Origin of the sequence: Niallia endozanthoxylica (assembly GCF_008710145.1) — a bacterium.
GTDB lineage: Bacteria > Bacillota > Bacilli > Bacillales > Cytobacillaceae > Bacillus_BD > Bacillus_BD endozanthoxylica.
Map to the genome: position 1 here is coordinate 1 of NZ_VYKL01000009.1, position 57,671 is coordinate 57,671.

The 57,671-nt window shown below is 38.6% G+C and carries 53 protein-coding genes, 1 other RNA gene, 1 pseudogene and 1 other annotated feature (1 of these 56 running past the window's edge); of the genes and pseudogenes, 46 read left to right on the forward strand and 9 right to left on the reverse strand.

Annotation, left to right across the window (positions count from 1 at the left end):
* Window positions 1-393 precede the first annotated feature (393 nt).
* The gene (locus F4V44_RS03220; protein ID WP_150438556.1) at window positions 394-1,656 is read left to right on the forward strand and encodes an ATP-binding protein; all 1,263 of its coding nucleotides are present in this window, start codon (window positions 394-396) and stop codon (window positions 1,654-1,656) included.
* A 430-nt stretch (window positions 1,657-2,086) separates the two neighbouring features.
* Window positions 2,087-2,257: a hypothetical protein gene (locus F4V44_RS27755; protein WP_223881776.1), complete on the forward strand. Its 171-nt coding sequence runs from the start codon at window positions 2,087-2,089 to the stop codon at window positions 2,255-2,257.
* A gap of 371 nt (window positions 2,258-2,628) precedes the next feature.
* On the opposite strand, the gene F4V44_RS03230 is transcribed toward F4V44_RS27755, so the two are convergent.
* The gene (locus tag F4V44_RS03230; RefSeq protein WP_223881777.1) at window positions 2,629-3,180 is read right to left on the reverse strand and encodes a VanZ family protein; all 552 of its coding nucleotides are present in this window, start codon (window positions 3,178-3,180) and stop codon (window positions 2,629-2,631) included.
* Window positions 3,181-3,502: 322 nt separating this feature from the next.
* Here F4V44_RS03230 and F4V44_RS03235 point away from each other — a divergent pair, with 322 nt between their 5' ends.
* Window positions 3,503-4,480, forward strand: a complete 978-nt coding sequence (locus tag F4V44_RS03235; RefSeq protein ID WP_150438557.1) for an NADPH:quinone reductase — start codon at window positions 3,503-3,505, stop codon at window positions 4,478-4,480.
* Between the two features lie 413 nt (window positions 4,481-4,893).
* Here the strand turns inward: F4V44_RS03235 and F4V44_RS03240 are convergent, their stop codons facing one another.
* Window positions 4,894-5,484 carry a molybdopterin-dependent oxidoreductase gene (locus F4V44_RS03240; RefSeq protein WP_150438558.1) on the reverse strand — a complete coding sequence of 197 codons (591 nt, stop codon included), beginning with the start codon at window positions 5,482-5,484 and terminating at the stop codon, window positions 4,894-4,896.
* 374 nt (window positions 5,485-5,858) lie between these two features.
* Between F4V44_RS03240 and F4V44_RS03245 the strand changes: the two genes are divergently transcribed.
* On the forward strand, window positions 5,859-6,881 hold the full coding sequence (locus F4V44_RS03245) for an LLM class flavin-dependent oxidoreductase (protein WP_150438559.1): 1,023 nt from the start codon (window positions 5,859-5,861) through the stop codon (window positions 6,879-6,881).
* A gap of 62 nt (window positions 6,882-6,943) precedes the next feature.
* Here the strand turns inward: F4V44_RS03245 and F4V44_RS03250 are convergent.
* Together F4V44_RS03250 and F4V44_RS03255 are read right to left on the reverse strand one after the other, a co-directional pair.
* Window positions 6,944-7,142 (reverse strand): annotated as a pseudogene (locus F4V44_RS03250) (YwbE family protein).
* Window positions 7,142-7,333, reverse strand: a complete 192-nt coding sequence (locus F4V44_RS03255) for a hypothetical protein (protein WP_150438560.1) — start codon at window positions 7,331-7,333, stop codon at window positions 7,142-7,144. The pseudogene F4V44_RS03250 and the gene F4V44_RS03255 overlap by 1 nt, the downstream one beginning before the upstream one ends.
* Before the next feature lie 286 nt (window positions 7,334-7,619).
* On the opposite strand from F4V44_RS03255, the gene F4V44_RS03260 reads away from it, so the two are divergent.
* The 15 genes from F4V44_RS03260 to F4V44_RS03325 all read left to right on the forward strand — a co-directional run bounded on the left by F4V44_RS03260 (window position 7,620) and on the right by F4V44_RS03325 (window position 24,692).
* Window positions 7,620-8,003: a YkvA family protein gene (locus F4V44_RS03260; protein ID WP_150438561.1), complete on the forward strand. Its 384-nt coding sequence runs from the start codon at window positions 7,620-7,622 to the stop codon at window positions 8,001-8,003.
* 306 nt (window positions 8,004-8,309) lie between these two features.
* Window positions 8,310-9,905, forward strand: a complete 1,596-nt coding sequence (locus F4V44_RS03265; protein ID WP_150438562.1) for an ATP-binding protein — start codon at window positions 8,310-8,312, stop codon at window positions 9,903-9,905.
* A gap of 265 nt (window positions 9,906-10,170) precedes the next feature.
* Complete coding sequence (locus tag F4V44_RS03270) at window positions 10,171-10,716, forward strand: hypothetical protein (RefSeq protein WP_223881778.1); 546 nt, start codon at window positions 10,171-10,173, stop codon at window positions 10,714-10,716.
* Between the two features lie 176 nt (window positions 10,717-10,892).
* A complete protein-coding gene (locus F4V44_RS03275; protein ID WP_150438563.1) occupies window positions 10,893-13,013 on the forward strand; it encodes an MMPL family transporter in 2,121 nt (706 codons plus the stop codon).
* A gap of 57 nt (window positions 13,014-13,070) precedes the next feature.
* Window positions 13,071-13,742, forward strand: a complete 672-nt coding sequence (locus tag F4V44_RS03280) for a response regulator transcription factor (RefSeq protein WP_150438564.1) — start codon at window positions 13,071-13,073, stop codon at window positions 13,740-13,742.
* On the forward strand, window positions 13,739-15,136 hold the full coding sequence (locus F4V44_RS03285; protein WP_150438565.1) for an ATP-binding protein: 1,398 nt from the start codon (window positions 13,739-13,741) through the stop codon (window positions 15,134-15,136). Before F4V44_RS03280 ends, F4V44_RS03285 begins: the two co-directional genes overlap by 4 nt.
* A 4-nt stretch (window positions 15,137-15,140) precedes the next feature.
* The gene (locus F4V44_RS03290) at window positions 15,141-15,536 is read left to right on the forward strand and encodes a hypothetical protein (RefSeq protein ID WP_150438566.1); all 396 of its coding nucleotides are present in this window, start codon (window positions 15,141-15,143) and stop codon (window positions 15,534-15,536) included.
* Window positions 15,537-15,788: 252 nt separating this feature from the next.
* The gene (tnpA, locus tag F4V44_RS03295) at window positions 15,789-16,187 is read left to right on the forward strand and encodes an IS200/IS605 family transposase (protein WP_150438567.1); all 399 of its coding nucleotides are present in this window, start codon (window positions 15,789-15,791) and stop codon (window positions 16,185-16,187) included.
* Window positions 16,188-16,228: 41 nt separating this feature from the next.
* Entirely contained in the window at window positions 16,229-17,419 is a 1,191-nt protein-coding gene (gene tnpB, locus F4V44_RS03300; protein WP_150438568.1) for an IS200/IS605 family element RNA-guided endonuclease TnpB, read from the forward strand.
* 170 nt (window positions 17,420-17,589) lie between these two features.
* Window positions 17,590-17,718 carry a hypothetical protein gene (locus F4V44_RS28105; RefSeq protein WP_263406653.1) on the forward strand — a complete coding sequence of 43 codons (129 nt, stop codon included), beginning with the start codon at window positions 17,590-17,592 and terminating at the stop codon, window positions 17,716-17,718.
* A 155-nt stretch (window positions 17,719-17,873) separates the two neighbouring features.
* Window positions 17,874-18,125 (forward strand): hypothetical protein, encoded by a 252-nt coding sequence (locus tag F4V44_RS03305; protein WP_150438569.1) that lies wholly within the window; start codon window positions 17,874-17,876, stop codon window positions 18,123-18,125.
* Between the two features lie 674 nt (window positions 18,126-18,799).
* On the forward strand, window positions 18,800-19,072 hold the full coding sequence (locus tag F4V44_RS03310) for a heterocycloanthracin/sonorensin family bacteriocin (protein WP_150438570.1): 273 nt from the start codon (window positions 18,800-18,802) through the stop codon (window positions 19,070-19,072).
* Window positions 19,073-19,228: 156 nt separating this feature from the next.
* Complete coding sequence (locus tag F4V44_RS03315) at window positions 19,229-21,148, forward strand: putative thiazole-containing bacteriocin maturation protein (protein WP_150438571.1); 1,920 nt, start codon at window positions 19,229-19,231, stop codon at window positions 21,146-21,148.
* Window positions 21,145-23,091, forward strand: a complete 1,947-nt coding sequence (locus F4V44_RS03320) for a TOMM precursor leader peptide-binding protein (protein ID WP_150438572.1) — start codon at window positions 21,145-21,147, stop codon at window positions 23,089-23,091. Before F4V44_RS03315 ends, F4V44_RS03320 begins: the two co-directional genes overlap by 4 nt.
* A gap of 23 nt (window positions 23,092-23,114) precedes the next feature.
* Window positions 23,115-24,692, forward strand: a complete 1,578-nt coding sequence (locus tag F4V44_RS03325; RefSeq protein ID WP_150438573.1) for a SagB family peptide dehydrogenase — start codon at window positions 23,115-23,117, stop codon at window positions 24,690-24,692.
* A gap of 432 nt (window positions 24,693-25,124) precedes the next feature.
* Here F4V44_RS03325 and F4V44_RS03330 read toward each other — a convergent pair whose 3' ends face one another.
* Window positions 25,125-25,703, reverse strand: a complete 579-nt coding sequence (locus F4V44_RS03330) for a permease (protein WP_150438574.1) — start codon at window positions 25,701-25,703, stop codon at window positions 25,125-25,127.
* A gap of 473 nt (window positions 25,704-26,176) precedes the next feature.
* Between F4V44_RS03330 and F4V44_RS03335 the strand changes: the two genes are divergently transcribed.
* Window positions 26,177-26,653, forward strand: a complete 477-nt coding sequence (locus F4V44_RS03335) for a hypothetical protein (protein ID WP_150438575.1) — start codon at window positions 26,177-26,179, stop codon at window positions 26,651-26,653.
* A 178-nt stretch (window positions 26,654-26,831) separates the two neighbouring features.
* Here the strand turns inward: F4V44_RS03335 and F4V44_RS03340 are convergent, their stop codons facing one another.
* Entirely contained in the window at window positions 26,832-26,936 is a 105-nt protein-coding gene (locus tag F4V44_RS03340; protein ID WP_150438576.1) for a YjcZ family sporulation protein, read from the reverse strand.
* 304 nt (window positions 26,937-27,240) lie between these two features.
* On the opposite strand from F4V44_RS03340, the gene F4V44_RS03345 reads away from it, so the two are divergent.
* The 5 genes from F4V44_RS03345 to F4V44_RS03365 all read left to right on the forward strand — a co-directional run bounded on the left by F4V44_RS03345 (window position 27,241) and on the right by F4V44_RS03365 (window position 32,800).
* Entirely contained in the window at window positions 27,241-28,236 is a 996-nt protein-coding gene (locus F4V44_RS03345) for a zinc-dependent alcohol dehydrogenase family protein (protein ID WP_150438577.1), read from the forward strand.
* Between the two features lie 545 nt (window positions 28,237-28,781).
* Window positions 28,782-29,585, forward strand: coding sequence for a hypothetical protein (locus F4V44_RS03350; protein WP_150438578.1), 804 nt, complete (start codon window positions 28,782-28,784; stop codon window positions 29,583-29,585).
* Window positions 29,586-29,613: 28 nt separating this feature from the next.
* Window positions 29,614-31,767, forward strand: coding sequence for a sensor histidine kinase (locus F4V44_RS03355; protein ID WP_191090544.1), 2,154 nt, complete (start codon window positions 29,614-29,616; stop codon window positions 31,765-31,767).
* A gap of 17 nt (window positions 31,768-31,784) precedes the next feature.
* Entirely contained in the window at window positions 31,785-32,429 is a 645-nt protein-coding gene (locus F4V44_RS03360) for a response regulator transcription factor (protein ID WP_150438580.1), read from the forward strand.
* 143 nt (window positions 32,430-32,572) lie between these two features.
* Window positions 32,573-32,800, forward strand: coding sequence for a DUF5342 family protein (locus tag F4V44_RS03365; RefSeq protein ID WP_150438581.1), 228 nt, complete (start codon window positions 32,573-32,575; stop codon window positions 32,798-32,800).
* A gap of 140 nt (window positions 32,801-32,940) precedes the next feature.
* On the opposite strand, the gene F4V44_RS03370 is transcribed toward F4V44_RS03365, so the two are convergent.
* Entirely contained in the window at window positions 32,941-33,921 is a 981-nt protein-coding gene (locus F4V44_RS03370; RefSeq protein ID WP_150438582.1) for an urea transporter, read from the reverse strand.
* A gap of 251 nt (window positions 33,922-34,172) precedes the next feature.
* On the opposite strand from F4V44_RS03370, the gene F4V44_RS03375 reads away from it, so the two are divergent.
* The 19 genes from F4V44_RS03375 to F4V44_RS03465 all read left to right on the forward strand — a co-directional run bounded on the left by F4V44_RS03375 (window position 34,173) and on the right by F4V44_RS03465 (window position 52,609).
* Entirely contained in the window at window positions 34,173-34,475 is a 303-nt protein-coding gene (locus F4V44_RS03375; protein ID WP_150438583.1) for an urease subunit gamma, read from the forward strand.
* Window positions 34,476-34,496: 21 nt separating this feature from the next.
* Window positions 34,497-34,817, forward strand: a complete 321-nt coding sequence (locus tag F4V44_RS03380; RefSeq protein WP_150438584.1) for an urease subunit beta — start codon at window positions 34,497-34,499, stop codon at window positions 34,815-34,817.
* Complete coding sequence (gene ureC / locus F4V44_RS03385; RefSeq protein WP_150438585.1) at window positions 34,817-36,529, forward strand: urease subunit alpha; 1,713 nt, start codon at window positions 34,817-34,819, stop codon at window positions 36,527-36,529. The genes F4V44_RS03380 and ureC overlap by 1 nt, the downstream gene beginning before the upstream one ends.
* A 9-nt stretch (window positions 36,530-36,538) precedes the next feature.
* Window positions 36,539-36,994: an urease accessory protein UreE gene (gene ureE / locus F4V44_RS03390; RefSeq protein WP_150438586.1), complete on the forward strand. Its 456-nt coding sequence runs from the start codon at window positions 36,539-36,541 to the stop codon at window positions 36,992-36,994.
* Window positions 36,987-37,673, forward strand: coding sequence for an urease accessory protein UreF (locus F4V44_RS03395; RefSeq protein ID WP_150438587.1), 687 nt, complete (start codon window positions 36,987-36,989; stop codon window positions 37,671-37,673). Before ureE ends, F4V44_RS03395 begins: the two co-directional genes overlap by 8 nt.
* 17 nt (window positions 37,674-37,690) lie before the next feature.
* Entirely contained in the window at window positions 37,691-38,302 is a 612-nt protein-coding gene (ureG, locus tag F4V44_RS03400; RefSeq protein ID WP_150438588.1) for an urease accessory protein UreG, read from the forward strand.
* A 1-nt stretch (window position 38,303) separates the two neighbouring features.
* Window positions 38,304-39,128, forward strand: a complete 825-nt coding sequence (locus tag F4V44_RS03405) for an urease accessory protein UreD (RefSeq protein ID WP_150438589.1) — start codon at window positions 38,304-38,306, stop codon at window positions 39,126-39,128.
* 62 nt (window positions 39,129-39,190) lie between these two features.
* Window positions 39,191-39,904 carry a HoxN/HupN/NixA family nickel/cobalt transporter gene (locus tag F4V44_RS03410; protein ID WP_150438609.1) on the forward strand — a complete coding sequence of 238 codons (714 nt, stop codon included), beginning with the start codon at window positions 39,191-39,193 and terminating at the stop codon, window positions 39,902-39,904.
* A 617-nt stretch (window positions 39,905-40,521) separates the two neighbouring features.
* Window positions 40,522-41,337 carry a formate/nitrite transporter family protein gene (locus tag F4V44_RS03415; protein WP_150438590.1) on the forward strand — a complete coding sequence of 272 codons (816 nt, stop codon included), beginning with the start codon at window positions 40,522-40,524 and terminating at the stop codon, window positions 41,335-41,337.
* 303 nt (window positions 41,338-41,640) lie between these two features.
* Entirely contained in the window at window positions 41,641-44,619 is a 2,979-nt protein-coding gene (gene fdhF, locus F4V44_RS03420) for a formate dehydrogenase subunit alpha (RefSeq protein ID WP_150438591.1), read from the forward strand.
* Window positions 44,619-45,098, forward strand: coding sequence for a DUF1641 domain-containing protein (locus F4V44_RS03425; protein WP_150438592.1), 480 nt, complete (start codon window positions 44,619-44,621; stop codon window positions 45,096-45,098). The genes fdhF and F4V44_RS03425 overlap by 1 nt, the downstream gene beginning before the upstream one ends.
* A gap of 93 nt (window positions 45,099-45,191) precedes the next feature.
* Entirely contained in the window at window positions 45,192-45,554 is a 363-nt protein-coding gene (locus tag F4V44_RS03430; protein WP_150438593.1) for a DUF2294 domain-containing protein, read from the forward strand.
* 19 nt (window positions 45,555-45,573) lie between these two features.
* Window positions 45,574-46,368, forward strand: coding sequence for a formate dehydrogenase accessory sulfurtransferase FdhD (gene fdhD / locus F4V44_RS03435; RefSeq protein ID WP_150438594.1), 795 nt, complete (start codon window positions 45,574-45,576; stop codon window positions 46,366-46,368).
* A 123-nt stretch (window positions 46,369-46,491) separates the two neighbouring features.
* Complete coding sequence (locus F4V44_RS03440) at window positions 46,492-47,040, forward strand: DUF6155 family protein (protein WP_223881779.1); 549 nt, start codon at window positions 46,492-46,494, stop codon at window positions 47,038-47,040.
* A 209-nt stretch (window positions 47,041-47,249) separates the two neighbouring features.
* Window positions 47,250-47,604: a transfer-messenger RNA gene (ssrA, locus tag F4V44_RS03445) on the forward strand.
* 201 nt (window positions 47,605-47,805) lie between these two features.
* Window positions 47,806-48,058: a binding site (T-box leader), on the forward strand.
* Between the two features lie 88 nt (window positions 48,059-48,146).
* Window positions 48,147-49,361 (forward strand): tyrosine--tRNA ligase, encoded by a 1,215-nt coding sequence (tyrS, locus tag F4V44_RS03450; RefSeq protein WP_150438595.1) that lies wholly within the window; start codon window positions 48,147-48,149, stop codon window positions 49,359-49,361.
* Window positions 49,362-49,865: 504 nt separating this feature from the next.
* Window positions 49,866-50,432, forward strand: a complete 567-nt coding sequence (locus F4V44_RS03455; RefSeq protein ID WP_150438596.1) for a sigma-70 family RNA polymerase sigma factor — start codon at window positions 49,866-49,868, stop codon at window positions 50,430-50,432.
* Window positions 50,429-51,541 carry a DUF4179 domain-containing protein gene (locus F4V44_RS03460; protein ID WP_150438597.1) on the forward strand — a complete coding sequence of 371 codons (1,113 nt, stop codon included), beginning with the start codon at window positions 50,429-50,431 and terminating at the stop codon, window positions 51,539-51,541. Before F4V44_RS03455 ends, F4V44_RS03460 begins: the two co-directional genes overlap by 4 nt.
* 219 nt (window positions 51,542-51,760) lie before the next feature.
* Window positions 51,761-52,609, forward strand: a complete 849-nt coding sequence (locus F4V44_RS03465; protein WP_150438598.1) for a sialate O-acetylesterase — start codon at window positions 51,761-51,763, stop codon at window positions 52,607-52,609.
* A 65-nt stretch (window positions 52,610-52,674) separates the two neighbouring features.
* On the opposite strand, the gene F4V44_RS03470 is transcribed toward F4V44_RS03465, so the two are convergent.
* The gene (locus tag F4V44_RS03470) at window positions 52,675-53,202 is read right to left on the reverse strand and encodes a hypothetical protein (RefSeq protein WP_150438599.1); all 528 of its coding nucleotides are present in this window, start codon (window positions 53,200-53,202) and stop codon (window positions 52,675-52,677) included.
* A gap of 92 nt (window positions 53,203-53,294) precedes the next feature.
* A complete protein-coding gene (locus F4V44_RS03475; RefSeq protein ID WP_150438600.1) occupies window positions 53,295-55,223 on the reverse strand; it encodes a serine-rich family protein in 1,929 nt (642 codons plus the stop codon).
* Between the two features lie 521 nt (window positions 55,224-55,744).
* Here F4V44_RS03475 and F4V44_RS03480 point away from each other — a divergent pair.
* Window positions 55,745-57,178, forward strand: a complete 1,434-nt coding sequence (locus tag F4V44_RS03480) for an alkaline phosphatase PhoX (RefSeq protein ID WP_150438601.1) — start codon at window positions 55,745-55,747, stop codon at window positions 57,176-57,178.
* 264 nt (window positions 57,179-57,442) lie between these two features.
* A protein-coding gene (locus F4V44_RS03485) for a hypothetical protein (protein ID WP_150438602.1) crosses the window boundary here: on the forward strand, window positions 57,443-57,671 show its 5' portion. The gene runs 176 nt beyond the window's last position; the window shows 229 of its 405 coding nt (coding positions 1-229); the start codon lies at window positions 57,443-57,445; the stop codon falls past the right edge of the window.

A 57,671-nucleotide genomic window follows, 5' to 3' on the forward strand; every position in this document is an offset into this window, starting at 1 on the left:
AAGAAACCCCCTCCTCAAACCGAATGGTTAGGTGGGGGAGGTTCATTATTAAGGAATACAGTTTTCTTTTCTTTTGATGAATAGATTTCTTTACCTTCCGATATTACTTTACCTTATTCCCTTTCATTTTTAGAAGTGCAAATTGAACTTATCTTTTTCTATGAAGATGGTCAACTGCTGTTAACTCTCTTTTGTTATATTTGAACTTTTGTGTTTTATGTTTCCAGTTCACTGCTGTCTTATAGTAATATAATATTTAAAATAGAAATGGTTATAATCTATAAGTAGAATAAATATATGAAATGGATTTAATTTACAGGATACTTAAAAATCAAACTCGAAATATGGAGATGTTGATAGTAAGTATTGGTCAATTGGGAAAAGGAGCTATACATGAAGAATAATGTTAGTCGCAGTAAGAAAGTCTCATTCATAATATCAATTATATATATTTTATCTAGTATTTTTTGGGTTTGGACAACTGAGTGGATATTAACAAGGTTAAATATACATGAAGTTTTTTGGATAAGTATTGGAAAAGGATGTCTTTTTATTCTTGCAACAGGATTTTTATTATATAAATTTATTCATAAAAATATGAAAGATATTGAAAACAGGGAGAAGCAGTTAAATAGCCTTGTTGAAAATAATATGGATGCACTCATACGTTTAGATTTAAATGGCCATTTTATATCAGCTAATCGTGTAACTGGGAAAATAACGGGATATAGTGAAGAAGAGCTGACAAACATGTCTATTAAAGATCTTATAAGCAAAGAAGATTTGGATAAAGTTCAAAAGCACTTTTTAGAAATAGGAAAAGGGAAGTCTTCCATCGTAGAGTGCAGGTGTATGATTAAAAGTGGAGATTGCATACAAATAAGTATGAAAAGTGTACCAATCGTGATAGATGATAAAATAGTAGGGATTTTCGTCATTGTGAGAGATATTACAGAATTAAAAGATAAAGAGGAACTCATAAGGAGATCTGAAAAGCTTTCGATTGTTGGTGAATTAGCGGCTGCTGTAGCACATGAAGTTCGAAATCCCCTAACATCTATAAAAGGCTTTCTACAATTACTACAATATAAGGATTCAAAAGATGAAGAGAAACAATATTATAACATCATGTTATCTGAAATTGAGCGTATCAATTTAATTGTTAGTGAATTCATGGTACTTTCCAAGCCCCAAGCGATTACCTATCAAAATGAAAATATCACTTCTTTATTAAAAGATGTCCTTACTTTGCTTGAGACAATCGCCATTGTTAAAAATATAGAGGTCACAAAAGAGTTTGAATCGGATATGATTTTGGTTAAATGTGAAGGAAATCAAATAAAGCAGGTATTTATAAATGTTTTTAAAAATGCTATAGAGGCTGTTCCAGATAAAGGAAAAATTCATATTGAGGTTTCACAATGGAAAAAAGAGAGCGTGCGTATTCGTTTTATTGATAATGGGCAAGGTATTCCAAATGACTTATTATCTAGGTTAGGTGAACCCTTTTATACAACAAAAGAAAAAGGAACCGGTTTGGGTTTAATGGTCAGTTATAAGATTATCGAAGATCATCGGGGAAGTATCAATATAAAAAGTGAGATGAATAAGGGAACAACAGTTGATATTATACTTCCGGTTTCCATAGATGAATAAACTTTCTCAAATTAGCTCTAGAATACTATCTAAATCGAGAGATGCGGAAAAAGCCAGTTTGGGAGTTAAAAAAAGTCAACTAGAAAATAGAGTGAATGACTCCTCACTATTTTCTTTCATGACACTTAACAAATCATTATTAATGTATAAATTTAACTTGATGTAGGACAGATTTTACTTATGGTAAATCTGTCCTTTTTTTGATTAATATACATAGGAATGGTCGACCGACATACTTTCACTTTGCTGTTATTTGTACGAAATTTTACAAAACAACTGGCTTTATATGATGGACCGACTTTTATAAAGGTGAACAAGTTACAACAACTACTATTCTCTTCTCCATACCCGCTTGGCCGCGCATATGGTGTTATTGTTCAACAGTTAAAAGACCCAGTGTATGAAAAATTGCTCATTCGAGGTGAAGAGGATGATTGATTACTTTACATTTGATGTGATGTTCTTTAATGACGTTATTGCTTCCGTCCATTTAAAGCCGGAAAATGGTGGATTACCTTATGTGAGGAACTATATAACGGGGTTTAATAAACAATTTTCACCTGATATGGAGGGCGAAATTTCATTAGAAGAACAGGAATAATGGTTAAAATGGTGTACGTTTCCGCCAGCTCGTGCCAATGCCGATGAATTACTCGAAGCTCTTGGCCTGAATACATATCACCGGTGGGGGATTGTCCGTAAAACTCCTGGTGTCATGGCTGAGGATGAAATTTTGATTCGATTTCAAGGGGAAACCCTAAAACATCAGGATGTATCTTTAAGAAGAGGCCGTTATTATCGAGGAAAAGTTAAGTAAGATAAATGGATTGCACATTCAAATTAGATGTACAGTCTATTTATCTTTACCTGGCAGAAGACTCCCACTTCAAGGAATGCAAATGGGCAGTTTAGTTGAACAAGGATTGGTAAATGCGGACGAACAATTATCGATAATTAATCAATGGTGAGTGTTTATAGAAGGTATGGAGTGATTGTACTGTTAAATACCCACGTTATAAGGAACGTCAGCACGGAAAACCCCAAAATGGACATTCCCATTGTAACGAAATACTTACGTGAAATATTCATACGTCCACTTACTCGATAGGAACAGAACCCAATTGTTGCCCCCATTGTATTGACAACAATATCAGTTAAATCAAAGCTGCCTAAATAAGTGACCATTTGTAAAATTTCCAAGCATAGAATAAAAAACACAAACAAGACAATAAACCGAAAGTATGATTTTATCTGTTTTTCAAACACCATCGGAACAAGTATTCCAAACGGAATAAATGCTAAAAGGTTACCAAGAGCAAATATCCATAGTTTCATAGTATCTATTGAAAAATGGTTAGGCAGCCACAAAGGAATACTAGTAAATTCTAATGAATACCGAAATTCTTGCACCTCTACAAGCCGTTGGGGACGACCAAATCCGAAAAACATGAAGTATACCATTAGGGCTATATACAAGCCAAAGAGTATAAAAAGATAGGTATAATTATTTTTTTTTGTTGTCAAATGAAACATCACCTTCAAAGCATAGAAATCCAAATTTATCTAATGCACTTTATATGAACAATTCAAAGCATATTATACAATACTAAATTAGTATTCACATCAATTTTAAGCAAAGCCTAAGGGGTACAGCATTGAAGAAAATGTTTTTATCACTATTATTAATCATTACGATTTTACCAGCCTGTCATTCATCAACACTAAGTTTTAGTGAAAGTGCACATTTTTTGGGGGGATAAACTCTATTTTTTATCTGTAATGGCAAAGGCTTTTAAACTGTAAATGCTAACTTTTCAAGATATAATAACTGCAGGAGGTTGATAACATGAAAGCCATTCAAGTTACACAGTTTGGTGGACCTGAAAAATTAGTATATACAGATGTTGAGGATGTAGTAGCAGGCAAGGGAGAGGTATGTGTTCGTTTATACGCAGCGGGTGTTAATCCGGCTGATGTCTATGCATTGACGGGTACATATTCGACAATCCCTCAGCTGCCTTATACCCCAGGGGTAGACGGTGCAGGGATAGTGGAAGCGATTGGAGAAGAAGTCTCAAATGTACGTGTTGGTGATCGAGTATTTATTGCGACTTTAAATGGAAGTTATAGTACGGGCACATTTGCTCAAAAAGTAGTATGTGATAAAACGAACGTTTATCCATTACCAGACCATGTATCTTTTGAACAAGGTGCGGCATTAGGAATACCGGCATTGACTGCCTATCGTGCATTATTTCAACGTGCAAACTTGAAGCCTAGTCAAATCGTTCTTGTTCATGGAGCGAGTGGTGGGGTTGGATTACAGGCTGTACAAATGGCAAAAGCCCATGGTGCTAAAGTAATTGGAACAGCAAGTAAGCCAGAGGGTAAAAAACTGGTTGAGCAAGCTGGCGCAGATGTTGTCATTGATCATGTAAAAGAAGCAACGATTAAAGATGTGCTAGCCTTAACAGAGGGCAATGGACCTGATGTAATTATTGAGTTTCTAGCAAATGTTAATTTAGAAACAGATTTAAAGCTGATTTCACCATTTGGCAAAATTGTCATTGTTGGAAATCGTGGTTCAATAGAAATAAATCCACGACTTGCTATGCAAAAGGAATGTGATATTTTAGGAACAGCCCTTTTCAACTCACGACAAGATGAATATGAACAAAGCATTCACGGTGTAATTGATATGCTAACAAGTGGTGCGCTTCGTCCGATTATTGGTACAACTTTGTCATTACAGAAAGCGTCGCAGGGCTTTGAAATGCTAGCAAAAGGTATTGGAAATGGTAAAATTGTTTTAAGTATTGACTAATTATTCTATATAATTAAAAACGCTTATTCTATATCTTTTAGTATAAGGAAATCATTTTTAAGGATTGTGAAAGTGGCACCTAAAGTAACACGGTCTTATAGCACAATCACTAAATTACACTTTTGAAGCTCTGAAGTAAAAATTGAAACAGAGAAGCAGATTCAGGAGACACCCCTGAGAGCCTAAGAAATTCGTTCTAAGGCTCTCAGGTTGGTGAATGCGAAGGGCCATTGTGAATGGATACAAACATACTACACGGTCTGGTCTCCCGTGAAATTTGTGGTTTGCAATATCATCACCAACAATGAATAATTTTTCGCTTCAATTTGAATTTATCTCACTTCTACGGAGTAATGCGGGATTGGTCCAAAATGCTAAGATTCATGGAAATCTATCTTTTTTTTGCATTAAAATCAACGATACCGCTCTTCCTTAAATGGATTCGCCGTCATAGAATAGCCCAATTCCTCCCAAAATCCTGCTTCATCTTCCCTCATAAATTGAATGCCAGTAGCCCATTTCGATCCCTTCCATAGGTAAAAAGAAGCAGGGGGGATAAACCTTAATGGATAGCCATGCTTTGGTGTAATCTCCGACCATTGTTCCTGATTTACATCCTTATAGCGATAGACGAACAACGCATCATCCCCCATTAAATCCTTCAAAGGTAAATTTGCTGAGTAACCAAATGGGTCCCCATTATAGTAGCCGAATATTTTCACATAATGGACGTCTGGATGCAGCCTTACTGTGTTTACTAACTCTCGCAACGTAATCCCTTCAAACGCCATTCCAAATTTGGACCATGTTGTCACACAATGCATGTCAATCGTAGAAATCGTTTTTGGTAAATCCATCATTTCAGAGTAAGTGTATGTTTTCTCTTCTTCTACTTCGCCAAACAGTTTAAATCTCCATGTTTCTTCGTTAAACAAATATACTTCCCCTTGATGTAGAACAGGCCATTTCTCTGTTTCGAATTGTCCTGGAGGTAATTTTGCCATGGTTTTTTTCCTTTCTATGTAAAAAATAGTGTTTGCATGCTTATTTTAGTAAAAATGATACCGATTACAGGATTCTTTCGCAACTAATTGAAATGCTATTAGTGTGGTAGATAATGGGGAAGGAGTCTGAATCAAAACAACAGTAGCCATTAGGCAGTCTAAATCGAGCAACAAATGCTGTTTTCCAAAGGCAGCATGCGAACGCCCGCCTTCAACGAAATCATCTTAATTTAAATCATCTTTTCTTCCTGTTATGATAAAAACAAATGATGATGGAATAACCTTTTGTAGGGGATCGCATCAATACTATATTAATCAAACACATCCAAGCTGCATCCAGCTAGTAAATTAATAAAGAAAGAAGTGGATATCCCATGCCAATAACTAGACCGACAAAATCCATCAACGAAATACCCTTTTCCGTCCTTGACCTTGCACCCATTGTGCAAGGGGGGACGCCTAGCCAGTCCTTCCAACATTCGATTGAGCTAGCCCAGTTAACGGAAAAACTAGGCTTTAAACGGTACTGGTTAGCGGAGCACCATAATATGCCTGGCATAGCAAGCTCTGCAACATCCTTAGTAATTGGTCATGTAGCGGCACATACTTCTACTATTCGTGTAGGATCCGGTGGAATCATGCTTCCCAATCATTCACCACTGGTTATCGCGGAGCAATTTGGAACACTCGAAGCGATGTTTCCAGGCCGAATTGATTTAGGATTAGGGCGTGCACCGGGAACGGATCAACGAACAGCCCATGCTCTTCGTGGGGCAAACTACACCAATGGTGCTGATTTCCCAGAACAATTAGAACAACTGCAAGCCTATTTTCAAGGTTCGGAAGCGGTACGAGCCATCCCTGGTGAAGGGGCAAATATCCCTATTTGGTTGTTAGGTTCTAGTGGGTTTAGTGCCCGATTATCGGCACAACTCGGGATGCCGTTTGCTTTTGCCAGTCATTTTTCACCTGAAAACACACTGCCAGCCCTGAAATTGTATTACGAGAACTTCCAACCGTCGGATGATTATAATGAGCCTTACGCAATGGTAGCAGTAAACGTCATCGCGGCAGATACGGACGAGGAAGCAGAATTTCTTGCCACTTCCATCAAACAAAGTTTCCTAAACATGATGAGGAACACACCATCACAGTTACAACCACCAGTAAAAAATTTAGATGAGCTCATGAGCCCATATGAAAAGGCCATTTTAGAAAAACAATTAGGCTCCACAATCATCGGAAATCCTATCAATGTAAAGAAAAAGCTGCAATCCTTCTTAGAGGAGACGAAGGCAGATGAGATCATGGTGAGCACAATGGTCTATGACCATAACGCCCGACTCTACTCCCATCAACTCGTGGCAGAAATAATTGGGTTAATGGAAGAAGAGTAAATAAAAAAAGCATTCTGGTTGTGTACATTGTGTACTGTTCCCTGAATGCTTTTTTCCTTTTTTTATTTAGAATGTATTTCCTGTACGCGTCCGACCCGTCCATCTGTTAGCCTGACTTTGATACCGTGGGGGATGGGTGACCGATTTGGTGAGAATATCTTTCACTATGCCCCTAGTGAGCTTTCCTGTTTTTTGATCCGCTTTTAAAACAATATCAACTTCCAAACCGGGTAAAATATCTTTCCGATTTTGTCCGTTCATTAGACACCCATTTTTCTGCGGGTATTGCTTGTTTTTTTCGTTTGCTGGCTTTTCATTTTTTTTGTTGAAAGATCAGTACTCACCTTTCCTTTACCAGAGTTCTGGTTCTTTTTGTTTTCAAGCTGCTGCTTTATTGCATCTTGCAGGCTGATTTTCTTTTTTGGTGCTTGTGATTGATTATTCTCAGTCATAGGAAATTCCTCCTTTTGAATAGGATAGTTAGTCCAGTATAATCGATTTTCACTTATTTGTGAAAGACTAACGAAGGTGATATGGGTAAAAAATTATGTTTTTTTACGTTAAGTAATGTAAATCATTAACGTGCCTAAGTAGGAAATAATTGAAAAAATAGCATGAAAATCCTTATTAAGTCATTCAGAAGCTATTTTCTTATTTAAATTGGACAGGTTGGTGCAATAAACAAAATTGCTTTTGTTATAATAAAAGCAAAATCTTAACTATTTATTAGGAGATACAATGTTTAAAAAAATGAAGGCTTGGGCGAAAAATTTAAAACGACAGATATTTATTCTTTATTATGCTTGTAAAGACCACCGAGTCCCTTGGTATGCAAAAGTATTTACTGCTTGTATTGTCGCTTATGCGTTCAGTCCGATTGACCTAATACCAGATTTCATACCCGTTCTTGGCTATTTAGATGACGTAATTCTCCTTCCGTTAGGGATCATGTTGGCATTAAAGATGGTACCAAAACACGTATTATCTGACTGTGAAATAAAGGCAGAAGAACTGATGAGAAATGGTAAACCGAAGAATTGGATAGGCGGTTCAATAATCCTATTGATTTGGGTCGTAATTACGGTATGGGCTGTTACGAAAATTTATCCACTTTTCAGCTAAACGGGGGCTTTTCCTAAGTAAGCAAAAGCGTCCTTTTGTTGTGTGACAAGGATTTTCTCCGTTCAATCATTTGTCATTGTCTGCGATTCTTAACTATCCCGATATAAAAAAAAACTTTCCGTGAACATAATAGAATCTGGAATAATGGATTGAAACAGTAGGAGAGTGAAAGAATCATGTGATGATTAGAGCATAGAAAAGTACCAGTTAGATAAACAAATAGAGACGTTATCCTGCGTAGTAGTACAACTTAGGATCATATGTTAGAATATTATCAAAATAAAGTAATTAAAGAGGGTTTTAAGGGTGTTAAAACAGGATGCTTCGATTGTTATTCAAGCAAAAGAACGTTGTAAAGAGTACGGTCTTGATCCAAGTAGTTTACCAACATTTTCTCAATGCTTATCTTCTGATGCTTATGCTAAAAAAATCAAGACATACTCTGACATATTAGATATGGTAAAATTTTTTATGAATAAATTTCTTTCCTCATTTGAGGGTGTACCGTTTCTTGTAGTCGTAACAGATGACGAGGGACATATTTTAAGATTTGAAGGTGATTCGACCGTTTTAGACACTGTGAATCAGTTAGGCATTAAAGAAGGCGTTCGTTATATTGAGAAAGATATGGGGGTAAACGCTGTATCGTTAGCCCTTCGATATGATCGGCCGATTCAATTGGCAGGAGAAGACCATTACTGCCAAGTTTATCAAAATACGGCTTGTTATAGTGTACCATTTCGATATAAAGGTAATAACAAACCTCTAGGTACGATTTCGTTATTAACTCATATCCCATATGATAATCCATTGTTATTAATGCTATTACATACCGTCGTTGATTCTATCGAACGAGAGCTTCTTGTTCAGGAAAAAAATAAGAAGCTTTTTATTTTGAATCAGGGACTACTTCAAACAAGCTATCAAGCAGTTATTGTTACAGATGCTCAAGGGGATATTATCGATTGTAATGAAAATGGAAAACAACTAGTAAAGTTAATGTCTTCAAAAAGAAGTGATGGCAATCTTTCTAGTATTTTTTATGCAGAAAAGATAGGTTCCTATTTTTCGAATGTACATTCAGACAAACAAGAGATAACAGGAATTGAAGTATCCATAGATATAGACGGTACTCTTCATTATTTTCTTCTAGATGTAATCCCTATTTTTGATGATGGACATTCGCTCATTTACATTGTAGGAAGTCTTCGCGATATAAGTGAAATGAAAAGTGCGGAAGCTTACTTACGCAATTCTGAAAAGCTTTCTGTAGTCGGGCAGATGGCTGCAGGTGTGGCTCATGAAATCCGCAATCCATTAACAACCGTTAAGGGATTGCTTCAGCTTTCAAAAGATCAATTCCAGTCTGAACATTACAATCTTATCATGTCTGAAATTGACCGAATGAACTTTATTGTAAGTGAGCTTTTGGTTTTGGGAAAACCTCAGGCTGTTCATTATAGTGAGGTAGAGTTTATTTCCATATTGGATGATGTCTTGAAATTATTTGAAGGTCAAGCTGTAATGAATGGCATTACTATTACGAGAGATATCAAGAGTAGCGGCCGTATTTATTGCGACCCAAATCAAATTAAACAAGTATTTATCAATATTCTTAAAAATGCCGCAGAAGCCATGCCATATGGAGGAAAGATTCACATCATAGTGGATAGGGAGGGGTCGGAGCAGCTGATTCGCTTTGTAGATAATGGAGAAGGTATACCTGAAGATGTGTTGAACAAAATAGGACAGCCTTTTTGTACGACGAAAAAGGATGGAAATGGTTTAGGTATTATGATGACAAAAAAAATGATTGATTCCCATAATGGGAAAATTCAATTTAACAGTCAAGTTCAATCAGGTACAACAGTAGATATTCACCTTCCCTTACCTCATTTGTGATGTATCGAATCCCCATTTTACCTATGACAAAGGTCATTCAACTTTATTTTTAGTAAAAGTAAGATGGAAAAGAATGGTGCTAAAATGATTGAGTACTCGCCTTTCATCACGTTCTTCAAGTAAACGGGCACGAAGAGGCAAAAAAATGGGCTGCGTGGCAGTCTATTTTTTTGCCTCTAATCCAGTTTAGGGCAGGTTACGTGAATAAGGATAGTGGTAATTGAATGGGGGAAGATACCTTAAATATAATGTAGGGATGATAAGAATGAATAAAAGGCTCTCTCTTTTATTGCTGGTATTTATTATCTTCATTTGTTGGGCAGATACTGATACAGTTTGTGCAAATGAAAACGATAAGCCCCCATCTTACGAAGAGTTTTTTCCTGAAATAGGATATAAAACGGCTGAAGAGGCAATAGAGGAATTTGAACAACATGTTAAACAAGATTTGAAATTGCCGCTTAGACTACCACCGATAGCATTTACTCATTCTTTCGGACGATTTAATGATTTAGACGGCGACATAAATGATTCTCTAGATATAGAGTTTATAAATGAACAATCACCAGAAAATCATTATAAAATCGATATACGTCACTTGAAAAATAAAGTAACAATAAGAGACAAAGGCAATCAGCAAATGTATACTCTTAAAAATGGACAGAAAGCCATCTTTATTATTGAACGAAACTCTAATATCCTTGTGTTTGAAAAAGATTATTGGCAATATATGCTTGGAATTGATAAACGGATAGCAAATAAAGTGACACCAGAAATATTAGTTGAAATCGCTAATTCAATCGATTATTGAATTTTGGGTGGGGGAAAGAATTTAGAGCTAAGTAAGTATCCGGTAATAATAAAAATGAATAAATAATTTTGATAAACTAAAAATCAGTTTCTCCAAAATGTAAACAAAAGTTGATATTAAATTTATCTTCAATTAGTAAGATTATATTTGAAAGAGACTAAAGGAGGTTTACATTTTTGAGAAAACTGTTATTTTCAATTACAGATTGGGTTTCAACAAAACGAGGAATGTGGATGACGATTATCGCTTGGCTAGTCCTGATGGTCGGATTAAGTGCGGGACCAAGGCTTGGTGATTATAAAATAAGTAATTTTCAATCGCTTCCAGATGAAGCACAATCGATAATAGCTGAGAAAAAGACAGAAGAGATATTTCCAAATGAGCAAGGGACACCAGGAATTCTTGTATTCCATAATGAAAATGGCAACATCAATACCGATGAGGTCACACAAATACTAAATGGAATAGTAGAAGAAGATATTAAAGGAATTGAGACGATCCTTGATATAAGCGCACTTCCACCTCAAGCGTTAACGGGATTTATCTCTGACGATGGTACAACCATGATTGTGCCGATGGAATTAGAGCAGGGGCTTGGTAATAGTGAATTTGCCAAAATAAACGACAAGGCTTCTGAGATAGGCAATAAGATTGCGGATCAGTTTGAAAATATGTCCTTTTATATCACCGGTCCAGCTGGAATTGCTGGGGACACACTCAAGTTATTTGAGCAAGCAGACGTGGTGTTATTACTTGCAACGATAGGTATTATTTTAGTATTACTTATTGCGATTTACCGCTCACCGTTACTTGCATTCATCCCTCTACTTGCAACAGGGATTGTCTATCAGGTTGTGAATCAAAGTGTTGCATTACTAGGGGCGGGCGGGTTAGAAATCAATAACTCAACAACCTCCATTATGAGTATTTTGCTTTTTGCTGCAGTGATTGATTATTCACTATTTGTCTTCTCCCGTTACCGTGAGGAGCTTAACAAGGTTGAAAGCAAATATGAAGCAATGAAACTTGCAATGCGTGCAACAGGGGAACCTGTATTTTTTGCTGGAGGCACGGTGTTAGCGGCGATGTTAGTCTTATTCTTCGCTAATTTCCGTGATTATCAAAACTTTGCTCCAATTTTCGGTCTTGCCATGTTCTTCATCATGTTAGCATCGATTACATTGGTTCCTGCTTTATTTACACTCTTTGGTCGAAAAGCGTTTTGGCCGAAAGTTCCAAAGTATGGCCAAGGAAAAGAAATAAAACACGGAATTTGGGGACCTATTGCGAAGTTTGTTGTGAACAAGCCTGGTATTTCCGGAGGGATTGTTGGTATTTTCCTTTTCATTACTGCTTTAAATGTGTTTAATCTTGATTTTGAATTTGATACTGTCAAAAAGTTTCCTGAGGATTTACCGTCTCGAGTTGGTTATGAAATTGTAGAGGCAAGATATGACAAAGGGGAACTAGCACCTGCAACATTGTTAATCGAGAGTGATAAAGCTTTAGTAGAAAAAGACGTAACTGCTATTACCGGAAAACTAAAAGAATATAATGAAATTGCATCTGTACGATTGACTGCTCAATCTGAAGACTCTAAGGCTATAAAGCTTAGTGTTGTGTTAGCAATGAATCCATATTCTACGGAAGCTATGGATATGATTCATGATTTACGTGAAGAATCACCAAACCTATTAAAGGACGCTTCTATATCCGGCGAAGCATACTTTAGCGGAGTGACTGCAAAGCTAGTAGATGAACGAGATGTGAATACGAAGGATATTTTTACCATTGTGGCACTTGAAACATTACTAATTCTAATTCTTTTATTCGCCCTAACTCGTTCCATTAAAATGCCTATTTATATGATGGCGACCATTTTACTTTCCTATGTATCTGCTTTGGGTCTTGGCATTTTTCTAGTTGATTTCTTGTTTGGTTATGAAGCATTAAGTACTCGTGTACCTGTCTACGCTTTCATCTTCTTAGTGGCTTTAGGGATTGATTATAATATTATCCTTGCCTCTAGATTCATCGAAGAGCGGAAGACGCACCGAGTTAAAGATGCTCTTGAAATGGCAATCCGGAATACTGGTGGTGTTATTTCATCGGCGGGTATCATTCTAGCGGCAACTTTTGCAGCGTTGACTACGATGCCAATTGCTGACCTTTTCGTATTTGGTTTTATGGTTGCAATTGGAATCTTAATTGATACTTTCCTAGTTCGGGGAATGCTTCTGCCAGCTTTGATCCTACTATTTGAAAAAGACAAGCAAGTCTCCCGTAATGGACAGTAAAAATGGATACAAAGGACTTCCTTTCCTTTGTATTCTCCCTTTTAGGAGGTTCCTATAATGAAGATTCTTGTTGTAGATGATGATGTCTATATTCAACAGCTTGTATCTATCCACTTAAGCCGAGAAGGCTATCAAGTATATAGAGCGAATCATGCTGAAGAAGCCTTGGATATGTTGGAAGAAAAAGCAGTTGATTTAGCAATTGTAGACGTCATGATGCCAGGAATGGATGGGTTTGAATTGACAAGGATATTATCAACTGACTACAATCTCCCTGTTATCCTGCTGACTGCCAAAGGGCAGATTGGTGATAAAGAACAAGGCTTCTTAGCTGGTTCAGAGGACTATATCGTGAAGCCATTTGAGGTAAAGGAACTTCTATTTCGTGTTGCCGTAGTGTTAAGGCGCGTCGAACGTGCCATGGAAACGGTCATAAAAGTAGGAAATCTTACGATTGATCGGAAAAACTTTGAATTAATGATCAATCAAGAAACAGTCCTTCCACCACTAAAGGAATTTGAATTACTAAGTTTATTAGCTTCACGCGCAAATAAGATTATACCTAGAACTTTTTTAGTTGAACAAGTATGGGGAGTTGATTATGAAGGCGGAGAACAAACTCTTAATACTCATATAAACCGTATCAGAGATCGTTTAAAAAAATACGATGCATCGGTGGAAATTCAAACGGTTCGAGGGATTGGCTATAAGCTTGAGGTAACCAAATGAGAACTTTATATCAAAAATTCATTGTTGCAACGCTATTGATTTTAATAGTAAGTGTTACGATTGGGATGATATTAGCTAATTTTATTTACATGTCTTCTACCAAACAGAAGATGGATCAGCAAAATGTAGAAATCGCCCAAACCATTACATTAAACCTCGAGAATATGCATTCGGATCATTCTTCCTTAGAACCTTTCTTAGAATCGATTGGAAATCTTGGGTATCAAATATATGTGGTAAACGAATCCGGGGAAGATGCTTATTTTGGCAAGCCTTTTACAAAGAAAGAACTTCCTAAAGAAGCCAAGAAGGTAGTCTTGGAAAAAGAAATCTACCACGGTATGAGCCACTTTTCCAATAAGTTTTTAATGATGGGACATTTCTCAAATGATGTCAAGAATACGGTAGGTGTACCATTCACCATGGGCGGGGAGGAATATGGTTTATTCCTGCGTCCCAATAATAAACTGCTCTTTTCTGATATTCATATGATTTTAGCATGGTTCTTTGTAGCGGTTACAGTTGTTAGCATTAGTGGGGTAATCCTGTTTGCAAAGCATCTCATTCAGCCGATTACAAAGTTAACGGAAGCTACTAGAGAAATTACACGTGAGAACTTTCTTTATCCATTAAAGATTGATCGGAATGATGAGCTTGGACAATTATCAGAAAGCTTTAACAATATGCAGAAGCAGTTACAGCATAATGATGAAGCTCGAAAATCCTTTATCAATAATGTGTCACATGACTTTCAATCTCCCCTAATGAATATTCAGGGATATGCGGAGCTTCTACTGTCACAAAATGTAAATGAACATGAATTAAAAGAGTATCTACAGGTTATTGATCATGAATCAAAGAGACTTTCCAATCTAACTAAGCAACTATTGTTATTAACTTCCCTTGATCAGAAAGCGTATCCGATGATGATATCAGAGGTCCAATTGGATGAACAAATAAAACAAACCATTCGTAGGTATCAATGGCGACTACAGGAAAAGGAAATTGAAGTTTCTTATAAACTATCACTTATTCGGATGAAGGTTGATGTCGAACTAATAAGCAACGTCTGGGACAACTTGATAACGAATGCGATAAAATATAATGCTCATGGAGGGAATATTTGGATAAGTTTATCTAAAAGTGAAGCCTTCATCACGATTATTGTGAAAGATTCCGGAATCGGGATGTCTAAGAAAGACGTGACCCAAATTTTCGACCGTTTTTACCGTGTAGATTCATCTAGAAAAAGTGACGGTACAGGGCTAGGCTTATCAATTGTTAAACAGATTATTGACCTGCATGGAGGGGAAATAAAGGTTGATAGTGAGGTTGGAGTGGGAACAACCTTCACAATCATACTTCCAAATAAAGAAAGAAAATTGGAGGAATAAATAGATGGAACAAACTTGGAGTCTAAGGCTCATTCGTTTTTCAGCGATATTCGGAATAATCGGTACTTTTATTGGTTCTCAAATGTCAGGAAATATGGATTATTCATTGAGACCCATTCATGCTCATATTCTATTAGTAGGATGGCTATCGGTATTCGCTTGGGGAATTTTTTATAAGGTATATAAGATTAAATACAAAAGACTTGTAGCTATTCACAGTATATTAGGAATGCTGGGTGCTGCAGGATTGACTGTAGGAATGTGGATGTACAATCTGAATCCATTAAATCTGGATGAAACCTTTGTAATGGTGTTCTTTATCGTGGGTGGAAGCTTACTTTTACTAGCTTTCTTATTATTCGTACTTATCACCTTTCTAGTTGAAAAAAAGGAAAATTAAAATTTAAATGGTATTGCAACATTTTTATTTACATTAGTCCAAAATGTCGATTGGATAAGATTTACAGATTTTCCGAACGAGAAAGCCCATGCAGGTCACAGACCGTCTTTAGACATGGGATGATAGTGAGGTCAAATACGGAGTACCACTCTGAACTGAAAGGTTTGTGGTGCTTCAAGTATTTGAACGTTCCACTATCTATTTTTTTATATACTTGTTGTAGTTATATTGATAGACTGATACAATATAAGTATGGAAGAATATAGAAGAACAAAGACAACCGTATCATTCATTAACTATCACTTTGTGTTTTGCCCTCGATATAGAAGGAAGATATTTCTTGATGCCAAAGTAGAACAAAGATTCAAAGAAATGGTACACGAAATAGGCGAATCGCTAAAAATACAAATAATTGCTTTAGAGTGTGATAAAGATCATGTACACATGTTTCTAAATGCATTGCCAACATTCAGCCCAGCGGATATTATGGCAAAGATAAAGGGGATCACATCTAAACAATTGCGCGAAGAATTTCCGCACCTTCGTCACTTGCCAAGTTTGTGGACACGTTCTTATTTTGTTTCGACTGCTGGAAATGTATCAAGTCAAACGATCAAAAAATATGTTGAACAACAAAAAACAAGGGGATGACTGTACATCACATATAAACTTATATGAAGGGAGGTGAAAGAATGAAAACGTTTCATAAGGGGTATAAATTCAGATTGTATCCTACCTCAGAACAAGCCACTCTTATTAATAAGACCATTGGTTCTTGTCGTTATGTGTTCAATTGGGCTTTAGGCAAACAAAACGATAAAAACATGTATTGGTACATCACAGAAGAAATGGTTCAAAACGGACAATTAAGCGAAAATAACTGGAAATCGGAATACTTTCGTTCTTTCAACGTACAAAAGGAACTCACTTCTTTAAAGAAAGAATGGGCTTGGTTAAAAGAAGTGGATTCTACTGCTTTGCAAAATAGCCTTCAAGACTTGGGAACAGCCTTTTCTAGTTATTATAAGAAACAGAAAGGAAAACCTCGTTTTAAGAGTAAGAAAAACGAAATTCAATCGTATACATCCAAATGCAATAATGGCAAATCAGGTTCTACTATTCGTGTGAGAAACAATCATTTTATACAACTCCCCAAATTAGGATTAGTTAGATTTGCAAAAAGTAAAGAGGTGAAGGGTAAAATCCTTTCAGCCACCATTAGAAGAACGCCTTCAGGTAAGTATTTTGTTTCCCTTTTGACTGAACAAGAAACGGAGTACGCCCAATCTTCTTTCTTTGAAATCGGAATCGATGTGGGATTAAAAGAATTTGCCACTCTTTCAGATGGGACAAAAATTGAAAATCCAAAGTGGTTTCGAAAAATGGAAGAAAAATTAACAAAAGCTCAACGGATACTTTCTCGAAGAAAATATGGAAGTTCAAATTGGTATAAACAAAAGAAAAAAGTGGCTAGAATCCATGAAAAGATTGTGAATCAACGAAATGATTTTTTGCACAAAGTTTCGACTTCGCTCGTGAACGAAAACCAAGTCATTTGCATCGAAAACTTGCGTGTGAAAAATATGTTAAAGAATGGAAAACTTGCGAAAGCGATTTCTGAAGTATCTTGGTCGGAATTTCGCCGAATGTTAGAATATAAATGTAAATGGCATGGAAAAGAACTAGTCGTTGTAGGAGCTCATTTTCCAAGCTCTCAATTGTGCTCAAATTGTGGAGAAAAAAATAAAAAAGTAAAGGATTTATCTATTCGGGAATGGACGTGTTCATGCGGTGCTGTCCACGACAGAGATGAAAACGCTGCGAAGAACATACTCCAAGAAGGGAAACGTCTTCTAACCGTCGGGCAGACGGGGATAGCCTAATGAGGTTCACTAGAGATTAGAACTTCTTTGCGGACCAAAAGTTCGCAAGACATAGGAAAACTCATAGCAAATAGACAGGGTGAAAGAAACGTCTATTTAACGGGCTTTGGGGTGGGAATCCCACTGCTTTAGCTGTGGGAGCAGTCAATTCCAATATTGGTGAATATACAATGACGAGAGAAAATCTACAAGAATGGTATGGTAAAGACTTAAGTGAAGTCCAAAACAAGGATGAACTAAGAGAACGTCTACAAGAATATTTAGAAGACGAAAACAAAGTTAATCAGTTATTAAACTAACTTCGAAGGTGATTGATAGGTGAAGTGATATGATACTTATGTCGTAACAATGAGCTTCAATCATACCATGCGTCCATAATCATTTAGTCGTGACTGATTATTTCTTGAATCCATTGTTGAAAAAAACTGAGGAGTAGTGTTATGGGGTTAACTAAATGAAACAGATAGTTAAGGAAATTATGACTCCAAGTAAAGTGTATAAAGCTGAAATTATGAAGCGAAGTGATGGATTATTTGAATACTGTATCTGCACTTGGACTAGGGAAGAAGTACCTGAGTATGCATATATGTCAGAATGGTATGGGGATCCTCTCACAAAAATACTCTCACTTATTGATACAGAAAATCATGCTATCAAACTAGCTCTTGAGGACCTATACCTTTATTCAGGTGAAAAATTAGAATGAAAGTACGAAGTTATTACACGACGGGGTATGATACTTCAAAAACAAAGGATCTTTATTATCTTCAACAACGGGGGCTTTGCTATAATAACTAGCTAAGCCTTTTTCGTTTCATAAATTTTTACCAATTATTTTGAGAATACGTAGAAATTAGTTACTTGATGACCTGCATTATACTTCAACCTCGTTCTTCGTCACTGCATTTTCCTGACTACACCGGTTACATGTAAACCAATTCGAAATAGATCCCAATCCTAAAAACCTCCTGTGAAATTAGATTGTACTGATCTCTAGCTTATATTTATCAGCAGATCTTTCAGTATTGATTGACATTCTCCATAACGATGTGAAGAATAGATTAAAGTTCGAAATTTTTCCATTGAACAAATCATATAGGTATCTTTTCGTCATATTTCCACTTTTCATGTAAAACCATTAAACATAAAAAGGGTGTCCCAAAATAATAACTTTTGGGACACCCTTTTTTGTAACTCGAGAAGTTTCTGAAAATCAGCAAAATAGGCTTTGATATCAGTAGCGATACCCACCTATTGTACATAGTTTGTTGGGGAGGATTCGAAATGATTATAGTCACCTATAGTTAAAGTATTTTTGTCATCCTTCGTTTTTTTTCAATGGAATCTGCCCTTAGTTAAATTATTTAGGAGGTTAAATAAATGTATGATTTTCAAAATGAACTTCAAGCGTTAAATCTCGGTGATTTCCAAGCTTCCCAACCAGTGCCGTACGATCCAAACCAACTTTATGATGATCAGGACCGTATATTCCTAGGTGTGGGTGGTTTTGGCCGTTGTTCTAGTTGCTTTAGCAGCTGTTTTAATTGCTTTAATTGTTTCAATTGTTTCAGTTGCTTTAACTGTTTTCATTGCGGTGGGCATCGATGCGGCGGTCATCATTGCGGAGGCGGACATCGTTGCGGAGGAAGATAGGTTTCGCTTTATAAACGGAAAACCAGTTGCTTATAGAGAAGAGCCCTTGCAATCGTCGCAGGGGCTCTTCTCTATAAGTTGAACATAAGGGACAAATTGCCGTACATAGGATAATAGTGATGATAATGAGTGATGAGGACTTAAGGAGGAACGAAAGTGACAAATTTAACCCCTTCTGCGCGTCTGAAAGTAAAAAGGGACACGTTTTTTCTCCCATACCCAAACAGCGGTGTGTTTTTTCGGAACAATGTAAGCTCCTTCCGTATGGAAGGCAGTATGATCGATAAGTGGGTTGAACAGTTAATGCCGATGTTTAATGGCCAGCACACCTTGGAGTATTTGACAACCGGATTACCGGGTCCATACAGGGACAGAGTGTTTGAAATTGCTGAAACACTGGTCAGCAACGGATTTGCTCGCGATGTAAGCCAAGACCGTCCGCATCAATTGACGGAACAGGTCCTTAAAAAACATGCTTCTCAAATCGAATTTGTCGATAACTTAATAGATTCAGGAGCGTTCCGTTTTCAATGCTATCGACAGTCGAAAGTGTTGGCTGTAGGATCAGGGCCATTTTTTATTTCGTTGATTTCTTCGTTACTTACTTCCGGACATCCCAAGTTCAAAATCCTCATAATGGATACGGATCAGACCAATAGACGACGGTTGAACGAACTGGTGGCTCGTGCCCGTAAATCAGATGATGAAGTGGAGATAGAAGAGATTACCCAAAACAAGGAGAAAGATTGGCAGGAAGTGATGAAACCGTTTGATTACATTTTGTATGTTTCAGAAAAGGCTGATGTAGAGGAACTGCGACTTCTACATAAGGTTAGCAGGGATGAGAAGAAGGTGTTTCTCCCTGCTATTTGCTTGGAACAGGTCGGGTTAGCTGGACCGTTTGTGCATCCAAATTCAGAGGGGTGTTGGGAGTCTGCATGGCGCCGTCTTCACCAAACATCCCTCACCAAAGACCAGCCATTTTCCGCATATTCTTCAACAGCAACAGCAGGACCCATGCTTGCCAATGTGATTGTATTTGAGTTGTATAAGCATGTGACAGGTGTGTCTGAAAAGGAACAGAAAGAACGATTCTTTCTCCTAGATTTAGAAACACTTGAAGGTAACTGGCATCCGTTCATGCCTCATCCACTAGTAACTGGACATCATTCTGTTAGATTAGTAGAGGATATCGATGTAAGACTGGAACAGAGAACAGAGAATCGTGATCTGAGTCCATTACTGGTTCACTTTAATCAGCTGACATCCAAGGTATCAGGGATTTTTCACAAATGGGAGGAAGGGGATTTAAAGCAGTTGCCATTATCACAGTGCTCCGTTCAGGCAGCCAATCCATTAGCAGAGGGACCTGCTGACCTATTGCAGGAGAGGGTGTGTTCAGCACTGACACATCAGGAAGCGCGAATAGAAGCAGGGCTGATCGGAATAGAAGTGTATGTCTCAAGAATGGCTGACATCTTTGACCTGCCTCCACAAGTGAAAGTAGCTGCAGGTGTTAGGTTAGCGGAAGGGGTTTGCCGGGGGCTGCAGAAATGTTTGGAAGAGGAGTTAATCAGACAAAGCCGTGAGCCGAGTTATTCCGTTTCTATAGTGAAGTTGAGGAAGGTAGAGGATCAACGCTGCCGTTTTTATCTGCAGTCCCTAACGACTATGCAAGGTGTACCGACCATTGCTATAGGTGAGAATGTGTCGGGATTTCCGGCTGTGTGGGTTGGCACAGGAGACGGATGGTGTGGCAGTGTAGATATCAATAGAACTCTGGCACTGCGAAACGCGCTGCAGCAGGCTATTAGAAAAGGCCAAAACCATGGAGAATCGGAAACAGCGCAATCATTGGAAGTTCCCTCATTATTTTTGGATGAAAAAGAACCGCAAAGCATAGAAATTCCTGCGTGTGAAGACAGGATTCAGTCCGGGGACCTCCAGGAAGCGATTACAGTCCTTGAACGGAACAGAAAGCAGCTTCAGGTGTATGAACTAGAAGTGGAACCTTTTCTTAAACAGGAATTGGCAGGGGTATTCGGGGTATTGGTTCAAGAGGAGGGATTCAAGTGAGTACGGTTGTGTTAGTGGTCGGAGAAGGCATATTGTCAGACCTCATATGTGAAGAAATGTCCTCTCAATACCTAGTGGTTCGTAAATCTAATTTCGAAAGCATCCTACCAGCCACCATCGATTTGGCCTTGGTTCTGCAGGATGTCTGGAATCCCTCTGTTTATCAACAAGCAGAACAGCTGTTTCGTCGTATCAACACTCCATGGCTGCGAGGTTTTGTTTCTTTTGGAGAAGGAATCATAGGTCCTCTGGTTCGGCCTGGTACCCCGGGCTGCACTCAATGTGTGGAGACAAGACGTCTTTTGACAGGAAATGACCGTAGAGACATGAGGGAGATGCAGAGACGGTTGGAGTTAAATGGGGGAATGCACCAGGAAGCTTGGGCATCACGCACGGGACTCCAACAGTTGGCTCACATAATCGGAGCTGAGGTAAAAAGAATTATACAAGGAGAAGAGGCAGTCTCCGAAGGAAAAGTCTGTTTTCTGAATCTGAAAACCTTGAATAGTTCATGGCATACGTTCCTGCCTGTCCCTTTGTGTACTGTTTGCAGTTCAATACCAGACGATTCACGCGAAATGGCAAGGATTTCCTTGAGAAATACTCCGAAGTTTAACCGTGACCATTTCCGCACCCGTTCGTTAGATAGTCTGAGTACAGTTTTAGTGAAAGACTATCTGGATCCGCGTACAGGGCTTTTAAATGAAAAAATCGTCAACCTTGTTCATACATTTGCGGATGTAGGTGTTAATCTGCCTTTGTTCGAGGGAGATGAGGGAACAGCGGGCCGGACCAACTCCTTCGCGGTAAGTGAGTTAACAGCGATATTGGAAGGATTGGAGCGGTACTGTGGACTTCAGCCCCGTGGTAAACGGACCGTGGTCCATGATAGTTATAACCGGTTGAGAAATCAGGCACTCCATCCAATTGAAGTAGGTGTGCACGAAAAAGAACAGTACCAAAGATCTGATTTTCCATTTGAAGAATTTGATCCCGATCGCCCGATCAATTGGGTATGGGGATATTCATTTTTGCAGGAGCGTCCGATCCTAGTCCCTGAGTTGCTGGCCTATTACAGTTTGGGCTGCGGATCGCGAGGGTTCGTCTATGAGACTTCCAACGGATGCGCGTTAGGAGGTAGTTTAGAAGAAGCAATTTTCTATGGTATTTTGGAAGTGGTGGAGCGTGATTCATTTTTAATGACTTGGTACGCGCAGCTTCCATTGCCGCGTCTTGATCCATACTCCACGGCAGATCAAGAGCTTCTGTTAATGATTGACCGGATGCAAACGGTTGGGGGATACGATTTACATTTATATAACTCGACCATGGAGAACGGAATCCCCAGTATTTTAGCAATCGCGAAAAATAGAAAGCAAACAGGTTTGAATCTGATTTGTGCAGCTGGAGCTCATTTGGACCCAGTACGGGCTGTAAAAACCGCGGTTCACGAGTTAGCTGGGATGATGCTGTCATTGGATGAGAAATTGGAGAAGAACAAGTCGGAATATGTGCGTATGTTACATGACTCAACCTTGGTCAGACAGATGGATGATCATGGTATGTTGTATGGATTACCGGAGGCCGAAGAGCGCCTAAAGTTTTTGCTAGAGGATAATCGCCCATTAAGAACCTTTGATGAGGAATATGGTTCTAGACGTAAGCATTTAGATCTGACCGATGATTTATTGGAACTTCTTCAAGAATTTCGCCGTTTAAACCTCGATGTGATTGTGGTGGACCAGTCGACACCGGAAACGCTTCGAAACGGATTATATTGTGTGAAAGTGCTGATTCCTGGAATGCTTCCAATGACATTCGGACAGCATCTCACACGAATAACCGGACTCGAGAGGGTGTTAAGGGTCCCAATGGAATTGGGATATACAACGGAACCGCTGACGATCAAACAGCTTAATCCCCATCCGCATCCGTTTCCATAAGCAGTCATTAGGAGGCGATTGTTATGAATCTAGATGAGTTTCTGCACCATTTACATTTCGATATCGAGAAGGCAAGCATCCCGAATTGGGAAGTGGATTGGGAGGATGGACCCCTTGCCTATAAATTATATCGCGGTTTGCCTGTCGTACCATTACCTCTGGACGTACCGTTGACACTTGAAGGTTCTAAACATCCCTTAAAGCCTAATGTTCGTGAAATCGGTTATTTTCTTTGGTATGTCTACGGGCTCACTCAATTTAGTCAATCTGTTTTTTCATCGAGTGCTGGAGAGAACAACACAGACATGATGCAATCGTTCAGAAGATTTGCTCCTTCGGGTGGCGGGTTGTATCCAAACGAATTATACGTCTATCTGAAAATAGATGATTTGCTCCCCGGGCTGTACCATTACGATGTGGCACACCACCGCTTGGTCTTGCTGCGAGAAGGCAATTTCGATTCATATATTGCCCGGGCTCTTGGTCATCGCTGTGACGTATCTTCTTGTTTTGGTACAGTTTTTGTGTCGACGATGTTTTGGAAAAACTTTTTCAAATACAATAACTTTGCCTACCGGCTGCAGGGGTTGGATGCGGGTGTATTGATAGGGCAGCTATTGGAAGTAGCTAAACGGTTTAGCTGGGAATCGGGGGTGTACTTTCAATATCTTGATCAGGCCGTCAATCATTTGCTAGGTTTATCGGAAGAAGAGGAAAGCGTTTATGCGGTTATCCCGTTATCGGTAGAATCGACCATTTGGACAGCGCACGGAAGCGAAAGGGAAAGAATGGTTTTCTCAGAAGAGCTGATCCGGGAATTACAAGCGATTCAGCCTGAACACTATGTCCGCTCTAAGAAGGTCAAAGAATCTCCTATGTTAACCAAGTTAAATCAAGCAGCCATGCAACATTCTCCTTCTTCGTTTGTCTTAGTCAAGGAAAAGCGAAAGGTGAAAGCGGAAGGTCAGCTGATAGCTCTGCCAGAAACAGAGCGGATGTCCTATGATTTGGCAACTGCCTGTCGAAATCGATTTTCTCCTAGCCTGGATTTCGTGTGGGGAAAAGTCAGTCAACAGAAATTAGCTTATCTCTTGCAGGAGGCGACGGACTCTTTCTCGTATCGAAATGATTTGGAAGCTGTGCATCATAATCATGAGCTGCGCGTCACTCTAAGTGTTTTTATGTATAATGTGGAAGGGATTCAAAATGGTGCCTATCACTATGAACGTCATGTTCATGCACTAAGACAGATTGAACCCGGGGATTACCGACTCCTGCTCCAATCCGGGATGTCAATGGATAATGTTAATTTGCTGCAAGTCCCACTCTGCTTTCATGTGACAGGAGAGAAGGATTACAATAAAGATGCATTCGGATATAGAGGATATCGTATCCAGCAGATGGAGGCAGGTATGCTCGTGCAACGATTACTTATCGTTGCATCAGCGTTAGGCTTAGGAGGGCACCCGCTCCTCGGATATGATGTGAAATTGTGTGATCACCTGTATAGGTTGGATACTCGAGGGGATACGGCTCTCATCCAAATTCCCATTGGTCCTTATCAACATCGGTCTTGGTTAGTAGGAGGTTTGCATTGCTAAATGCTTGCTTCATGAAAAATGCGTGAATTCACATACGAATTCACGCGTTTATTTTTGTTAATCTTTCAACACTTTCTGCACAGGTTCTGGGGATTATTATCTTGGGGATGAACAGGATGGAAAAAAGTTTGAAACAGAATGGGGGAAAGCTTATATCATTGATACTAATCACGAATAGGCCAGCAGGCTTTGGCACCACATTTCTTCCGTAAGGTGTGAGACTGGAGACGGAATAGTGTTGGTTTTGTCCATAAAAAGGAAAAATTCAATATGCAAAAGCTTTTCCAGAATAAAGCGAGATGAATTCGTTCATTAAAGGCACGATCCAACATGTGGACCGTGTTTTTAATGAGTGATATGGTAAATGCGCATCATTGCTGTCCATCGTTTTCTAAATGGCGGATTCATTCTGCAAGTTCCAAAAATCACGCTTTACTTGTTTAGTAATGAGGAAGCATCAATGAATAATGAAAGAAATAGAAAAGCGGTCATGATACATCCAGCTGCAATAGCTTTTCCTTTTCGTTGAGGGCCTAAAGACTGGAGTACGTGCTTAAAATAAAAATAGGAACCTGCTGAGATTAAGAGAAATTCCACTAGGATGCTTCCACTAATAGAATTCCATAAACCGAAACCTAAAAGCGGTAAGTCGCCTGCATTGCCTGGAAAAATAGGCAAATCGGGGCGATGAACAATCAGATCCAAAATCCAGTGACTAAAAGCTACTGATCCAATAATCACTCCTGATTTTCTGCCCCAAAAACCCCCGGCAAGAAGCCCTGCCAGAATGGAAAAAAACATTGCCCCTAATAGAGAATGAGAGTAGAATGCATAAATCATCATGTTGGCATAACCTCCCTCACCAATTGGCTCCATTGACTCCATTCCAGCCAAATTGAAGGGGATGAACACAATATCTAGCAATTGTGTGCTGACCAACAGGGACCAAAGCGGTAGTTCAGGAGTTTTACTTTTAACTATGGCAGCAACTCCAAAATGTCCAGAGAACATTTCATCATCTCCTAATAGAATAATAATAAAAGTCCGAATCCCTACAATTATATTTAAATGAAATAATCTTTATTTAATAAAATTGTAAATATCATGTAATAACTTGCTGCTGACGCAGGAACATTTATCCCATAAGGCAGCTGAGAAGTAGAAAATCCTCATCTGGATAGCCATAGCTAATCATGAAATAAACAAAGACTTCTTCTTTTTGTAGGAGTGGTCGTCTTGTTGAAGGAAGTGTATCATTTGATAATTGAATCAGGGATTTTCATCATTCCTTCGAATGTGACATGCGATCACTTCATACATATTATCTAAAGGGGACTTAAGTTTATGTCAATCATTTGTACTTCATATTCGTAATAAATCCCAACATTAGAATGAACAAAGAACGAACGGTACCATAACCAATATACCCACCTGCTGCAAAGAAGTTAAGAAGAGATAGATATATTTAACAGGAGGGGCTGCGTGTGAAATTTACGATAGAGTATATACCACTAAGCAAAATCAAACCTGATTTATCACTGAAAATGACGAAGCACTTGAAGAAACTTCAGAGATTAATGTGGGACTGTATGATGTATGTAATGGTTGTAAAAAAAAATCGAAAGGATGGCAGCTATATCATTGTTAGCGGGCAGGACCGATTCGAAAATCTTAAAAAACACACCAAAAATATGTATGCGCCATGCATCGTTGATAAAAGTGATTATATCGGAAGACAATTGTGGTTTCATCGCTTATGGAAGAAACAACCTCTAGATGACTTTCCTTTCATGCCAACCAGTTGGTTAATCGTTCGTTCCTTTTTGAAACAAGAACCTCGTTTTCAAAATCTATCCCGATCCGAACAAATAAGAGTGCTGCGTATAGCGGCATGTTACAAGAAAACCGTGATTTATACAATGAAAAAGAGAGTGGATGATATTCTAAGAAGCAACGAATAATTCTTCCACCCTCAACAAAATCAAAAGCTATCATATGAAATATATTATTCTTACAAAAAGTTCCTGGAGTTTTAAAGGGCCAATGAAACAGAGGGACGCTTCTCACGTTTCACCTATGGAGAGTAAGTTTCAAAAAAATGAAACGTAAAGAACCGTCCCATGTTTCCCTTTCTAGATGTTAATAGCCATAACTATTTTTCATAAAAGATGCTCCAACAATAATCAATAAGATAAATAAAACAACGATTAATGCAAAATTGTTATCTTTTTTCTCGTAAGACATAAAGCATTCACCTTCTTTCTTTAAAGGGGTTAATACAATTTATGTTTTAACTATTCATTTTGAGTGGACATGCATTTGAATAAATAATAAATGATGAAAACGTCGTAGTTCGATAAAGTTGTGAAGAGACTCACTTAAGCCGAACGGGTGCTTGAGAACAAGATGATTGCCCCTGCGGCGGCCTTTTTTTCTTGTTCAACCAGCAGTTTAGCTCAGTAATACTATTTACTATCAATTCGGCAAAAACAAATATAATATTAAGAATAGTAAATATATTATTTTTAATTTTAGAGGAGTGATTTGTTTGAAGGCACAAGTTATCCGTTCTTTTGGAGAGGCATCTGTTTTTCAATTAGAAGAGATTCCTGTTCCTGAAGTGAAACCCATGCATGTTTTAATTCAGGTAAAGGCTACAAGTTTAAATCCCCTTGATACAAAAATACGCAGTGGAGTTTTTGCTAAGTTTGCTCCTGAATTTCCAGCTGTTTTACATGGCGATGTAGCTGGTATTATCACAGAAATCGGAGAAGGGGTTACTGATTTTAAAGTTGGTGATGAGGTATACGGTTTTGCAGGTGGTGTTAAAGGTACAAGTGGTGCTTTAGCAGAATACATGGCAGCAGATGCTAGATTACTTGCCCATAAGCCGAAAAACCTATCATTTGCAGAAGCAGCAGCCCTTCCAGTTGTCGCAATCACTGCTTGGGAAGCTCTAGTTAAACGTGCCAATATTGGAGCTGGAGACGAGATTCTAATTCATGGTGGTGCAGGCGGAGTAGGGCATGTTGCTATTCAGTTGGCAAAATGGGTCGGTGCAAAGGTATATACAACCGTCTCTTCACCAGAAAAAGCTCAAATTGCGGAAGAGTTTGGAGCCGATGTTGTCATCAATTATAAAGAAATGTCCGTACAAGACTATGTGAATATGTATACGGATGGTAAAGGGTTTAAATATATTTTCGATACCATCGACCGTAAAAACCTTGAGAATTCGATTGAGGCAGCTTCTTTATATGGAACAATTGTGGCGATTGCTGTAAGTCAAGACTATAACCTTAGTCCATTTCTTGTAAAATCATTGAATTTCCATGTTGTATTCACAGAGATTCCTATTCTTCATGAAGAATACCGTCATATAAACGGTGAGGTATTAAAGAACATTACACCTGTTATTGAGGAAGGAAAACTTCGACCATTACTTGCTCAAAGACAATTTACCTTTGACGAAATAGCCCAAGCACATGAATATTATGAGGCTAATAAAGCAGTTGGTAAAATTGTTTTAGTAAACAACTGGTGAAATTAGAAGTTACATTAAGAATATGTAACAGAGGCGGTCTTTCCTTAGAATTTTAATTATTGTGTAGTTAGAAGAGATTGTGAATGTTTCTACTTAAACGGGGTGCTTTTGTTCAAGAAGCACAATTAAAAAACAGCCTATATAGAAGGTCTATTTATGACTTGTATATTAGGCTGTTTATTTTTATTCAAAGAAATACACTCCTACTGAGTTAAGCACTAAAAATGAGTGGTGAAAGTATGAAAATGAGGTAATTTAGAGGTAGGGGAAGTATTTATTCTAATTTGAATGTATGAAAATGTAATTTACCAGGATGGGCGTGGATTCACACAATCTAGGTGACGTGAAAAGATTTGTTAAATCTTTTCAGCGCCATGCTTCATAAACTGTTCAATTATCAACTCAATGTACATGATTACTTTCCTAATCAACATCCTAAAAGAAGGAACAGTTACACTCTATCTGTTAGGAATACCCTCCTTGATAAAATAAATACGTAAACAACCAATTGCTGTCATGTGCAGCAAAACAAGGAGGAGTTTGGGATGGAAATATCGAATAAAAAAAGCTGGAGAAATTATGTATTTCCTTTCTTTGCATTATTATTTGCACTCGGAAGCTTTGTCGCTTTACAAAGTGTTGATGAAGGGTTAATGCCATGGTTTCATGATCGTTATTTAGAAGAAGATTGGTTTCAGTCTTCTATGCTTTGGCATTACGGGGCACACGGGGTATTAGTTGGGATTTTATTCGGAGGAAGTTTAGTTTCTTTACTCTGGAAAGCTGAAGCAAAGCCTCTTGCCCTTCAATTCTATACAGTTGGGCATATTATTTTTATTTTTGTTGGGATTATTACGTATGATCAAATGTTAACAATGCCATTTGTTCTTATTATGTTTACTACAGTAAATCTTCTATTAATTCTGACGTATATTCGTCCAAAACAATTGTTAAAGATTCATAAAGCAGAAACAGTAAATAAACCATTGCTAATAATCACGATTGCTGCAACACTGGTCCTTCTTCCTCAAATTTGGCACGGTTTATCACAACAATGGAATCAAGTTGGCGGAGAATTTCGTTGGGGTGAAATGGCAGTCATGTATACGGTATTACTAATCGCGGGATATGGGGCTGCACTTGGAAAAGAAGGAGCGAAGGTGTTAAGTACATTGGCAGCCATCGCCTATCTTTATCTAGCCATCCTTTCCTTCTCCGTCCCTGATTTTCCTGGAAGCTGGGGCTATGTTGGTGGTGTATTATCTCTATTAATGAGCGGCAGCTTCGTCTACTTCGGCTTAATAAAAAAAGTAGAAAATTCGATTGAAAATAAAGTATCCGTTTCTTAAATAAGATATGAATGGGAGGGGTTTCGCAATGACTATTCTAAAAAATACTCATTTGGAGGGGAATAGACTTGAGCATATAACCCCTCGTTTCCTCATTTATAAATATAGTATTTTATCAATCTGCTTTATTGCCGCTTGTGTGTTTTTACTCAGCATCTCTCCTCTCTTTCATACAATCCAAACAAACTGTATTGAAGAGCGTTGTAATGAGGTAGGTGCTGTTCCCCCTGGACTTGCACAATTAGAAGCAATTGGCTGGAGCCAAACAACCTATGCAGCCTTTTACACGGGAATGTATAGTTTGTTTGTCCTGGTATTCTTTGGGGCAGCATTTCTTATATTGTTCAAAAAGCCGAATAATCGAATGAGCTTGTTTGCCATCCTAACACTATGTACCTTTGGCGTTTCTTTCCCGGCAACGACTAGTGTACTGGAAGGAAAGCATGTAGTATTGGATTTTTTCATTAACATGACCTATGTTGCAAGTGTCATTGGCATTGTTATGTTCTTTTTTCTTTTTCCTAACGGGAAATTTGTTTCGAACTGGTCAGGTTGGATTGCGGCATTTTTAGTGATTAGTAGGTGCATAGAATTTATCATCCCATCCTTAGGTTGGTCACTGAATGACAACATTTGGACGATTGGGTTATGGCTTGTGGTTTGGCTGACTACACAGCTTATCTCTCAAATTTATCGGTTTCGTAAAATTTCCAGCTGGGTAGAACGCCAGCAGACCAAATGGGTGGTATATGGATTTGGGGGCGTAGCCATTGGATTCCTATCAATTGGTGTTATCCCTATTTTGATTGACGAACGCTATATTACCGAAGGTGGACCGATAAAATTTGCATTAATGAATCTAGGAATCCATGCTGTATTTATGATTCTGCCGATTACCATCACGATTGCTATTTTACGAAATCGATTATGGGATATTGATCTCATTTTAAAACGGACATTTATATATGGTGCTTTATCCTTATTTATTGTCGTGCTATACATTTTAGTCGTTTGGTACTTAGGATTATTTTTCCGGCAACAAGGAAGTCTTTTATTTTCTCTCATTGCGACTGCAATTGTTGCTGTCTCCTTTGGACCAATTAAAGAAAAGTTACAAAAGGCAGTAAACAGATATTTATTTGGGGAAATAGAAAACCCGTATAAGGCACTTGAACAATTAGTAAAGCATTATGAACAAACAATGGAGGCAAATGAGGCCCTGAAAATGGTTGCTCAAACGATAAAAGATTCGATGAGGCTGCCTTTTGTATCCATTACGGTTCATCATCAAAACGGTGAATGTTTTACAATCGAAACAGGAGTGGAGAAAGGCGAGAAGTTGACATATCCTGTTATCCATAAGGAGGAAGAGTTAGCAGTATTAGTGATTTCCCCTAGGTATCCGCAAGAAACTTTCTCTAAAGCTGATCAAAATCTCCTGCAGCTCTTAATCCGTCAAGCGGGGGTTATTATAAAAAGCTTGAAACATGATTTAGAAATAAGAATGCTGAATGAGAGTTTACAAGAATCACGAGAGCGACTCGTCATTGCCAGAGAGGAAGAACGACGAAGATTGCGACGAAACCTCCATGATGATTTAGCCCCTAGACTTGCGGCACTTGCACTGAATGCAGGTACTGCTGAAGACTTGGTTAAAGAAAATCCTGAAAAAGCTGTGGCAATGCTTTCAGATGTTAGAAATGTCATTCGTAAATCCGTGTCAGATATACGTCGACTTGTTCATGATCTCAGACCTCCTGCATTAGATGAGCTTGGGATTGTAGGGGCCATTAAGGAACGAATCAATGACATGAAACCAAAGAATATCGCCCATGAGCAAAGAATAGAGATTGAGTTTTTTCCTGCTGAGCTTCCCGTCTTGCCCGCAGCTGTCGAGGTCGCTGCCTTTCGAATTGTAACAGAGGCACTCGTTAATGTTGTGAAACATTCCCAAGGGACGAAGTGTCAAATCAGCCTATATGTGAATGAACAGAAAGAAACACTTGAACTTGAAATTATTGATAATGGCATAGGAATACCAGTTTCGTCCGTCGCATTAAAAAATGGAATTGGCTTACATTCCATGAAAGAGCGAGCATATGAACTAGGTGGAGAATGGAAAATGGAGCGACTGGAGAAGGGGACACGGATATGTGCCTCATTACCCATTACACATTATTAATGATAGGTTGTGAGAGAATGAAAAATTTGCGGATTTTAATTGTTGACGATCATCCAATGTTTTGTCACGGTGTTAAAACATTGCTTGAAAGCAAACAAGGATTTGAAGTCGTAGGTGAAGCAACAAATGGTAAAGAAGCCGTAGAACTTGCTAAAACGCTTCAGCCTGATGTGGTACTAATGGACATCAGAATGCCAGGATTAAATGGCATTGAAGCCACTCGTCAGATTACAAGCCTTCAATTAAATATAAAAGTTTTAATCGTTACCATGTTTGAAGACGATGCATCCGTCTTTACAGCTATGAGAGTTGGAGCGAGGGGTTATATATTAAAAGATGCCGATCGGGATGAGATATTAAGAGCCATTCGAGCAATAGGTGAAGGTGAAGCTATTTTCAGCCCTGAAATCGCCTCAAGACTTATTGAGTATTTTTCAACCGCTAATCCTGCAACAAGGGAAGAAGCTTTTCCTGATTTGTCTGCCAGAGAGCGTGAAGTATTGTATATGATTGCTGATGGTGCGAATAATGCTAAGATTGCTGAGAGCTTAAACTTGAGTAAAAAGACGGTGGCTAACTATATAACGATTATTATGAATAAGCTGCAGGTTCAGGATCGGGATGAAGCGATTCGGTTGGCTCGAGAGGCTAGGAGGTTGTGAAACAAAGGGGCGGTTCTCACGTTTCATCCATGGAGACTGTCTGCGACCCAAAGAAACGACCCATATTTCAATTTACTAGGTTATTTTTACAAAAAGTGAACATAATTAGGAAAGTAAAATAATTAAAACGGTTGGGGGGTGTTATGGTGTCCGAAGTTGAAAATATTGATGTAAAAAAAATATTTGAGGATCAAGTTCATGAACGTCATCATTTCAAGGTAACTATTAAAGGTGATGAATATGCTGGTATTTATCATAATGGAGAGGTTCAATGGTTTAATCCTCAACCGAGAAATACAATTGAAGATGAACATATTGATAACGTTGAATCATCCATACATGAATACTTGAGCAATAACATTGAAGATTAGATGATGAATTTATTGTTTAAGGATACAAAAAAGTTTGGTTTTATCTATAACTGCATTTAATAATAAAAAACGGAGAGAAATGATCAATAGTCGTTTCTCTCCTTTTCAATATTGAGGTAACTGCCTTTCTTTAATCAGGGCTACAAGTTAGGCATCATTTTTCTTGCACCTAGGAACAGCCAGGTACAAAGTACAAATGGCATGGTTAAGACAGGGAGTCCATAGGGTAAAAGAAAAGAGCTAACTCCTGCTGCTATGGGTACGGTTAAACAAGCGGCAATCATACCTGATAGGAGTGCATAACGATGATGTTCATGATTAAAAACCGCAGATACCGCAATAATGGTTAAAATCGCGTTATAACCATAAAGACCCAACACGATTAAAGAATGTTCCCCTCCTAAAGAATAAGCAATGATGATGGCCGCTACATTCCCGATGACTGCATAAAATCCCAGCTTTATCGAAGCGAAAAAGACAGCAATAAAAATGATGATGCCTGAGATGGAGTTATCTAGAAAAAATACTTGTCCAATTCCATTGAATATTCCATCTAATAAATTGATATCTCCTGCGATATTTAATTCCCAATGTGTCAAATTTTGAGGCACTAATGTAGAACTCAACTGAATCCCTTTCAATTTGTAAGAAGACAACAGAATAAACCATGTCAAGATTATGTAGGGAAATGTAAGAATGGGTATTTCTGTTTTTTTCATCAAATGATTCATAGTTACAGTAAAGACGGCAGCAATGGCTGACCCAGCCAATGCAATCATCCACATATAAGAACCACTTAAAAATAATACCAGTGCCATTCCTGTTAACACGGAATTATATCCAAGTAAACCTTGATTGATACTTTGTTCATCCGCACCTCCAAATTTCGCGACTAACGTACCGATGAAGGCGGATAGAAGAGTCATGAGCCCTAAATAGTAGGATTCAATGGTGATGGCTATAAGAATAAGAAGTCCTGTGATTGCATTTTCAATCAAAATGACTTGAGAGATTCCTTTAAGTGATGCTGTTAGTAAAGTGACGAATTCTCCATTCTTTAATGATGATAGTAAAGAGAAAAACTCTCCATCCTTTAATGATGCTCGTTGATCTGTTGCCATAATTAGCTCCTTTTCATCAGTACTATAAATAACTTGATTTATGTATCATTCAAGGGGAATCTAGTACGTCTAGTTTGTTTAATTAAATATCAAACTATTTACATAACATACATTCCCCATGTGGAGCTGCATTTATGATAAAAAAATGATGGGGTTGCCGCTTACTATTGATTAGAAAAATTTGTATTTGGTCATGCTTTATATGGTGAGATGATTCATTAAATGTATACAGAAATTTAGGAGGTTTTTCCATGCAATTATTACCACGTGAGATTGATAAGCTCATGATTGTGGTTGCCGCGGACCTTGCAAAACGACGAAAAGAAAGAGGCTTAAAATTAAACTACCCAGAAGCGGTTGCCATTATAACTTATGAAGTATTAGAAGGTGCACGAGATGGGAAAACAGTTGCAGAATTGATGGAATACGGTACAACCATTTTGTCGCGAGAAGATGTGATGGAGGGGATTCCAGAAATGCTTGATGATATTCAAGTAGAAGCAACCTTTCCTGATGGAACAAAATTAGTCACTGTACATAGTCCAATTAAATAAAAATCGATAGGAGTTAGGTAAATGGAACCGGGACAACTAATTTTAAAAGAGGAAGACATCATTTGTAATGCAGGAAGAACGGCCAATCAACTAACTGTAACTAATACAGGTGATCGTCCAGTTCAGGTAGGTTCACATTTTCATTTTTATGAAGTGAATGAAGCCCTTCAGTTCAATCGAGAGGAAGCATTCGGAAAACGTCTGGACATTCCAGCGGGGGCTGCTGTTCGTTTCGAACCTGGCGATGAAAAAGAAATTGAACTGATCCCTTTCGCTGGGGAACGTCGTGTGTTTGGTTTTAATAATAAAGTGGATGGGCCATTAGAAAAGGGGGGTAAATAATGAGTTTCAGGATGTCAAGAAGGCAATACGCTCAAATGTATGGTCCAACTACAGGGGATTCGATTCGTTTAGCAGATACAGACATCATCATTCAAGTAGAGAAGGACTATACATCATATGGTGATGAGGTTGTATTTGGCGGCGGAAAGGTGATTCGCGATGGAATGGGTCAGCATCCTTTAGTTACGAGAGGCGAAGGAATGGCAGATGTCGTCATTACAAATGCTGTTATCTTGGACTACACGGGTATTTATAAAGCAGACATTGGAATTCGTGACGGGAAAATTGCCGGAATTGGAAAGGCTGGAAACCCGTTAGTCATGGATAAAGTGGATATTGTCATTGGAGCAGGCACTGAAATTATTGCAGGTGAAGGGAAGATTGTGACTGCCGGAGGAATTGACACCCATGTTCACTTTATTAATCCGGAACAGGTTAGAACAGCATTAGCTTCAGGACTTACCACCTTAATTGGAGGAGGAACAGGTCCTGCTGCAGGTTCAAAAGCAACAACCGTAACTCCAGGTGAATGGCATATTCATCGAATGCTTGAAGCTGCCGAAGGATTACCTATTAACGTTGGATTTACAGGAAAAGGACAAGCTGCTTCTAAAGAACCTCTTGCAGAACAAGTTCGTGCTGGTGCAATTGGATTGAAAGTTCATGAAGACTGGGGAGCCACCCCTTCAGCCCTTGACCATGCATTAAGTGTGGCGGAAGAGTACGATATACAGGTTGCCCTTCATGCAGATACCTTAAATGAATCCGGGTTTGTGGAAAATACAATGGCAGCACTTAAAGACCGTGTTATTCACATGTATCATACGGAAGGTGCAGGCGGCGGTCATGCTCCAGATTTAATCAAATCCGCAGGTTTTATGAATGTTCTGCCATCCTCTACTAATCCGACTTTACCTTATACGATTAATACAATCGATGAGCATTTAGATATGCTAATGGTGTGTCACCACTTAAATCCGTCTATTCCTGAAGACCTGGCTTTTGCTGATTCACGGATTAGACGTGAAACCATTGCTGCTGAGGATATTCTTCAAGATATGGGTGTATTCAGTATGGTAAGCTCGGATGCTCAAGCCATGGGCCGGATTGGCGAAGTTATTATACGTACATGGCAAACCGCAGACAAAATGAAAAAACAAAGAGGTATGATGCAGGGAGATCAGGAACTAGCTGATAATAACCGAGCCAAGCGTTATGTTGCCAAATATACGATTAACCCTGCTATCACTCATGGTATTTCTGAATACGTTGGATCGATTGAGGTAGGGAAAATGGCGGATCTAGTCGTTTGGCATCCAGCCTTTTTCGGTGTAAAACCTGAAATGGTGATTAAAAGTGGCTTTGTTGTAGAAGGTTTAATGGGAGATGCGAATGCATCGATTCCAACACCGCAGCCTGTTATTTCTCGTCCAATGTATGGACAGTTTGGAAAAGCTCTATCCAGTACAAATATTACCTTTATTTCCCAAGCTGCTTTTGATAATAACGTACATGAAAAGCTTGGCCTGCAAAAATTGATTCTTCCGGTTCGCGGCATTCGGAAATTAACGAAAAAAGATATGAAACTGAATTCTGAAACTCCTGAAATAACGGTTGATCCGCAAACCTATGAGGTAAAAGTCAACGGAGAATTAATTACTTGTGACCCTGTTGACAGGGTACCAATGGGGCAGCGATATTTCTTATTCTGAGGTGAGGAAATGATAGTTGAACAAATCATAACAAATATGGAAGAAATGGAAAAGGAGGAAATTATCAAACGTCATATTGAAAAAGTGTATCTTGAAAGCGATCATTTAGTGAAACGTATACAACGAGTGACAACCGATCATGGAAAAGAAATTGGTATCCGTTTAAAAGAACCACGCGACCTGACGGCTGGTGATGTTCTCTATATGGATGATAAAAATTTAATCGTGGTGGATGTTTTATCAGATGATTTATTGGTAATCCAGCCGCGCAGTTTGAAGGAGATGGGAACCATCGCTCATCAATTAGGGAATCGCCACCTGCCAGCCCAATTTGAAGACGATGTGATGCTTGTTCAGTATGACTATCTTGTCGAAGAATTACTTCAAGACTTACAAATTCCTTTCAAACGTGAAGAAAGAAAGGTCAAACAGGCATTTCGCCATATTGGACATAGTCATGAATAAAAATATTTTATCCTTATTCCAACTATGCGATTCCAATTTCCCCACAGGGGCTTTTAGTCATTCGTACGGCCTTGAGAGCTATATTCAAGAAGATAAAGTTCATGATCAAGCAACCTTTTTACAATGGCTTCATGCGTATGTAAATGAGCAGCTCATCTATTCAGATGGGCTTGCTTCTCGCCTTGTATATGAAGCATTAGAAAAAGAAGATTTACAAAGAGTGTGGAAAGTAGACCGCATGCTAACGGTTCAAAATTTACCGCGTGAAACGAGAGAAGGAACTCAAAGAATGGGTGAACGGATGCTAAACCTCGTAGAATCTCTTTATGATATACCAATTCTTTCGGCTTATCGGGAGCGAATCAATAAAAAGCAATCATTTGGTCATCCAGCAATTGTTTTTACGATGGTAGGCCATCATCTAGAAGTTCCAAAGTCAACGACCATTTTGTATTATTTATATTCTACCGTTTCTAGTCTTGTTCAAAATGCGGTTCGTGCTATTCCTTTAGGGCAAACCGCGGGGCAGAAGACCATCCAGGAATTCCATGATGCTTTAATTCAAGCAACAGAAAAAATCCAGAGTTTAGAGGAAGAGGATTTTGGGATTGTTTCTCCTGGCTTGGAATTATCTCAAATGAGACATGAACGTGTGAATATCCGAATTTTTATGTCATGAAAAAGGAAGTGTTAATAATGGAACCAATTAAAATTGGTGTAGGAGGACCTGTTGGGGCAGGTAAAACGATGTTAGTTGAAAAATTAACCCGTCACTTGCAGGATGAAATAAGTATGGCGGTTGTGACAAATGATATTTATACAAAAGAAGATGCGAAATTCTTAATGACAAACGGGGTGCTTCCTGCTGATCGCATTATTGGCGTCGAAACAGGCGGATGTCCACATACGGCCATACGGGAAGATGCCTCGATGAATTTTGCAGCTATTGATGAATTAAAAGCAAAGCACCCAGATGTTGAGCTTATTTTTGTGGAAAGTGGCGGCGATAACCTGGCAGCTACATTCAGTCCTGAACTTGTGGACTTTTCAATTTATATTATCGACGTTGCCCAAGGGGAAAAAATCCCCCGTAAAGGCGGACAAGGAATGATTAAATCGGATCTGTTTATCATCAATAAAACCGATTTAGCTCCTTTCGTTGGGGCAAGTTTAGATGTGATGGAATCAGACACAAAGGTTTTCCGCGGGGACAAACCGTTTGTTTTTACAAATTTAAAAGATCATACAGGTCTTGATGAAGTGATTGACTGGATTAAGAAAGATGCACTCTTAAAAGGTTTGGCGTAAGATGACGGATTGGACAGGAGTTTTGCGTTTAGGTGCAGAAGAAAGAAATGGAAAGACCGTGCCAAAGAATGTGTATTTCCAAGGGGCATTTAAAGTGATGCGTCCCATCTATCATGATGAATCGGGTCAAGCCTGCTATTATCTTTTAAACCCGGGCGGAGGATATTTGGACGGCGATCGCTATCAAATGAAAGTCGGATTAGAAAAACAAGCGAAGCTCACCTTAACCACTCAATCGGCAACCAAAATCTATAAGACACCTAGGACATATGCCTATCAAGAGGTAGAATTTAATTTGAAGGATGGCAGTTATCTAGAATATATTCCTGATCCACTTATCGGTTATCGAGATGCCCGGTATAAGCAAAAAACAACGATACATATGGAAAAAGGATGCACCCTTCTCTACTCAGATATTATCACCTCTGGATGGTCACCTAATGGAGAAAAATTCAGCTACGATATGCTTCAACTTTTAAATGAAATTTATATGGAAAAGGAGCTGGTGGTATATGATCATATAAAGTTAAATCCAGCTCATCAAGGGATGGATGGTCTAGGTTTAATGGAAGGCTATTCTCATTTGGGTTCAATGGTTGTTATAAATGAGAAAATAAATCATGAGTTTCTTGATCGTTTATACCAGGCTATTTCCTCCTATTCAAAGGCATGTAAAATAGGTTTATCTTTACTGCCAATCCCAGGGTTTACCGTCCGTGTATTTGCCAATACCACACAAAATATTGAGAGAATATTTTCGGACTTCCATCATATGATTAGTCAAGAATGCTTTAACAAAAAACCGAGTTTTTTAAGAAAATATTAGAGTGAAAACCCAGCGATTATTTTAATTGCTGGGTTTTCACAAGAAGCGGGGGAGAAAACATGATGGAGGTTACTTTTTTCTCAATTTTAGCTCTGGGTTTTATTTTAGGAATTAAGCATGCGATAGAACCAGACCATGTGATTGCTGTATCAACGATCGCAAGTAAAAGCAAAAAGTTATGGCACTCATCTTTGGCGGGAGTATTTTGGGGAATCGGTCACACGTTAACATTATTTATAGTCGGTATTATTGTCATTCTTATGAAAGGCGAAATACCAGAGAAGTGGGCGATGTCGTTAGAATTTTTAGTTGGAATAATGCTTGTTTATCTTGGTGTTAAAACAATTATTTCCTTCAAAAATATCCATGTACATCAGCATCAGCATGAGGGAGATGTTCATAAACATGTCCATTCTCATGAAAATAGTGGTGAACATGATCATAAACACCAGCACAAGAATGCATCCTATTTAAATTCAATGTTGATTGGCTTAGTGCATGGTCTTGCAGGAAGCGGTGCAATGATTCTATTAACCATGAGTACAGTTAAAAGTGTAGGAGAAGCAGCCATTTATATCTTCATTTTTGGGGCAGGAACGGTTATTGGTATGCTTTTCTTTACAACCATTATTGGGATTCCATTTGTGTTAAGCAAAAAGCGCAGCAATATAAGCGGAATATTAGGAATGACAACCGGAGCAATTAGTACTATCTTCGGTCTATATTATATGTATAACTTAGGTATTAACGAAGGGTTATTTAGCCTTTTCGTTTAAGCCTTAAATACATAGAGACGTGAGTAGGATATGGGGATGGGTTGGCACAGGTTCCTATCACAAAACTCAATAATACATCTGAACTCTTGTTATTGAAAAAGTAAGCGGCTCAGTCCAATACAGAGCCGCTTACTTTTGTCTATTCAAGTTTCTTTTTTACTTGAAACAAGGGGTATTCTCACGTTTCATCAATGGAGAATAAGCTATTATGAAACGTCAGAACCTCCCTCGTATATCTTTATCAGATAAAATTTAAAATTAAAAAAGTGTCACAAAATATTCACAAATTCTATGAAAATATGATATTATTTTATAATGTAATTAGGAATTAGAAATTCATTGATAGAATGTAACAAAGGGTTGCATCTTTATCCTGGTTTTCTAGTTCTATAGTGGCGGGATGGATTTCTGGTATTTCACAATGCTTAGATATTAACCCACCATAAAACGGTTTATGCGAATCCTTTTGCATAGAAACCGCTTTATGGTGGGTTTTTTGCTTTTTATAGACAGAAATGAATGACCGTTGCATGAACCAGATAGACATTATGTTTTATAAAGAGGTGCTGTTTATTTGGGTAAAAAGGAAAAAAAGAGTGAATAAAGGGAGATGAAATATGGCATTTAATAGTCCAAATCATATTGTCCAGCAAGTGGTAGAGGCTGGTGCAAAAAAAGCAGTCATGCCAGTTCGTAACACATTGGTATTGGGGTTTTTAGGTGGAGCATTTATCGCATTAGGGTTTCTATTAGATATTCGTGTAATCGGAAATCTGCCAGAGGAGTGGGGTTCTTTCAGCTCGCTTCTTGGAGGGGCTGTTTTTCCAATCGGACTGATGCTTATTATCATTGCTGGGGGAGAACTGCTAACAGGGAATATGTTAGCATTGCCGATGGCGATATTGGCCAAGCGTGCCACTTTAGGTCAGCTAGGGAGAAATTGGTCACTTATTCTAATAAGTAATTTTGCAGGAGCCATATTTGTCGCCTATTTCTTTGGTCATGTGGTTGGTTTAACAGAAACAGGGCCCTTTTTAACGAAAACCATCGCGATTGCTCAGGCAAAAATCGATGATACATTTATTAAAGCTTTCGTTTCGGCTATCGGATGTAATTGGCTCGTATGTTTAGCTGTTTGGATGGCGTACGGTGCAGAAGATATTGGCGGGAAAATACTAGCGATTTGGTTCCCCATCATGGGGTTCGTTGCTATCGGATTCCAGCACGTTGTGGCCAATATGTTTGTGATCCCTGCGTCCATTTTCGCAGGAGGCCTGGGTTGGGCCGATTACTTTTCTAACTTCGTTCCAGTGTTTATGGGCAATGCGATTGGCGGAGGCGTATTCGTAGGTTTGATGTACTGGATGGTTTTTAAAGAATCCATCCGAAACATTGAATCTCAAGTAGATAAAAGAATGAAGAAGGCAGTGTAATTCATTTTTAATGAAGAATGTTTCATGTAGTGAAGCTGGTCGTGATAATACTCTGTTATCATGATTGGTTTATTCATTTCGCATAAAATAAAAGTACTATATTAATAGTGTTAATGATGATAAATAGTGAAGGAACATGGAGGTCGAGTAATAGGGATTGCTTTGATCTCTTGCTCCTTACACATGAGATGGCGGGTATGATCGCTAGTATATAACATGCTTAGATATTCTCCCCACACAAAACGGCTGTACTGATTAAGGAATAACAGCTATTTTATGGGTTTTTTTGATAAATAGGAGGGAATGAGATTGTCGGAAAAAGTGAATGTTTTAATCAATGGAATCGCTCATGAGGTAGAGCAGGGAACACGTATTTTAGATTACCTTCTCTCACAGGAGATTCAGCATCCGCATATTTGTTATTCAGAAGTCCTAGGTCCGGTTCAAAGTTGTGATACCTGTATGTGTGAGGTAAATGGCAGTATTATGAGGGCCTGTTCAACTGTGATAGAGGATGGAATGACTATTCTCACTGCCTCTGAGGTAGCGAAGAAGGCGCAAGACGAAGCGATGGACCGAATTTTAGAAAATCATTTATTATATTGTACGGTCTGTGATAATAACAACGGTAATTGCCGGGTCCATAATACAGCTGAAATGATGGGAGTGGAACATCAATCACGCCCGCATCGCTCTAAGGGTTATGAAGTGGATATGTCCCATCCGTTTTATCGCTACGACCCCGACCAATGCATTTTGTGCGGCCGCTGCGTTGAAACCTGTCAAGACTTACAGGTAAATGAAACATTAACTATTAACTGGGAAAGTAATCAGCCACGTGTGTTATGGGATGGCGGAAAAAGTATTAACGAATCTTCGTGTGTTTCGTGTGGACAATGTGTCACCGTTTGTCCTTGTAATGCATTAATGGAAAAATCTATGCTCGGCAATGCAGGCTTTATGACATCGATTAACGATGACTTACTTACACCGATGATTGATCTTGTAAAAGCGGTAGAACCTGATTACAAAACCATCTTTGCGGTTTCTGAAGTAGAGGCAGCCATGCGTGATACTCGTACAAAAAAGACAAAAACGGTTTGTACTTTCTGCGGTGTGGGCTGCTCCTTTGAGGTTTGGACAAAAGATCATGAAATCTTAAAAATTGAACCATCTGAAAACGCACCGGTAAACAGTGTTTCTACATGTGTAAAAGGAAAATTCGGCTGGGATTTCGTCAATTCACCAGAGCGAATTACTTCACCATTAATTCGTAAAGGTGATATGTTTGTGGAAGCAAGCTGGGAAGAGGCATTAGATCTTGTTGCAGAAAAATTAGGCGGTATTAAAGATACGTACGGAAGCGATGCACTAGGATTTATTTCCTCTTCTAAAGTGACGAATGAAGAAAACTACTTAGTTCAAAAGCTGTCCCGTCAAGTATTTGGCACAAACAACGTGGACAACTGCTCCCGTTATTGCCAATCTCCAGCTTCTTGGGGCTTACAGCAAACAGGCGGAATCGGGGGCGACTCTGGATCCATTAAAGACATTGCTGGCGCTGGACTTGTGATCCTTGTTGGATGTGCTCCGGCAGAAGGCCACCCTGTACTGGCTACACGCATTAAGCGTGCGCACAAGCTGCATGGCCAAAAATTAATTACAGTGGACGTGCGCAGACATGAAATGGCAGACCGTGCGGATTTGTTTGTCCGTCCAAAGCAAGGTACGGATTATGTATGGCTATCTGCTGTTACGAAGTACATGATTGATCAAGGATGGCACGATGAAACGTTCATTCAACAACATGTGAATCAATATGATGAATTCATCAAAATGATTTCTCCATATACGTTGGAAGAAGCGGAGAAGCTTACTGGTATTTCAAAAGAAAACTTAATCCAAATGGCTGAAATGATTCGTGATGCCGATGGCACGGCCATTTGCTGGGGGATGGGTGTTACCCAAAATGTTGCCGGTTCTTATACATCTGTTGCCATTGCCAACCTTCTTCTTGCAACAGGAAATATGATGCGAAAGAATGCAGGTGCGTTCCCGCTTCGTGGTCATAACAACGTACAAGGTGCAGCAGATATGGGGACGATGCCAAATATCTTCCCAGGATATCAGTCAGTAGCGAATGACGACATTCGTGCAAAGTTTGAGAACGTCTATGGTGTGACGCTTCCTGCTAAGCCGGGCATCGATAATATTGAAATGCTTGAAGCCATTGAAAAAGGTCAAATGAAAGCTATGTATATTGTCGGTGAGGATATGGCATGGGTGGATGCTGATTCCAATCATACACAAGACATGCTTTCTAAACTTGATTTTCTTGTGGTTCAAGAAATCTTCTTAACAACAACGGCTCAATTTGCAGATGTCATTTTACCGGGCGCACCTTCGCTTGAAAAAGAAGGGACATTCACCAATACGGAACGCCGTGTGCAGCGTTTATACCAGGCATTAGAGCTAACTGGTGACAGCAAGCCTGACTGGTGGATTCTTCAAGCGGTAGCCAATCGCATGGGCTTTAACTGGGGCTATGAGCATCCAAGTGAAATCTTTGCAGAAATGGCAAGTTTAACGCCATTCTTTGCACATTGTAATTACGATGTACTTGAGGGCTGGAACAGCTTTACTTGGGGTTCACCTGACGGAACAGATACTCCAGTACTATACCTTAACGGTTTTAACTTCCCTGATAAGAAGGCTCGTTTTGGCTTGTTTGACTATGTGCCGCCAGTGGAATTTCCGAAAGAGTTTGATTTGTCGCTAGATAATGGCCGTTTGCTTGAGCACTTCCATGAAGGAAACTTGACACATAAATCAGAAGGGCTTCAATACAAGTTTCCAAAGGTATTTGTTGAAGTGTCGCCTGAACTTGCGAAAGAACGCGGTGTAAAGGATGGGACACTTGTCCGACTCGTCTCTCCATATGGTGCCATTCGGGTTCCTGTACTAGTGACAGACCGTATGGAAGGCAAAACCGTCTATGTACCGATGCACTCAGCAAGCCACGACAGCGCAGTGAACCTACTGACAGGGGGCGCAGTGGATGTCGTGACACACACACCTGCCTATAAGCAAACGAAAGTTCGAATGGAAGTGCTTGAAGTAGAGGGAGAAAATCCACTTCCGAAATTCAACCCACGGAATGCGATACGTACACCGCAAATGGGTCTTGAAATTTACCGAAAATGGGAACGCGGCGACTATGTTCCTATCGCAAGTGTTAATGAACATATAACACCTGGTTTGTATGATAGGAGGAATGCGTAATGGCTAAACCGATTCAAATGATAAAAAAAGTCGAGCTTAGTGAAGAGGAAAAAAAGAAGCAATCCTTGGAGAGTCTTCTCTTTGAGGTGGCAGAAAATAAAGATTCCCTGCTAGATACCCTCTACCTATTGCAGGAACTTCACAACAGCGGCATTTTAGAGGCCATCAACAGTCTTGTCAAAACAAAAGAGGAAGTGGCAAAAATTGCCGTTGGACAAATGACACGTGAGCCAGTGACGAACATCATTAATAATGCGATGGCTGCTGGCGGAGTATTAACGGAGCTAGATCCTGAGATGACAAAGAAGTTAATGGGAAGTGTGAAAAAAGGATTGGAAAAAGCAGAACAAGGGCTTCAATCGAATTCAAAAGTTGGAATACTAGACTTAATGAAGGCCTTGAAGGATCCGGATTTGAATCGTGTCATTGGATTCGGTTTAAATCTCCTAAAGGGTGTTGGTGAAGGTTTAAAGGAATAAAAGGTCAGGAAATCCATTTGTTTTTGACCGAACGAATGGATTTCCATATATGGTTCGCAACCATTTTGAGATGCAGACAAGGGGATGTAGACAATGGGAAAAAATTTGGAACATCAATTTAGTATGCTTGTTCGGGAAATCAGAAAGGAATTTGTTGGAAATGGTCCGAAGGAAATCAGTACCCGCTTTGTTGGAAACTGGGCCATTAGTGAAATGAAAGGGAATCTGACGAATGTTGAAAAGTTTATGATTAACTCTGAACAAGGGAAGCAAATGGTACATGAGGCCCGGACTAAAATGGTCAAGGAAATCTATAAGAAGCCAGAGGTCATTGAAAAGTTCGAAGCATTAATTGGGGCGAAGGTGCTGCGGCTTTTTTCAGATATTAATATTGAGGAAGATATTGCGATGACTGTTTTTGTATTCGATGAATCAGTTGATCTAAAAGCCAAATGAGAAAAGGGGGACAAGGGCCATGGATCAGCACATGCTCGTAACCAATCAAGTGTTGCGTTTTGAAAATGGAGAAGTTCAATTGGTTGAGGATGTCATCGTCACCGAGTTTCCGGTTACCATCATGTTAAATGGCCAAGAATTTGCGACCTTAGTATGCAGTCCACAATCTATCGAGGAACTCGTAGTCGGATTTTTGGCGTCAGAGGGCATTATTAGCTCCTATGAGGATATAAAGGAGATACAAGTGGTTGAAACCATAGGAAAGGCAATTGTTACGACACATCGAGTGAATAAATTGAATGAAATGTTCCACTCCAAGCGGTATGTGACATCGTGCTGTGGAAAGAGCCGTCAGAGTTTTTACTTTTATAATGACGCAAGAACGGTCAAGCCGATTGAAACAAAAAATAAAGTGCTTTCGATTCAAGATTGCTTTCACCTCATGGAGAACTTGCAGAAATCATCAACCATTTTTCAAAATACGGGGGGTGTTCATAATGCAGCCCTATGTGATGAGAATGGCATAATTGTCGCCAGGTCAGACATTGGCAGGCATAATGCATTGGATAAAATTTATGGCTATTGTCTGAAACATTCGATTTCAATAGAGGATAAAGTCATTGTATTCAGCGGCCGAATTTCCTCAGAAATATTATTAAAGGCAGCAAAAATTAAATGCGGGATTGTTCTTTCAAAATCTGCACCAACGGAACTAGCATTACGCTTAGCAAACGAACTTGGTATTACCACAGTTGGCTTTATCCGCAACAAAACATTAAATATCTATACCAATCCTGAACGCATTATCATATGAAATAAAGGGGGAGGTTCTGCCGTTTCATTAATGGAGAATAATGAAACGGCAGAACCTTCCCTTGTATCTTTTTGATATAATAAAATGAAGTTTTGTAGGTTTCAAGTAGATAGGAGGATAGCCGTGAAAATTAAAATAACAGATTTAAAGAAGCAGTTGAAGGAATATGAACAAAAAGAGTTAATTGAACTAATTGTTGAGATGTTCAAGTCTAGTAAAGAGGTCCAAAATTATTTATCTAGTAAATTTTTGGGGGATGTTGCAATTGAAGGCTTGTATCAAAAGGTCAAAAACAAAATAGAAAAACAATTTTCTTCAGATCGAGCGCTCCGCCTGGCAGAAATAAAAAAAGAAATAACTGATTTCCAAAAGGCAACAAATGATATAAAAAGAACCGCTGACCTTATGCTTTTGTATGTGGAGCAAGGTGTTGAATACACTACTTCATTTGGATACTTTTCAGAAAGCTTTTATTCCAGTATGGTGAAAATGTTTGACCAAGTTGCTACAGAGTGTGATAACGATGAGGAATTATACAATGACTTATCAAATCGAATACAAGAAGTCCTATCTATGCTGGATGATTGTGATTGGGCTTTCTCCGAGGCAATCCATGAATCGTACTACTCCATCGGCTGGGTTCATGATGAAGAGGATGATGAGGAGTGGTAAAAGAAAGGTGAAATCTTGCTTATCGAATGGATACATCCAATTGTTTCCCAGTAACTTACAATGGAAAACAGCATAAATTATGTTATGATGATACATGTCAGCAAGAGCTGATCACTAATCTTTGCTCGGCCTTTGAGCCATCCGAACGTCAGCGCGAAACTTGCGCGAACCGATTCGATCTTTTAGTTTATCGGCGGTTTTCTTATGAAGGGGACGCTACGGATTCGACAGGGGTAGTTCGAGCTTAGGTTGCGAGTCGAGGGGATCGACCTCGTTAAAACGTCAAAGCCTATAACTGGCAATCAAAAACAACTTTTAGCTGCCTAATTAAGTCAGCTGTTCGCCCTTCCATTGCCTGCGTGGTAAGGTAGCGGACTCAAATTTAGCAGGATACGCCGGATTCTACCGTCTGAGGATGAAGGAAGAGAATAATCAGACTAGCCGAGCCCGGGCGCCCGTCGATAGGCATAAGGAGCGGCGAAAGTGCGAATATATCGACTACACTCGTAGAAGCTTAAGTGCCGATATTCTTGGACGTGGGTTCGACTCCCACCGTCTCCACCATACATAATCAACGGTGGTTAATCTAACATCTATGATAGGAACCATAAAATTTCCATTTGGAAACTTTATGGTTCCTTTTATTTTAGGCCATATTCTGGAATAGAAATCTACTATATTGACAAATTTAAATAACATAGATAGAATCGATAACATTAATATCTGCATAACGAAGATTTGTTTCAAACATTTCGGAGTATAAGAACAAAGGCTATGATAAGAAAGAGTAGCAATCATGTAAACAGACAGAAAGTGACCGGTTGATGAGAGGTGCATGTTGAACGATTGTGAATACATCTTGGAGCTGTGTACCGAAAAGTAATCACTTAGTAGGCTACACCGGTTAAGCACCCGTAATCATGTGCTAAGTAAAAGTCAAACGACTGTACTTACTAAGGTAAGCAATGTGAGTTGCTTATGAATTAAAGGTGGTAACACGAGATGAATCGTCCTTTTGGTTAATCCAAAAGGGCGTTTTTTATTTTTATCCTTTGTTTCTTATAGAACTTGCCATATTAGAAATAATATTCCAAGGAGATGTTAGTATGTTAGTAAAACCTGAAGAACAATTAAAAATCATCATGAAAGGTGTTCAAGAAATAGTAAACGAAGAAGAGTTAATGGCAAAATTAGAGAAGTCATACCAGTCACAGACTCCACTTACCATTAAACTAGGACTTGACCCTTCTGCCCCTGATATTCATTTAGGTCATGCAGTTGTATTAAGAAAAATAAAACAAATGCAAGATTTAGGACATAAAGTAGTTATTATCATTGGTGATTTTACAGGTCGTATTGGGGATCCAACTGGAAAGGCAAAAGGCCGAGTAGCTTTAAGTGATGAGCAGGTTAAAATAAACGCAAAAACGTACTGTGAACAAATCTTTAAAGTGTTAGATTCAGAGAAAACCATCGTCCGTTTTAATAGTGAGTGGCTATCAAAATTAACTTTTGAGGAAGTCATTAAATTAGCAGCAACCACATCCGTTGCAAGAATATTAGAACGTGATGATTTCCAAAATAGATATAACAATCAAGTACCAATTGGAATTCATGAATTTTTCTACCCACTCATGCAGGCGTATGATTCGGTAGAGATACAGGCGGATATTGAATTAGGTGGGACAGACCAAACCTTTAACATTCTCATGGGGCGTACACTTCAAAAGCACTGGGGATTAGAAAAGCAAATTGCCCTTTTTATGCCATTGCTTGAAGGTCTTGATGGTATAGAGAAAATGAGCAAAAGTCTTGGAAATTATATTGGAGTAAATGAACCGGCAGAAGTCATGTTTAAAAAGGTTATGGAAGTACCAGATAGCCTAATTATTAAATACTTTGAGTTAGCGACGGATGAACATCCAGATGAAATAGAGAATATTAAACAACTTCTTGAAAAAGGAGTAAATCCAAGAGATATTAAACTTCAATTGGCTCAAATTATTACAAGTTTATACTGGGGAGAAGAAGAAACGAAAAGAGCCATCACCTATTTTGAAACGGCTTTTAGCAAAAAAGAAATACCAGATGATATTCCTGGGATTTTAATACAAATTGGCGCAGAAACAGTTGAAGCCATCATTCCACAGCTAATTGAAAAAGGATTCGTAAAAAGTAAAAGTGAATTTATACGTTTAGTTAAACAAAATGGGGTACAGCTCAATAAAGAAAAAATAAATGAAGATGATTTAGACCGTGTCTTAATGAATAAAGACGTATTACAAATGGGTAAAAAACGATTTATACGTTTTATTAAATAATATAGAAATCTTTTGGGAGTGTTAATTAGGTACTTTAATATTAACGCTCTTTTTTCTTATTGTACTAACGGGTAACTGACACATAAATGCTCTTCAACAATCGGGTGTATTTCCAGAGTATGGATCTGCGCCTTTTTGCATGAACGGGCCATTTAATGGAACAAGAGACCCTCATATTTTAGAGTTGTTTTTTCCTTCATATTGAATCAAGCATAACTAAAGATTTATTTACTAAGAAAGATACCTCTAACATGATGTGTTTGCTACGCTAAGGCATTTTTAGCATAAACAGTCGATTTCTAAAAAAAGTATTCGACTGTTTATTTGTCTTGTTCAACAATCGCTCCCCATTGGCTTTTTTAAAAGAAATCCTCAGTAGATGATGTCTCTCTTTGGAACTATGATAGATTGACGAAATTATTTATTCTAAATGTGAGAGAAAAACTTTTTTAATACGTTGTATAAGGTGTAAAAGCTTTTACAAAAAAATAAGGGGAATCGTACATGAAGTCGAATGAAAACAATTTTATACAGCGATTACAACGACAAAAGGAAGACGCATTAGAATTTATAGTTGATAAATATCTGCCATTAATAAAAGGGATAACTTATAAAGTTCTTTCCCCTCTTGAGAATGATGGAATCATAGAAGAATGTATAAATGATATTTTTCTTTCAATCTGGAACCATTCAAAGAAATTCCATGGAGATTCGGCAGATTTTAAAAAATGGATCTGTGCAATTGCTAAGTTTAAAGCGATTGATTATTACAGAAAGGCTAGTAAGAAAGTGGAATTCACCTCAAATGATATGGATTTGAATGCTGAAAAATCAGCAGAAGATGAACTCATTATGATCGAAGACAAAGCGGAACTTATCAAGTTAATAAATCTATTAGAGCCTGTGGATCGAGATATTTTTATCATGAAATTCTTTCTAGGTTTAAAAACCGAGGATATATCTAAAAAACTAGGGTTAACCAATTCTGCGATAGATAATCGAATTTATAGAGGGAGAAAGAAACTAAATAACAAAGCTGCGAATCTTAATCTAGGAGGTAGTATATTGTGAAGGATATTTATGAATTATTAAATGATATAGACATAGATGAAAATGAATTTGAGGAAATGGAAGTAAGTGAATTTGAAAAGACTAAAGTAAAAAAGGCTTTAAAAAAATCATTAAATGAGAAGAAAAAAATAAAGGGCTGGAAAAGAAACGTTGTTGCATCAGCCATTATCATCGGCTTATCAGTCTCAGCTTTTGGATTATCGTTTCCTGCTTATGCTGGCAATATTCCTGTCATAGGAGATATTTTTAGATTTTTGGATAATGGAAGAACTGGCCTTTATGATGATTACAAGGAATATTCCACTGAGATAAACATGACAGAAGAAAGTAAGGGGATCACCGTTACAATTAATGACGCAATTTATGATGGGAAAACAGTTTCAATAACATATTCAATCGAAAGTGATCAAGATTTAGGAAATGATCCGATCATTCTTGGACACCTAGACATAAAGGGGTCAACAGGGCAGGCAGGCAGTTCTACCATTTCAAAAGTAGATGAAAATCATTATGTGGGTCTTATTACAGCTAGTAGCATGAATCTTACGAATGAAGATACAGTAAAAATAAAATGGAAGATAGAAAGTATAACCATTCCAGAAAAACAGGAAGAAATTAAAGGAAAATGGAACTTTGCCCTTGGGCTAGATGCAACGGAAAGCAATACGCAACAATTAAGTGATCATAGCGTAGAGCGGAATGGAGTACAAGTAAATGTTGGAGAAATATCTATCACACCCATGTCCTTTATTGTTTATTATGATCAAGTGGTTTCCGAAGAGATAAGAAACAAATGGCACGGAGTAGATGTCGAGATAGAAGTGAAAGATGACTTAGGAAATAGTTATTCAGGTGAAGGTAACGGAGGAACAGGTGATAGTGAAGGATATAATATTCGTTGGAGTAAAACATTCGAAAAATTAGACGAGAAGGCAACGAAGCTCATCATAACCCCATACATCACCTTAAGAGAGTATACTTCTGAAAATTTTGGTTCAGTCGAAATTACCGACAATGGTGAACATAGGGAAATTCCTATTCCAACGAAGCCTGGTAAGGGGAGAGAAGAATTTGTATTAGAGGATATTGTTATTGAATTAGAGAAATAACGTCATCTATGAAATAACTGGCTTATTTACAAAGGCCAGTTATTTTAGTGTTGTTCAGCAAAAGGGCGCATTCCTCTTATAAGGATTGCGCTTTTTTGCTTTGAAGGGCGATTGAGTTGAATAAGACAGAATCGACTTGAAAAAAAGTGTAATTAAGCTATAATATTAGATTTATTTAGTCTAATTAAATCTTTGCAAACAAAGAAAGAAGGTTTTTCTATGAAGTCGATATTATTAATCGGACAATCAAATATGGCAGGCAGAGGATTTATGGAGGATGTACCGCCAATTTATAATGAGTACATACATATGTTGCGAAATGGCAGATGGCAAATGATGGCAGAACCACTTCATTTCGATCGTCACGTAGCTGGTGTTGGGCCGGCAGCCTCTTTTGCTCAGGCTTGGACAGAGGACCATCCGGGAGAGTCCATTGGGCTTATACCATGTGCCGAGGGAGGAAGCTCTATGGATGAGTGGGCAATGGATGGACCATTAACAAGACATGCGATTTCTGAAGCCAAATTTGCTATGGAAACAAGTGAACTAGTGGGAATTCTGTGGCATCAAGGCGAAAGCGACAGTTACGGAGAACGTTATCAGACGTATGAAGATAAATTGCTTTCATTATTTAAACACTTGAGAGAAGAATTGAATGCACCAAATATCCCGATTATTATCGGTGAGTTGGGACATTTCCTTGGAGAAGTAGGATTTGGAAAAAGCGCTGTAGAATATAAACAAATAAACCAGATCTTATCTAAAGTGGCTCATACCGAAGAAAATTGCTATTTTGTCACAGCAAAAGGCTTAACGGCAAATCCAGATGGCATTCATATTGATGCGATCTCCCAAAGAAAATTTGGATTACGATACTATGAAGCTTTTTCAAAACAAAAGCATGTGTTAGATAGTTTGGATATAGAGGATGCATGGATGGAAAAGGAAGCAACACGTGAATTAACGAAAAAGGAACGTATATTTGTTCAAAGTACGAAGTTTGCCTTAGGACAATTGAGTTTTGAGGAGTTTTCTGTTAATGTTTCCACTATTAATGAAAGTAAGTAATAAAGACCACATCCTTCTACTCTTTAATAGAAGGGTAGTGGTCTTTTTGTACATATGGATGGAGCCTATCTTTCAATAACGGAAGAAAATTGAAAGGCATGGGTTTGTACTATTTGGTTTTGAATCGAAGGGCCGCCTTCAATTGCTGCTTGAAAATGATAAACAGCGGTTGTACTGCTTTGAGATTGCAGCAAACGAGCGGCATTTGTAGTAGCTGATGATTGTTCAATCATACCTGAACCTTTACTAGTTTGTTTTAGTTCTGTTGTATGGTTTGTCAATTCGCTATCTACATCAAGGGTCGTTTCACTTTTTTGTGTGGCAGAGGCTGGACCAACTGAATATCCATTTTGAAGCTGATAGCTTTTCAAATGGACGGAATGTCTTTGGATAGAATTTGCCGTTCCATTGATTTCACTTGTCACCTCATTCATTTTATCTCTTTTGATTTCCAGTATTTTTTCCCAGCCGCTATTCGTTTGTTCGACTAGGATGGAGGATTGATTCCATTCGCTTGCCTCGCTGTCTGCACTAGCAAAACTAATACTTAAAGCGGAAGCAAGGATAAAGGATCCAACTACTTTTTTTAGCATCGCTTAACCTCCCAGATGTGTCTAATATGAATAAGAAGGCTCCATCCAGCAAGTTCCAGATGGAGCAGGTTTGAGCATCGTTTTCTCTTTAATTAGTTTGCAGATTGTCCTTGAACAACAGTAAAGCTTGATGATTGACTTTGGCTAATGTTGTCGCCTTCTGAAACAGCAGATTGTGTGGTTGTAATATCAGAGACTTGGCTTTGATTAGCTTCTACAGCATCTCCAGCCGTTTGTGTTTGAGTGGTATCATTTGTACTTGTTTGTGTAACTGTATGGTTATCACCAGTAGAATTAGTTGTTTGATCAGTGACAGCTGCTGAATTTTGAGCTTGTACATCACCGGCTCCTGCTTGAACCTGTGCTGTAGTGTTAGAGTTTTCTTGTACTCCGTCGTTATTTAGACCGTTCTTGTTTGTTACTTGTTTGGATTGATTGGTAGACCCTTGATATTGCTCAGATTCAGTGTCACCTACTTGCGTTTGCTCTGTAATAGCTATCATATCTTGGTAGGTATCATTAGCTGCACCTGCTACCGCAGCTCCTTGTTCAACGGATACAGCTGAATCTTGATCTTGTACGCTTCCTTCAAAGCCTGTTTGATCTTGTACAACATCATTGTAATGGTATTGCTCAGCTGCAGCATTTTCGCTATCTACAACAGCTAATTGTGTACCTTCAGACACTGTATGTTGGTCTTGAACAGTATTCGTGGCACCCATTTGAGTCTGCTCTGCATTGGTAACAGAATCTTGAGCTGCATTCACATTTTCGCCCGTTACATAGGCGCCTTGTCCATTTGTAAGGCTAGAACCCTGGTTTTGAACGGCTTCATCTGCTCCAAATTGGTCTTGAGCTGCTTCACCATATACGATTTGATCAAGTTCAATATGGTCGCCAATTACTGTACCACTTTGCTCGGCATCATGGGATGAATCCTGAGATTGATAGGCACCGAGAATTCCTTCCTGTGTTTGAATGGTATCTGTTTCAGCATCTTCAATGATGTAATTTCCATTTCCTTCTATAATCGCACCTTGACCTGTCGTGTTTGTTAAAGTTTGACCTTGGTGAACATTTTCAATATCTCCAGTTTGCTTCTGGTTATTGAAATGGGCAGAATATTGGTCCGCATCGTTCTCGTCTCCATCAACACCAGCGATTTGCTCTGAAAGATTATCTGCCAGTTGATTTTGAGTCATTCCGTTGCCATTAGCCTCTTGGTTTTGAGTTGTTCCATTGTAGATGTCCTGGTAAGGATAGTTACCCTCTCCGATCGTATCTTGATTTTGGATATTCGTGTCGTAAGAACCTTGAAGTTGATCAATTAGATTACTATCTGCACTTTGGTTAGAATCTGTATCATTGTATGCGAATTGATCCTGTATATTTTCATTTCCGCCACTCCCTTGGTTTTGTACATTATATTTATAGGAGTCTTGGATTTGACTGAGTCGAGAGCCGATACCTGCTTTCATTTGATTGATTTCACTATAAATATCTTGCAGTTGACTGTTCTTTGTACCGTTTGTATGTTGAAGTTGACCATTTTCGTTGTGTGATAATTGGTCTTGAATCATGTCGTTTCCGTTACTTGTTTGGGCTTGTTGTTCTACCATATCGATGGCTTGGTCTTGTTCATTTTCTTCGTTATTTCCACTTTGTTCAAGTGTGGAGAAGCTATCAGATGCTTGTGTTTGTGCTAGTGAATGGCCCGTTGCGGAGGATTTTTGTTCTGCCCATGCAGATACACGTTGTTTTTGAGCAGCTTTCTTAGCTTGAATGGATTGCAATACACTTGCAAAATCGTCGTCTGATTGATCTTGATAAGAATTAGAACCTTTGTTGACTCTGTCTTGGAAACTATATTTTGTCACTTCTTGACGCTGGTCCACATTTGGTTCTGCAGCAAAAGCAGAGGTTGAGGCGAATAAAGTACCGACAAGTAATCCTGTACTAACAATTTTCTTCATGTTTAATACGTTTTTTACTTCTTTCATTTTCTTATCCATCTTGTTCATCCTACCTCCAAAAATGCATAATTTTCGTTGCAGGTGTAGTATACGTTCTTTTAGGAATCATAAGAAAATCTCGAATTCTGGCAATTTTGCTTTTGAAAATTCATTTTTCTCTATTTTTCCCTTTTTTACTCAATATTCCTCTATTGGTTTAATTTAACAATTCTTAACGTGTTTTCACATGAGATTAACTAATTTTACAAACATCTCTAATCTATTTACATGTGTTTATTTTCTTTAATATTGACTTAAAATGACAATCACAAATAATCCTACTAATATCCTGTGTCTTTGCTCTGTTTTTAATATTTAAAACTATTTTTATAGTTCTAATATCTTTGTTTTTGAAAATAAAAGCCTTTTCCTGTTCGTTTATCACCTGCTTTTGGTCTGTTTTTTGGATGTAAAACATGAAATTACATAAGATTAACAGTTCTTTTAGAATGGCTTGTTACCTTTATAGATAGAGTTTGCTGTAAAACTAGCATCCTCAAATTCAATATAAAATGGAGGTTTTTGTTAGGATGAGCAATACAGGGATGGATAGACGTAATTTCTTGAGGGTTGGCGGAATGAGCACATTGGCTTTAACACTAGGAACGACGGGTCTTTTTTCACTAGCAAATACATCAAAAGGTTTTGCTGCTGAGGTTGCTGGGAATCCAACAAGCGGGTTTGGCGGTTATGGTCCTCTAGTAAAAGATCCAAACGGCATATTAGATCTGCCTAAAGGCTTCCATTATAAAATGTTTTCAAAGGCAGGAGATTTGATGCCTAACGGTGATAAAGTTCCTGCGATGCATGATGGTATGGCTGCTTTTAAAGGAGAGAAGAACACAACGATTCTAGTAAGAAACCATGAAAATAGTACAAACTCAAGTCTCCCTGTAAACGGAAAAAATCCATGGGGCCAGGCTGCTGGTGGAACAACGACGTTAATCGTAGGACCGAACAGAGAAGTGATTGATCAATATGTATCGAGTTCAGGTACAGTTCGTAACTGTGCTGGGGGAGCTTCCACATGGGGTACTTGGTTAACGATGGAGGAGACGGGGAATAAAGGGCATGGATATATTTTCGAGGTGAATCCGCTTGATCCTGAAAATGAAATGTCCAAAACACCAATCTATGATATGGGCCGTTTCTCGCATGAAGCCGGACATGTGGATCCATCAACAGGTATTTGGTATTTAACAGAAGATGCGAGCCCAAGCTTCCTTTATCGCTTTACACCAAATGACAGAAGCCAAACACTAGGTTCTCTGCAAAAGGGTGGAACGTTAGAAGCAGCCGCCATTGATGAATTACCAAGAGCAGCACAAATGGCAACGGGACAAACATTTGGCGTCGTTTGGAAAAAGGTAGACCCTGAGATTGCTCAAGCAGATGCAAAAGCCAAGGGCTGTATTCAGTTTAGCCGTCTTGAGGGTGCTTATTTCTCTGAAGGAACTTTCTGGTTTGATGATACAAGCGCGGGTACAAAAAGCCTTGGCCGTGTTTATCGTTATACGCCAGCAACAAATACCCTGGAGCTTTTCTATGAATCTACTGATAAAAATGATTTAGAAATGCCTGATAATATTACGATTACTCCTTGGGGAGATCTTTGGATTGCGGAGGATGGCGGCGGTAACGATCGCATTGTCGGATTAACGCCAGAGGGAGAAATCTATACGTTTGCGGAGAACGTAATGAATAGCTCCGAATTTGCCGGACCAGCCTTCTCTGTTGATGGGAATACGTTCTTTGTCAATATGCAGACTCCTGGTATTACGTTTGCGATTTGGGGACCTTTTGCTCGTAAAAATTCTACCCGCAGACGCGCCATGAACTATGCTCAGCCTCCAGCAGACCTTGCACCAGTCGTATCGGACAAGCTTAGAGCTTTTGCCGAAGAACAAGGGATGTCCATGCTTGAAGCAGCAGCGCTCGAGCGTCATGGAATGCCAATCCTTTAATTAAAAGGAAACAGCAGCTAAAAAGAAGAATGAAAAAAGACAGTTACCATCTGTAAAGGCGACTGTCTTTTTTTGATGCGCAAAATCACTGCAACTGATGAATCCCTAGAAATAAAGGTTTACTTACTAAGTGGGTAAACCTATCAATTGGGACGATAAACTCCTCTAGACCCTTTCACAAAACCGTAACAACTTCCCCAAAGTAATAGGACATTTTGAACCCCTTTGCTTATATAACAATAGCAAAACGGTGGTGCAAGAGTTATGAAAATAAAATCAGACGCAATGGACCAATTTGAACAGTATTGCCAATTTAAATCAGAGAAGGAATTCAAGCAGCATGTTGAAAAGATTCTGCGAGATTACCAGAAGGTTTGGACGAAGGGAGATCGAGTTGCGCTTCTCATGCTTGCGCGTTGTTCCTATAGAATCCCCGGGGTGTCTAATCCTTCCATTGATTCGTTGCTAGAGTTTATCAAAGAACATAATGATG

Coding starts and splice junctions, on each gene's coding strand:
- F4V44_RS03220 (WP_150438556.1), top strand. CDS start 394: ATGAAGAATAATGTTAGTCGCAGTAAGAAAGTCTCATTCATAATATCA.
- F4V44_RS27755 (WP_223881776.1), top strand. CDS start 2,087: ATGATTGATTACTTTACATTTGATGTGATGTTCTTTAATGACGTTATT.
- F4V44_RS03235 (WP_150438557.1), top strand. CDS start 3,503: ATGAAAGCCATTCAAGTTACACAGTTTGGTGGACCTGAAAAATTAGTA.
- F4V44_RS03240 (WP_150438558.1), bottom strand. CDS start 5,484: ATGGCAAAATTACCTCCAGGACAATTCGAAACAGAGAAATGGCCTGTT.
- F4V44_RS03245 (WP_150438559.1), top strand. CDS start 5,859: ATGCCAATAACTAGACCGACAAAATCCATCAACGAAATACCCTTTTCC.
- F4V44_RS03255 (WP_150438560.1), bottom strand. CDS start 7,333: ATGACTGAGAATAATCAATCACAAGCACCAAAAAAGAAAATCAGCCTG.
- F4V44_RS03260 (WP_150438561.1), top strand. CDS start 7,620: ATGTTTAAAAAAATGAAGGCTTGGGCGAAAAATTTAAAACGACAGATA.
- F4V44_RS03270 (WP_223881778.1), top strand. CDS start 10,171: ATGAATAAAAGGCTCTCTCTTTTATTGCTGGTATTTATTATCTTCATT.
- F4V44_RS03280 (WP_150438564.1), top strand. CDS start 13,071: ATGAAGATTCTTGTTGTAGATGATGATGTCTATATTCAACAGCTTGTA.
- F4V44_RS03285 (WP_150438565.1), top strand. CDS start 13,739: ATGAGAACTTTATATCAAAAATTCATTGTTGCAACGCTATTGATTTTA.
- F4V44_RS03290 (WP_150438566.1), top strand. CDS start 15,141: ATGGAACAAACTTGGAGTCTAAGGCTCATTCGTTTTTCAGCGATATTC.
- tnpA (WP_150438567.1), top strand. CDS start 15,789: ATGGAAGAATATAGAAGAACAAAGACAACCGTATCATTCATTAACTAT.
- tnpB (WP_150438568.1), top strand. CDS start 16,229: ATGAAAACGTTTCATAAGGGGTATAAATTCAGATTGTATCCTACCTCA.
- F4V44_RS28105 (WP_263406653.1), top strand. CDS start 17,590: ATGACGAGAGAAAATCTACAAGAATGGTATGGTAAAGACTTAAGTGAA.
- F4V44_RS03305 (WP_150438569.1), top strand. CDS start 17,874: ATGAAACAGATAGTTAAGGAAATTATGACTCCAAGTAAAGTGTATAAA.
- F4V44_RS03310 (WP_150438570.1), top strand. CDS start 18,800: ATGTATGATTTTCAAAATGAACTTCAAGCGTTAAATCTCGGTGATTTC.
- F4V44_RS03325 (WP_150438573.1), top strand. CDS start 23,115: ATGAATCTAGATGAGTTTCTGCACCATTTACATTTCGATATCGAGAAG.
- F4V44_RS03330 (WP_150438574.1), bottom strand. CDS start 25,703: ATGTTCTCTGGACATTTTGGAGTTGCTGCCATAGTTAAAAGTAAAACT.
- F4V44_RS03340 (WP_150438576.1), bottom strand. CDS start 26,936: ATGTCTTACGAGAAAAAAGATAACAATTTTGCATTAATCGTTGTTTTA.
- F4V44_RS03350 (WP_150438578.1), top strand. CDS start 28,782: ATGGAAATATCGAATAAAAAAAGCTGGAGAAATTATGTATTTCCTTTC.
- F4V44_RS03355 (WP_191090544.1), top strand. CDS start 29,614: ATGACTATTCTAAAAAATACTCATTTGGAGGGGAATAGACTTGAGCAT.
- F4V44_RS03360 (WP_150438580.1), top strand. CDS start 31,785: ATGAAAAATTTGCGGATTTTAATTGTTGACGATCATCCAATGTTTTGT.
- F4V44_RS03365 (WP_150438581.1), top strand. CDS start 32,573: ATGGTGTCCGAAGTTGAAAATATTGATGTAAAAAAAATATTTGAGGAT.
- F4V44_RS03370 (WP_150438582.1), bottom strand. CDS start 33,921: ATGGCAACAGATCAACGAGCATCATTAAAGGATGGAGAGTTTTTCTCT.
- F4V44_RS03375 (WP_150438583.1), top strand. CDS start 34,173: ATGCAATTATTACCACGTGAGATTGATAAGCTCATGATTGTGGTTGCC.
- F4V44_RS03380 (WP_150438584.1), top strand. CDS start 34,497: ATGGAACCGGGACAACTAATTTTAAAAGAGGAAGACATCATTTGTAAT.
- ureC (WP_150438585.1), top strand. CDS start 34,817: ATGAGTTTCAGGATGTCAAGAAGGCAATACGCTCAAATGTATGGTCCA.
- ureE (WP_150438586.1), top strand. CDS start 36,539: ATGATAGTTGAACAAATCATAACAAATATGGAAGAAATGGAAAAGGAG.
- F4V44_RS03395 (WP_150438587.1), top strand. CDS start 36,987: ATGAATAAAAATATTTTATCCTTATTCCAACTATGCGATTCCAATTTC.
- ureG (WP_150438588.1), top strand. CDS start 37,691: ATGGAACCAATTAAAATTGGTGTAGGAGGACCTGTTGGGGCAGGTAAA.
- F4V44_RS03405 (WP_150438589.1), top strand. CDS start 38,304: ATGACGGATTGGACAGGAGTTTTGCGTTTAGGTGCAGAAGAAAGAAAT.
- F4V44_RS03410 (WP_150438609.1), top strand. CDS start 39,191: ATGGAGGTTACTTTTTTCTCAATTTTAGCTCTGGGTTTTATTTTAGGA.
- F4V44_RS03415 (WP_150438590.1), top strand. CDS start 40,522: ATGGCATTTAATAGTCCAAATCATATTGTCCAGCAAGTGGTAGAGGCT.
- fdhF (WP_150438591.1), top strand. CDS start 41,641: ATGAGATTGTCGGAAAAAGTGAATGTTTTAATCAATGGAATCGCTCAT.
- F4V44_RS03425 (WP_150438592.1), top strand. CDS start 44,619: ATGGCTAAACCGATTCAAATGATAAAAAAAGTCGAGCTTAGTGAAGAG.
- F4V44_RS03430 (WP_150438593.1), top strand. CDS start 45,192: ATGGGAAAAAATTTGGAACATCAATTTAGTATGCTTGTTCGGGAAATC.
- fdhD (WP_150438594.1), top strand. CDS start 45,574: ATGGATCAGCACATGCTCGTAACCAATCAAGTGTTGCGTTTTGAAAAT.
- tyrS (WP_150438595.1), top strand. CDS start 48,147: ATGTTAGTAAAACCTGAAGAACAATTAAAAATCATCATGAAAGGTGTT.
- F4V44_RS03455 (WP_150438596.1), top strand. CDS start 49,866: ATGAAGTCGAATGAAAACAATTTTATACAGCGATTACAACGACAAAAG.
- F4V44_RS03465 (WP_150438598.1), top strand. CDS start 51,761: ATGAAGTCGATATTATTAATCGGACAATCAAATATGGCAGGCAGAGGA.
- F4V44_RS03470 (WP_150438599.1), bottom strand. CDS start 53,202: ATGCTAAAAAAAGTAGTTGGATCCTTTATCCTTGCTTCCGCTTTAAGT.
- F4V44_RS03475 (WP_150438600.1), bottom strand. CDS start 55,223: ATGAACAAGATGGATAAGAAAATGAAAGAAGTAAAAAACGTATTAAAC.
- F4V44_RS03480 (WP_150438601.1), top strand. CDS start 55,745: ATGAGCAATACAGGGATGGATAGACGTAATTTCTTGAGGGTTGGCGGA.